This is a genomic window from Granulibacter bethesdensis CGDNIH1 (genome assembly GCF_000014285.2).
Taxonomy (GTDB): Bacteria; Pseudomonadota; Alphaproteobacteria; order Acetobacterales; family Acetobacteraceae; genus Granulibacter; species Granulibacter bethesdensis.
This window is the reverse complement of record NC_008343.2, coordinates 1,120,858-1,175,694: the sequence shown is the minus strand read 5'-3', so window position 1 is coordinate 1,175,694 and position 54,837 is coordinate 1,120,858. Positions and strand designations below refer to the sequence as shown.

60 protein-coding genes, 2 tRNA genes and 1 riboswitch (2 of these 63 cut by a window edge) are annotated in these 54,837 nt (G+C 58.9%); of the genes, 37 read left to right on the top strand and 25 right to left on the bottom strand.

Features of this window, described 5'->3' with window-relative positions; genetic code table 11:
• Positions 1–1,166: the 3' portion of a class II fumarate hydratase gene (gene fumC / locus GBCGDNIH1_RS17710; RefSeq protein ID WP_025319060.1), read on the top strand. It extends 310 nt beyond the left edge of the window; 1,166 of the gene's 1,476 nt are visible here — the last part of the coding sequence; its start codon lies off the left edge, out of view; it ends in the stop codon at positions 1,164–1,166.
• Between the two features lie 186 nt (positions 1,167–1,352).
• Positions 1,353–2,813 carry a metal-dependent hydrolase family protein gene (locus tag GBCGDNIH1_RS17705; protein WP_232449684.1) on the top strand — a complete coding sequence of 487 codons (1,461 nt, stop codon included), beginning with the start codon at positions 1,353–1,355 and terminating at the stop codon, positions 2,811–2,813.
• 17 nt (positions 2,814–2,830) lie between these two features.
• Here the strand turns inward: GBCGDNIH1_RS17705 and GBCGDNIH1_RS17700 are convergent, their stop codons facing one another.
• On the bottom strand, positions 2,831–3,412 hold the full coding sequence (locus GBCGDNIH1_RS17700) for an HdeD family acid-resistance protein (RefSeq protein WP_043452781.1): 582 nt from the start codon (positions 3,410–3,412) through the stop codon (positions 2,831–2,833).
• 242 nt (positions 3,413–3,654) lie between these two features.
• On the opposite strand from GBCGDNIH1_RS17700, the gene GBCGDNIH1_RS17695 reads away from it, so the two are divergent.
• The 6 genes from GBCGDNIH1_RS17695 (at position 3,655) to GBCGDNIH1_RS17675 (ending at position 9,603) form a co-directional block, all read left to right on the top strand.
• Positions 3,655–3,993, top strand: coding sequence for a hypothetical protein (locus tag GBCGDNIH1_RS17695; RefSeq protein WP_025286518.1), 339 nt, complete (start codon positions 3,655–3,657; stop codon positions 3,991–3,993).
• A 31-nt stretch (positions 3,994–4,024) separates the two neighbouring features.
• A complete protein-coding gene (locus tag GBCGDNIH1_RS24755; protein ID WP_025319063.1) occupies positions 4,025–4,255 on the top strand; it encodes a hypothetical protein in 231 nt (76 codons plus the stop codon).
• Positions 4,256–4,292: 37 nt separating this feature from the next.
• Positions 4,293–4,847, top strand: a complete 555-nt coding sequence (gene dcd / locus GBCGDNIH1_RS17690; protein ID WP_011631744.1) for a dCTP deaminase — start codon at positions 4,293–4,295, stop codon at positions 4,845–4,847.
• Positions 4,848–4,925: 78 nt separating this feature from the next.
• Positions 4,926–6,188 carry a UDP-N-acetylglucosamine 1-carboxyvinyltransferase gene (murA, locus tag GBCGDNIH1_RS17685; RefSeq protein WP_011631743.1) on the top strand — a complete coding sequence of 421 codons (1,263 nt, stop codon included), beginning with the start codon at positions 4,926–4,928 and terminating at the stop codon, positions 6,186–6,188.
• A 33-nt stretch (positions 6,189–6,221) separates the two neighbouring features.
• Positions 6,222–7,064: a class I SAM-dependent methyltransferase gene (locus tag GBCGDNIH1_RS17680; protein WP_011631742.1), complete on the top strand. Its 843-nt coding sequence runs from the start codon at positions 6,222–6,224 to the stop codon at positions 7,062–7,064.
• Between the two features lie 51 nt (positions 7,065–7,115).
• Positions 7,116–7,353: riboswitch (cobalamin riboswitch) on the top strand.
• Between the two features lie 33 nt (positions 7,354–7,386).
• Positions 7,387–9,603, top strand: coding sequence for a TonB-dependent receptor (locus GBCGDNIH1_RS17675; protein ID WP_157691991.1), 2,217 nt, complete (start codon positions 7,387–7,389; stop codon positions 9,601–9,603).
• Between the two features lie 4 nt (positions 9,604–9,607).
• Here the strand turns inward: GBCGDNIH1_RS17675 and GBCGDNIH1_RS17670 are convergent, their stop codons facing one another.
• Entirely contained in the window at positions 9,608–10,087 is a 480-nt protein-coding gene (locus tag GBCGDNIH1_RS17670; RefSeq protein WP_011631740.1) for a glutathione peroxidase, read from the bottom strand.
• Positions 10,088–10,326: 239 nt separating this feature from the next.
• On the opposite strand from GBCGDNIH1_RS17670, the gene hisG reads away from it, so the two are divergent.
• From hisG to GBCGDNIH1_RS17620, 10 genes are all read left to right on the top strand, one after another.
• Positions 10,327–10,983 (top strand): ATP phosphoribosyltransferase, encoded by a 657-nt coding sequence (gene hisG / locus GBCGDNIH1_RS17665; protein WP_038512894.1) that lies wholly within the window; start codon positions 10,327–10,329, stop codon positions 10,981–10,983.
• Between the two features lie 13 nt (positions 10,984–10,996).
• Positions 10,997–12,286 (top strand): histidinol dehydrogenase, encoded by a 1,290-nt coding sequence (gene hisD, locus GBCGDNIH1_RS17660; RefSeq protein ID WP_011631738.1) that lies wholly within the window; start codon positions 10,997–10,999, stop codon positions 12,284–12,286.
• 136 nt (positions 12,287–12,422) lie between these two features.
• Complete coding sequence (infA, locus tag GBCGDNIH1_RS17655) at positions 12,423–12,641, top strand: translation initiation factor IF-1 (RefSeq protein WP_011631737.1); 219 nt, start codon at positions 12,423–12,425, stop codon at positions 12,639–12,641.
• 20 nt (positions 12,642–12,661) lie between these two features.
• A complete protein-coding gene (locus GBCGDNIH1_RS17650) occupies positions 12,662–13,300 on the top strand; it encodes a Maf family nucleotide pyrophosphatase (RefSeq protein ID WP_043452780.1) in 639 nt (212 codons plus the stop codon).
• A gap of 1 nt (position 13,301) precedes the next feature.
• Positions 13,302–14,447: a ribonuclease E/G gene (locus GBCGDNIH1_RS17645; protein WP_011631735.1), complete on the top strand. Its 1,146-nt coding sequence runs from the start codon at positions 13,302–13,304 to the stop codon at positions 14,445–14,447.
• Positions 14,448–14,463: 16 nt separating this feature from the next.
• Positions 14,464–14,694 (top strand): DNA gyrase inhibitor YacG, encoded by a 231-nt coding sequence (locus GBCGDNIH1_RS25065; protein WP_011631734.1) that lies wholly within the window; start codon positions 14,464–14,466, stop codon positions 14,692–14,694.
• Between the two features lie 76 nt (positions 14,695–14,770).
• Positions 14,771–14,846, top strand: a tRNA-Phe gene (locus tag GBCGDNIH1_RS17635).
• An 88-nt stretch (positions 14,847–14,934) separates the two neighbouring features.
• Positions 14,935–15,303, top strand: a complete 369-nt coding sequence (locus tag GBCGDNIH1_RS17630; protein WP_011631733.1) for a hypothetical protein — start codon at positions 14,935–14,937, stop codon at positions 15,301–15,303.
• A gap of 83 nt (positions 15,304–15,386) precedes the next feature.
• A complete protein-coding gene (locus GBCGDNIH1_RS17625) occupies positions 15,387–15,671 on the top strand; it encodes a hypothetical protein (RefSeq protein ID WP_025319069.1) in 285 nt (94 codons plus the stop codon).
• A 215-nt stretch (positions 15,672–15,886) separates the two neighbouring features.
• Positions 15,887–16,735, top strand: coding sequence for a ferredoxin--NADP reductase (locus GBCGDNIH1_RS17620; RefSeq protein WP_011631731.1), 849 nt, complete (start codon positions 15,887–15,889; stop codon positions 16,733–16,735).
• 62 nt (positions 16,736–16,797) lie between these two features.
• On the opposite strand, the gene GBCGDNIH1_RS17615 is transcribed toward GBCGDNIH1_RS17620, so the two are convergent.
• Positions 16,798–17,184 carry a DUF779 domain-containing protein gene (locus GBCGDNIH1_RS17615; RefSeq protein WP_157691990.1) on the bottom strand — a complete coding sequence of 129 codons (387 nt, stop codon included), beginning with the start codon at positions 17,182–17,184 and terminating at the stop codon, positions 16,798–16,800.
• Positions 17,185–17,254: 70 nt separating this feature from the next.
• Positions 17,255–18,775 carry an aldehyde dehydrogenase gene (gene adh, locus GBCGDNIH1_RS17610; protein WP_025286504.1) on the bottom strand — a complete coding sequence of 507 codons (1,521 nt, stop codon included), beginning with the start codon at positions 18,773–18,775 and terminating at the stop codon, positions 17,255–17,257.
• A gap of 252 nt (positions 18,776–19,027) precedes the next feature.
• Here adh and GBCGDNIH1_RS17605 point away from each other — a divergent pair, with 252 nt between their 5' ends.
• The gene (locus tag GBCGDNIH1_RS17605) at positions 19,028–19,282 is read left to right on the top strand and encodes a CsbD family protein (protein ID WP_011631728.1); all 255 of its coding nucleotides are present in this window, start codon (positions 19,028–19,030) and stop codon (positions 19,280–19,282) included.
• A 43-nt stretch (positions 19,283–19,325) separates the two neighbouring features.
• Here the strand turns inward: GBCGDNIH1_RS17605 and GBCGDNIH1_RS17600 are convergent, their stop codons facing one another.
• A complete protein-coding gene (locus tag GBCGDNIH1_RS17600; RefSeq protein WP_157691989.1) occupies positions 19,326–19,712 on the bottom strand; it encodes a response regulator in 387 nt (128 codons plus the stop codon).
• Between the two features lie 279 nt (positions 19,713–19,991).
• Between GBCGDNIH1_RS17600 and GBCGDNIH1_RS17595 the strand changes: the two genes are divergently transcribed.
• A complete protein-coding gene (locus GBCGDNIH1_RS17595) occupies positions 19,992–21,122 on the top strand; it encodes a bifunctional 2-C-methyl-D-erythritol 4-phosphate cytidylyltransferase/2-C-methyl-D-erythritol 2,4-cyclodiphosphate synthase (RefSeq protein ID WP_011631726.1) in 1,131 nt (376 codons plus the stop codon).
• A gap of 11 nt (positions 21,123–21,133) precedes the next feature.
• Here the strand turns inward: GBCGDNIH1_RS17595 and cutA are convergent, their stop codons facing one another.
• The gene (gene cutA, locus GBCGDNIH1_RS17590; RefSeq protein ID WP_011631725.1) at positions 21,134–21,463 is read right to left on the bottom strand and encodes a divalent-cation tolerance protein CutA; all 330 of its coding nucleotides are present in this window, start codon (positions 21,461–21,463) and stop codon (positions 21,134–21,136) included.
• A gap of 72 nt (positions 21,464–21,535) precedes the next feature.
• Between cutA and GBCGDNIH1_RS17585 the strand changes: the two genes are divergently transcribed.
• The gene (locus GBCGDNIH1_RS17585) at positions 21,536–22,021 is read left to right on the top strand and encodes a hypothetical protein (RefSeq protein ID WP_043452779.1); all 486 of its coding nucleotides are present in this window, start codon (positions 21,536–21,538) and stop codon (positions 22,019–22,021) included.
• Between the two features lie 52 nt (positions 22,022–22,073).
• Here the strand turns inward: GBCGDNIH1_RS17585 and GBCGDNIH1_RS17580 are convergent.
• The 7 genes from GBCGDNIH1_RS17580 to GBCGDNIH1_RS17550 form a co-directional block, all read right to left on the bottom strand.
• Positions 22,074–22,147: transfer RNA gene (locus GBCGDNIH1_RS17580), tRNA-Pro, on the bottom strand.
• 140 nt (positions 22,148–22,287) lie between these two features.
• Positions 22,288–22,941, bottom strand: a complete 654-nt coding sequence (locus GBCGDNIH1_RS25000) for a MerR family transcriptional regulator (protein ID WP_011631723.1) — start codon at positions 22,939–22,941, stop codon at positions 22,288–22,290.
• Positions 22,938–23,261 (bottom strand): integration host factor subunit alpha, encoded by a 324-nt coding sequence (locus tag GBCGDNIH1_RS17570; RefSeq protein WP_011631722.1) that lies wholly within the window; start codon positions 23,259–23,261, stop codon positions 22,938–22,940. The genes GBCGDNIH1_RS25000 and GBCGDNIH1_RS17570 overlap by 4 nt, the downstream gene beginning before the upstream one ends.
• Positions 23,262–23,380: 119 nt before the next feature.
• Complete coding sequence (locus GBCGDNIH1_RS17565; protein ID WP_011631721.1) at positions 23,381–24,349, bottom strand: beta-ketoacyl-ACP synthase III; 969 nt, start codon at positions 24,347–24,349, stop codon at positions 23,381–23,383.
• A gap of 37 nt (positions 24,350–24,386) precedes the next feature.
• The gene (gene plsX, locus GBCGDNIH1_RS17560; protein WP_011631720.1) at positions 24,387–25,493 is read right to left on the bottom strand and encodes a phosphate acyltransferase PlsX; all 1,107 of its coding nucleotides are present in this window, start codon (positions 25,491–25,493) and stop codon (positions 24,387–24,389) included.
• A gap of 70 nt (positions 25,494–25,563) precedes the next feature.
• Positions 25,564–25,776, bottom strand: coding sequence for a 50S ribosomal protein L32 (rpmF, locus tag GBCGDNIH1_RS17555; protein WP_011631719.1), 213 nt, complete (start codon positions 25,774–25,776; stop codon positions 25,564–25,566).
• A gap of 245 nt (positions 25,777–26,021) precedes the next feature.
• Positions 26,022–26,564 (bottom strand): DUF177 domain-containing protein, encoded by a 543-nt coding sequence (locus GBCGDNIH1_RS17550; RefSeq protein WP_011631718.1) that lies wholly within the window; start codon positions 26,562–26,564, stop codon positions 26,022–26,024.
• Positions 26,565–26,806: 242 nt separating this feature from the next.
• Here GBCGDNIH1_RS17550 and GBCGDNIH1_RS17545 point away from each other — a divergent pair, with 242 nt between their 5' ends.
• Positions 26,807–27,316, top strand: coding sequence for an outer membrane protein assembly factor BamE (locus tag GBCGDNIH1_RS17545; protein WP_011631717.1), 510 nt, complete (start codon positions 26,807–26,809; stop codon positions 27,314–27,316).
• A gap of 78 nt (positions 27,317–27,394) precedes the next feature.
• On the opposite strand, the gene GBCGDNIH1_RS17540 is transcribed toward GBCGDNIH1_RS17545, so the two are convergent.
• Positions 27,395–28,894 (bottom strand): amino acid permease, encoded by a 1,500-nt coding sequence (locus GBCGDNIH1_RS17540; RefSeq protein WP_011631716.1) that lies wholly within the window; start codon positions 28,892–28,894, stop codon positions 27,395–27,397.
• Between the two features lie 218 nt (positions 28,895–29,112).
• Here GBCGDNIH1_RS17540 and glyA point away from each other — a divergent pair, with 218 nt between their 5' ends.
• The 10 genes from glyA to GBCGDNIH1_RS17490 all read left to right on the top strand — a co-directional run bounded on the left by glyA (position 29,113) and on the right by GBCGDNIH1_RS17490 (position 37,333).
• Complete coding sequence (gene glyA / locus GBCGDNIH1_RS17535) at positions 29,113–30,408, top strand: serine hydroxymethyltransferase (RefSeq protein WP_011631715.1); 1,296 nt, start codon at positions 29,113–29,115, stop codon at positions 30,406–30,408.
• A 173-nt stretch (positions 30,409–30,581) separates the two neighbouring features.
• Positions 30,582–31,055, top strand: a complete 474-nt coding sequence (gene nrdR / locus GBCGDNIH1_RS17530) for a transcriptional regulator NrdR (protein WP_011631714.1) — start codon at positions 30,582–30,584, stop codon at positions 31,053–31,055.
• Positions 31,042–32,172 (top strand): bifunctional diaminohydroxyphosphoribosylaminopyrimidine deaminase/5-amino-6-(5-phosphoribosylamino)uracil reductase RibD, encoded by a 1,131-nt coding sequence (gene ribD / locus GBCGDNIH1_RS17525; protein WP_043452778.1) that lies wholly within the window; start codon positions 31,042–31,044, stop codon positions 32,170–32,172. The genes nrdR and ribD overlap by 14 nt, the downstream gene beginning before the upstream one ends.
• Positions 32,154–32,777 carry a riboflavin synthase gene (locus tag GBCGDNIH1_RS17520; RefSeq protein ID WP_011631713.1) on the top strand — a complete coding sequence of 208 codons (624 nt, stop codon included), beginning with the start codon at positions 32,154–32,156 and terminating at the stop codon, positions 32,775–32,777. Before ribD ends, GBCGDNIH1_RS17520 begins: the two co-directional genes overlap by 19 nt.
• 15 nt (positions 32,778–32,792) lie before the next feature.
• Positions 32,793–33,953 (top strand): 3,4-dihydroxy-2-butanone-4-phosphate synthase, encoded by a 1,161-nt coding sequence (ribB, locus tag GBCGDNIH1_RS17515; RefSeq protein ID WP_011631712.1) that lies wholly within the window; start codon positions 32,793–32,795, stop codon positions 33,951–33,953.
• On the top strand, positions 33,950–34,456 hold the full coding sequence (ribH, locus tag GBCGDNIH1_RS17510; protein WP_011631711.1) for a 6,7-dimethyl-8-ribityllumazine synthase: 507 nt from the start codon (positions 33,950–33,952) through the stop codon (positions 34,454–34,456). The genes ribB and ribH overlap by 4 nt, the downstream gene beginning before the upstream one ends.
• Entirely contained in the window at positions 34,453–34,944 is a 492-nt protein-coding gene (nusB, locus tag GBCGDNIH1_RS17505; protein ID WP_011631710.1) for a transcription antitermination factor NusB, read from the top strand. The genes ribH and nusB overlap by 4 nt, the downstream gene beginning before the upstream one ends.
• 3 nt (positions 34,945–34,947) lie before the next feature.
• Positions 34,948–35,943 (top strand): thiamine-phosphate kinase, encoded by a 996-nt coding sequence (gene thiL, locus GBCGDNIH1_RS17500; RefSeq protein WP_011631709.1) that lies wholly within the window; start codon positions 34,948–34,950, stop codon positions 35,941–35,943.
• Between the two features lie 39 nt (positions 35,944–35,982).
• Positions 35,983–37,002: a porphobilinogen synthase gene (hemB, locus tag GBCGDNIH1_RS17495; RefSeq protein WP_011631708.1), complete on the top strand. Its 1,020-nt coding sequence runs from the start codon at positions 35,983–35,985 to the stop codon at positions 37,000–37,002.
• Position 37,003: 1 nt separating this feature from the next.
• Positions 37,004–37,333, top strand: a complete 330-nt coding sequence (locus GBCGDNIH1_RS17490) for a DMT family transporter (protein ID WP_011631707.1) — start codon at positions 37,004–37,006, stop codon at positions 37,331–37,333.
• 16 nt (positions 37,334–37,349) lie between these two features.
• Here the strand turns inward: GBCGDNIH1_RS17490 and GBCGDNIH1_RS17485 are convergent, their stop codons facing one another.
• The gene (locus GBCGDNIH1_RS17485; RefSeq protein ID WP_025319082.1) at positions 37,350–37,673 is read right to left on the bottom strand and encodes a 2Fe-2S iron-sulfur cluster-binding protein; all 324 of its coding nucleotides are present in this window, start codon (positions 37,671–37,673) and stop codon (positions 37,350–37,352) included.
• A gap of 163 nt (positions 37,674–37,836) precedes the next feature.
• Complete coding sequence (locus tag GBCGDNIH1_RS17480) at positions 37,837–38,682, bottom strand: alpha/beta fold hydrolase (RefSeq protein WP_025319083.1); 846 nt, start codon at positions 38,680–38,682, stop codon at positions 37,837–37,839.
• A gap of 163 nt (positions 38,683–38,845) precedes the next feature.
• On the opposite strand from GBCGDNIH1_RS17480, the gene GBCGDNIH1_RS17475 reads away from it, so the two are divergent.
• Both GBCGDNIH1_RS17475 and GBCGDNIH1_RS17470 read left to right on the top strand, forming a co-directional pair.
• Complete coding sequence (locus GBCGDNIH1_RS17475) at positions 38,846–41,200, top strand: penicillin acylase family protein (protein WP_050748414.1); 2,355 nt, start codon at positions 38,846–38,848, stop codon at positions 41,198–41,200.
• Positions 41,197–42,000, top strand: coding sequence for an arginyltransferase (locus GBCGDNIH1_RS17470; protein ID WP_011631703.1), 804 nt, complete (start codon positions 41,197–41,199; stop codon positions 41,998–42,000). Before GBCGDNIH1_RS17475 ends, GBCGDNIH1_RS17470 begins: the two co-directional genes overlap by 4 nt.
• A 3-nt stretch (positions 42,001–42,003) precedes the next feature.
• Here the strand turns inward: GBCGDNIH1_RS17470 and parC are convergent, their stop codons facing one another.
• The 9 genes from parC to folK form a co-directional block, all read right to left on the bottom strand.
• On the bottom strand, positions 42,004–44,217 hold the full coding sequence (parC, locus tag GBCGDNIH1_RS17465; protein ID WP_043452777.1) for a DNA topoisomerase IV subunit A: 2,214 nt from the start codon (positions 44,215–44,217) through the stop codon (positions 42,004–42,006).
• Complete coding sequence (gene recO / locus GBCGDNIH1_RS17460; protein WP_011631701.1) at positions 44,210–44,962, bottom strand: DNA repair protein RecO; 753 nt, start codon at positions 44,960–44,962, stop codon at positions 44,210–44,212. Before recO ends, parC begins: the two co-directional genes overlap by 8 nt.
• A 41-nt stretch (positions 44,963–45,003) precedes the next feature.
• Positions 45,004–46,011, bottom strand: a complete 1,008-nt coding sequence (gene era, locus GBCGDNIH1_RS17455; RefSeq protein WP_011631700.1) for a GTPase Era — start codon at positions 46,009–46,011, stop codon at positions 45,004–45,006.
• Complete coding sequence (gene rnc, locus GBCGDNIH1_RS17450; RefSeq protein ID WP_011631699.1) at positions 46,008–46,784, bottom strand: ribonuclease III; 777 nt, start codon at positions 46,782–46,784, stop codon at positions 46,008–46,010. The genes era and rnc overlap by 4 nt, the downstream gene beginning before the upstream one ends.
• A gap of 31 nt (positions 46,785–46,815) precedes the next feature.
• Positions 46,816–47,574, bottom strand: a complete 759-nt coding sequence (gene lepB / locus GBCGDNIH1_RS17445) for a signal peptidase I (protein WP_011631698.1) — start codon at positions 47,572–47,574, stop codon at positions 46,816–46,818.
• A gap of 73 nt (positions 47,575–47,647) precedes the next feature.
• Positions 47,648–48,085 carry a holo-ACP synthase gene (gene acpS / locus GBCGDNIH1_RS17440; protein ID WP_011631697.1) on the bottom strand — a complete coding sequence of 146 codons (438 nt, stop codon included), beginning with the start codon at positions 48,083–48,085 and terminating at the stop codon, positions 47,648–47,650.
• 19 nt (positions 48,086–48,104) lie between these two features.
• A complete protein-coding gene (locus tag GBCGDNIH1_RS17435; protein WP_011631696.1) occupies positions 48,105–50,387 on the bottom strand; it encodes a RelA/SpoT family protein in 2,283 nt (760 codons plus the stop codon).
• Positions 50,388–50,531: 144 nt separating this feature from the next.
• The gene (gene rpoZ / locus GBCGDNIH1_RS17430) at positions 50,532–50,927 is read right to left on the bottom strand and encodes a DNA-directed RNA polymerase subunit omega (protein ID WP_025286478.1); all 396 of its coding nucleotides are present in this window, start codon (positions 50,925–50,927) and stop codon (positions 50,532–50,534) included.
• A gap of 121 nt (positions 50,928–51,048) precedes the next feature.
• On the bottom strand, positions 51,049–51,546 hold the full coding sequence (gene folK / locus GBCGDNIH1_RS17425) for a 2-amino-4-hydroxy-6-hydroxymethyldihydropteridine diphosphokinase (RefSeq protein ID WP_025319091.1): 498 nt from the start codon (positions 51,544–51,546) through the stop codon (positions 51,049–51,051).
• A gap of 159 nt (positions 51,547–51,705) precedes the next feature.
• On the opposite strand from folK, the gene GBCGDNIH1_RS17420 reads away from it, so the two are divergent.
• The 3 genes from GBCGDNIH1_RS17420 to mdoH form a co-directional block, all read left to right on the top strand.
• Positions 51,706–52,293: an NYN domain-containing protein gene (locus GBCGDNIH1_RS17420; RefSeq protein ID WP_011631693.1), complete on the top strand. Its 588-nt coding sequence runs from the start codon at positions 51,706–51,708 to the stop codon at positions 52,291–52,293.
• Positions 52,294–52,386: 93 nt separating this feature from the next.
• A complete protein-coding gene (locus GBCGDNIH1_RS17415) occupies positions 52,387–53,955 on the top strand; it encodes a glucan biosynthesis protein (RefSeq protein ID WP_011631692.1) in 1,569 nt (522 codons plus the stop codon).
• Positions 53,956–53,957: 2 nt separating this feature from the next.
• On the top strand, positions 53,958–54,837 hold the 5' end (the start) of the coding sequence (gene mdoH, locus GBCGDNIH1_RS17410; RefSeq protein ID WP_050748534.1) for a glucans biosynthesis glucosyltransferase MdoH. Its footprint extends 1,265 nt past the window's final position; only the first 880 of its 2,145 coding nucleotides appear in the window; it begins with the start codon at positions 53,958–53,960; its stop codon lies off the right edge, out of view.

The following is a 54,837-nucleotide window of genomic DNA, read 5'->3' as shown; positions in this document are numbered from 1 at the left end:
CCATTGCCGGTAAGCTGGATGACAATTTTCCGCTTTATGTCTGGCAGACGGGTTCCGGCACCCAGTCGAACATGAACGTCAATGAAGTCCTGTCCAACCGTGCGATCCAGCTTCTGGGGGGCACGCTGGGTGCGCAGGCTCCGGTTCACCCTAACGACCATGTGAATATGGGCCAGTCGTCCAACGACACATTCCCGACCGCAATGCATATCGCAACCGTACTGGAACTGGATACCGTCCTGCTGCCGCAGGCTGAAGCCTTCGCGGCCTCGCTTGAAGCCAAGGCGAGCCAGTGGATGAACGTGGTCAAGACAGGTCGCACCCACCTTCAGGATGCCGTACCGCTGACCGTTGGTCAGGAATGGTCCGGCTACGCCCAACAGGTGCGGGATGCCATTGCCAATGTCGTCGCCTCCAAAGCGGGTCTGTACAAGCTGGCTGCCGGTGGAACCGCCGTGGGGACCGGCCTGAATGCGCCGAAGGGCTTCGGGCATGATATTGCTCAGACGATTGCTGAACTGACGGGCAAACCCTTTATCACCGCGCCGAACAAGTTCTCGGCTCAGGGATCGCTTGATGCAATGGTGGCCACCTCGGCTGCCCTGCGTGGACTGGCGGTCGCGCTGATGAAGATCGCCAATGATATTCGCTGGCTTGCCTCCGGCCCACGCTGCGGGTTGGGTGAATTGCTGCTGCCGCAGAACGAGCCGGGTTCCTCCATCATGCCCGGCAAGGTCAATCCCACCCAGTGTGAAGCCATGGTCATGGTCTGCATCCAGGTGATCGGCGAAGACAATGCGGTGGCGTTTGCAGGCAGTCAGGGTAATTTTGAACTGAATGCCATGCGCCCGATCATCATCAACAATGTACTGCATTCCGCACGTATCCTCGGCGATATGTGCGAAAAGATGCGCGTTTACTCCATTGAGGGCACAGAGCTGAATCGCGCACGCATCGACGCGAGCGTTGATCAGTCGCTGATGCTGGTCACTGCCTTGTCTCCGGTCATCGGCTATGACAATGCGGCCCATATCGCCGAAGCGGCGAATGCTGATGGTTCAACGCTCCGGGAAGCAGCACTCAAATCCGGCAAAGTGGACGAGGCAACGTTCAATCGGGTGGTCGATCCGCAGAAACTGGTCGGTGAAGGCGTCGCAGGCGCCTGAATCCGATATCCTTGATTCAGTCGGGTGCGTATGACTGCGCACCCGGTTGAAACAGGGAACAACCCCCGACTGTCTGCAAAAATGCCTCTGTTGTTCTGACTGTTTTGCGGAGGGGAACTATATGTTCCCCTTTGTTCTAAGGATTGGCTGGAGACTCTTGCCGACCACATCAGCCCGGAGATGGCCATGCGTCGATGTGACACTGTCGATCTGGCAGAAACCGGACCATGTCTCTGTCACAGCCCGGGATTTGCCAGGCTCAATGCGCTGGTTGAAGCGAAGTTCTCTCGCCGCTCTTTTCTGGCCGGTGCATCCGCCATACTGGGCGGAGCCTCTCTGTACCTGACAGAAGCCTCAGCCGCGATTCCCGCCCCTCCCGCAGCCCCGGTTGTGTTCAGGAATATCCAGCTTTTCGATGGTGTTTCCAAAACTCTACAATCAGGGCTGCAACTTGTCGTCAAAGACAATCTGATCGATACGATCGAGCAGGCAGGCGCCCCCTTACCGGACGGAGCCACGATCATTGATGGCCATGGCGGAACACTGATGCCGGGTCTGATCGACGCACATTGGCACAGCATGATGGCAGCCTTGCCCATGAGCGAGTTGATGACAGCCGATATCGGCTACATCACTCTGATTGCAGCGGAGGAAGCGCACAGAACCCTGTTGCGAGGCTTCACCAGCATCAGGGATATGGCCGGTCCAAGCTTTGCACTCAAACGGGCTATTGATAGCGGGCTGAATGCAGGTCCTCGGATCTGGCCATCCGGTGCGATGATTTCACAGACCTCCGGCCATGGTGATTTCCGTTTTCCATACGAAATACCATCCCCGCCGGCAGCCCCCCTCTCCCACAGCGAAACGCTGGGCGCCGATATGATCGCCGATGGGGTCGATCAGGTGCTCAAGCGGGTTCGGGAGCAGTTGATGCTCGGTGCCAGTCAGATCAAACTGGCAGCCGGCGGCGGCGTGACATCACATTATGATCCGCTTGATGTCAGCCAGTATACCGAAGCCGAATTCAGGGCTGCCGTTGCCTGCGCCGAGAACTGGCATACGTATGTAACCGTCCATGCCTACACCTCCCGCGCGATCCAGACCGCGGTGCATAGCGGCGTACGCTGTATCGAGCATGGTCAGTTGATGGATGAAGCAACTGCAAGATTGCTGGCGGAAAAAGATGTCTGGCTCTGCCTGCAGGCTTTCCTCGACAATCAATTTGCCAATCCCCATCCGGAAGGATCAAAAAATCGCGCCAAACAGCTTGCCATGTTTGCTGGCACGGATCGCGCATATCAACTGGCCAGACACTATAAAATCAAGACCGCATGGGGTACGGATATCCTGTTCAATCCGGCCATGACCAAAAATCAGGGTGCCATTCTGACCACGCTGACGCGCTGGTACGGCAATGCTGACATCCTGCGCATGGCAACCGGTACCAATGGCACATTGCTGCAATTATGCGGGCCACGCAGCCCTTATCCGGGCAAAATCGGCGTGCTGGAAAAAGGAGCCTATGCCGATCTTCTGCTGGTGGATGGCAATCCGCTTACAGACATTACGCTGATTGCCAATCCAGACAGGAATTTCAAAATTATCATGAAAGACGGTCGTTTTTACAAGAATACGCTCGCAGCATAAACCGTCTCCATTGACCGTCAGCGTGTTCCGGCGCGCAGATTATGCGCCAGACCCAGCATCGCTACACCACCGATCAGCAGATCGATCCCGATCAACGTGCCCACCAGTGCAATACCGGTTGTCGCACTACTGAAAGCAATCATCAAAGCCAGCACCCAGTCGACAATACCGGAGATAACCAGCCACCACCACCGTCCGGCGTTGATCTGGCGTGCGGTCGTGGCGATCATGATTGAGGATACGCCGTCCATCATAAGCCATGCCGCGATCAGCCAGGACAGGGCTACAGCCATCCCGGCGGGAAACAGCACCACGACCAATCCGACCAGAATTGCAGCCAGCGAGGACAGAAGCCCCCCTGCCAGATGCAGATGAGGACGGCTGGCGAGCGTGCTGATCAGTCCTATCGCGCCGATGATGAACAGAAGCCATCCGATCATGCCGGCTGTGAATATCCCCGCCAGAACCGGCACCAGCAAGGCTCCGATGCCGAGAATGAGCAACAGGATACCTTCCAGAGTAAGAATGCCCGAGCCGGCACGCGACAGCCCTGAAAAAACCGGGCCGGAAGATGGTGAAGGAGGAAAGGAACCGCTCATCGACAGAATGCTCCGGAATGTTTTGTGCAGGATGGCATTAATCCTCCGACAACGGCACAGTTTTATTCTGTATAGTTTTCTTTCCCTCTGCATGGCCCAGGCCTGATGTAAAGCGTCATGCCAACACCTGACATATTTTAACAAAATATATTTTTATGGTTTTACGCGCCTTTAATTGGCAACGTAGCTGCCGCAATACTATTTAAGACTCAGACATAGATAGACACCCCCGGAGGCCCCTCATGGTGGCACATCGTCTTCCCATCGCACTGGCAGCCCTGACCTTTCTGGCCTGTGGTGTTTCCACAGCGCCTGACGCGCAGGCACGCGCAAAGCACAGCACGTCCATTTCAGCAGATGGAAAAGGGCAAGGGATGAACATCCCCTCCACCCAGCAGAGCCCCGTTACAGATGATGATGAGCCGGATTTCAGCATCTTCGGGGTGCCGGTACGCATTTCCTCCCCTGTGGCCAAGCCATATCAGAACACCTCATTCCAGACTTATCAGGGGAGTGCCATGACATCACAGGATGCCCTGCTCTCCGACACCATCCCGAATATCGACGACTGGACTCCTTGATTTTGTCAGAACGCCGCGCAAAAAGCCCGCTATGACCGAGCGTGAGCATCACCCCGATGACCGTGAAGGCGCTTCCGCACGCCCACCCGAACCCTCTGCCCAAAGACGCGCGCGGGAGGCAGAGGCTCTTCGTGCCAATCTTCTGCGCCGCAAGGCCCAGCAACGCGCCCGTCAGGCTGCTTCCCCCTCCCTCACGACTGCTGTAACGGCGCCCGGCGAGACATCCGAAGAAAGCCCCCTGTTGTCCCCGCAACGCGGGTGAGATAGACCCCGACGATGCGTGCGGGGAGTTCATCGCCATGTCCATAATGCCCGATCACTGGATTCGTCAGATGGCGACCGGTCACGGCATGATCGAGCCGTTCGTCGAAACGCAGAAGCGTGACGGCGTGATCAGCTATGGCCTGTCCAGCTACGGCTATGATGCCCGTGTAGCGGATGAGTTCAAAATCTTCACCAATGTGGATTCAGCCGTCGTTGATCCCAAGGCGTTCAGCCCGGCCAGCTTCGTGGATCGCAAAGGCCCGGTCTGCATTATCCCCCCTAACAGCTTTGCACTGGCCCATACCGTCGAGTATTTCCGGATTCCGCGTAATGTTCTGGTGATCTGTCTGGGCAAATCCACCTATGCACGCTGCGGGATCATTGTGAACGTCACCCCTCTGGAACCGGAATGGGAGGGGCAGGTCACGATCGAGATCAGCAACACCACTCCCCTGCCCGCCCGTATTTACGCAGGCGAAGGCATTTGCCAGTTCCTGTTTCTACGCGGCGACAGCGACTGCGAGACCAGCTATGCCGACAAGGCAGGCAAATATATGGGACAACGGGGCGTCTCCCTTCCCCGTATGTAAGGTGCTCTACCCTCACCAGGCACTCTCATCTGCCATCCCGGCAGGAATGCGCGTCATGAACGGAGCTGACTGAAGAATATGGATCGGATCAGGATTCGCGGCGGGCATCCGCTGGCCGGGGAAATTGCTATTGGAGGCGCGAAAAATGCCGCTCTTCCGGTCATGGCCTGCGGTCTGCTGACGGATGACAGGCTGGTCCTGAACAATGTTCCGCGCCTTGCCGATATCGGCACCATGAAAGCATTGATCGAGCAACACGGCATCGCTGTGGAACGGCTCGATCCGCTGGGTCGCATCCTTTCCCTTGGCGGCCAGATCACCAATACCGAAGCCCCCTACGACATCGTGCGGAAAATGCGGGCCTCTGTTCTGGTACTCGGACCACTACTGGCTCGCTGTGGGGAAGCCCGCGTCTCCCTACCCGGCGGCTGCGCCATCGGCACACGCCCGGTGGACATGCACCTCAAAGGGCTGGAGCAGATGGGGGCCGTCATCACTCTGGAAAGCGGCTATATCGACGCCCGGGTTCAGGGTCGCCTGCGCGGGGCGGATATCGTGCTGCCGATGCCCTCGGTCGGGGCTACGGAAAACCTGCTGATGGCGGCAAGCCTCGCGGACGGCATCACCACCCTGCGCAATGCGGCACGGGAGCCGGAGATCGAGGATCTCGCCCATTGCCTGATTTCCATGGGCGCTAAAATCGAAGGGATCGGCACCGGAGAATTGCGGATCGAAGGCGTAAAGCACCTGCATGGCGCTGAACACAGTATCATTCCCGACCGGATCGAAACCGGCAGCTATGCCTGCGCTGCGGCCATTACTGGTGGCCGCCTGCTGCTGCGCAATGCCCGGCTGGATCATCTGGGGGCAGTCGCCCGCACCCTGCGGGAGGCCGGAGTCGAGATTGAGGAACAGGACTCCGGCCTGTTGGTCAGCCGCCGCAACGGTCTGCATGGCGTCGATGTGATGACCGAGCCCTATCCCGGCTTTCCGACCGATATGCAGGCCCAGTACATGGTGCTGATGTCCGTGGCGGAAGGGGCCTCCATGGTTACCGAAACCATTTTCGAAAACCGCTTCATGCATGTGCCGGAACTGAACCGGATGGGTGCCCGCATCAACGTCCACGGGGCCTCCGCCATCGTCCGCGGAGTATCCCAACTCTCGGGCGCACCGGTCATGGCAACCGATCTCCGCGCCTCCCTGTCACTGATCCTCGCCGGGCTGGCCGCGGAGGGTGAAACCATCGTCAACCGCGTCTATCATCTGGATCGTGGTTACGAGAGTGTAGCCGAAAAACTTTCGGCCTGCGGCGCGGATATTGAGCGGATCAGCGGGTAGGCATCTGTCAACTGCCCACTCTTTCTGGAGCCAATGATGCAGATCGAACAGCTGATCGAAAATATACGGGACCCCCTGTATCATACCAAGTTTGTCACTGTGCCGGACATCATTTCAGACTGGCTGACAGAAAGTGGCGGCTTATACAGAAAAGATGTTCTGGAATTTGGATGTGGGGAAGGAACCATGGCGCTTGGGTCCGTGCTCCGCAAGCAGCCTCAGCGCATGGTGGGTGTGGAGGTTCTGGATGTATACGAGCAGTGCCTGCCTCTGGCGCGGACGCAACTCGGTCTTTCTAAACTGCCCCCAAACTTTCACCTGCGCAAAATTGCTCCGGGTGCCAGTCTTGAAGCGTTCGGGATGTTTGACGTTGTCTACAGCTGGTCAGTGTTTGAGCATGTTTCCCAAGACCTGCTGTCTTCCGCGATGCAGTCGATCTTCGATGTCATCAATCCTGGCGGCCATTTTTTTCTGCAGATTGATCCGCTGTATTATTCTCCGAATGGTTCCCACATGATGCCCTGGCTGGTGGAACCTTGGGCGCACCTCTCCCTTCAGTCAGATGAGTTCCGGCGACGCCTGTTCAATGCGCCGGAAACATCAGCACAGGTCCGTAATGCATGGGCCGTCTATATTCCCCCTGAAGCAGATACCGCGACCGAACGCGCAGCCCTCTGGGAGACATTTGAGACCCTCAACCGCGTAACGGCTCCGCAACTACGCAGTCTTGCGGAAGCAACAGGTTTCGAGGTGATTAGGGACTATCGGACAACGACCGATCTGGAAGTCCCTCCTCATTTGCTGGAGGCCTATCATCGGGATGCGCTGATCACCGATCAGATTGTGATGCTTCTGCGTAAGCCCGCCACCGCCTGAAAATCCTTGGAGCAGCAAGATTTTGCTGCTGTCTTTCCCGTAACATTCCGCTAAAAAACCGTTCGCGACGGTCCCGCGCGAGCGGGCGAGAAAGGGAATGCCGTGCGCTGCCTTCGGGTGGCAAGTCGGCAGCTGCCCCCGCAACTGTCAGCGATGAGGTATCCTCCGCGCCCCTCTCCGGTTTCCAGCCGGGATGGGCTGCCACTGGATCGGAATGATCCGGGAAGGCTGGAAGTATGCCGTTTCCACATCGCGAGCCAGGAGACCTGCCGTCGTCAATGGATCACAACCATCCGGGCGGGGTGTCCCGGAGATGGGGGACATGATGACGAAAGACCAGTTCCGACGCTCCGGGCGTTCCGGAGCGGCATGGTACGCCCATGCCAACCACAAAATCACCAGAACCAGATTTTCCAGACTATGGCCGCTTGCTTTTGCAACACCTTGCCTGCTGCCATCGCCTGCGGCTTTTGCGGCAGAGGAGAGTAGCTCCCTGCCTGCCCTGTCAGTGCAAGGGCAGGCCGTGACGAGTGAAGCCACCGGCACACTCTCCCTGAACCAGCCCAACGCCACCGGAAGCCGTCTGGGTCTCACGCCCATGGAGACCCCGGCCAGCGTCGATACGCTGGAGGGCGACACGATCCGCGCCCGTGGCGATCTGCGCGTCGATGCCGCCGTCAGCCGGGAAGCTGGCATCACCATGATCGGCACGCCGGGCAATGGCGGCACCGCGCTGAGCGCTCGCGGCTTCACCGGTCAGGCCGCGGTGATGCAGCTTTTCGACGGTGTCAGGCTCTATCCCGGTGCCGGCACCGTCACCTTCCCCTTCGACACATGGAGCACAGAGCGGCTGGAAGTGCTGCACGGCCCGGCCTCCGTCATCTACGGCGAGGGCGCGGTGGGAGCAGTGGTCAACGTCGTCTCCCGCCAGCCTTTCGAGGGAAAAATCCGCAACGAGGTCGCAGCGCTGTTGGATACCAACCTCACCCGCCGTCTGGCGCTGGATAGTGGTGGATCGCTGAGCCGGACCATCAGCTACCGGCTGGATATCGCCGGGCAGATGTCCAGCGGCTATGTTCAGCGTGGCAATTCGGACAGTCTGGATATGAAGGGCGCACTTCGCTACCGGCCCAGTCAGGATTTCACTGTGACGGTCTCTCATGATCATGCCATGCAGGATCCGATGCGGTATTACGGTATTCCACTGGTGCGTGGATCGCTGGACCGTTCCCTGCGCGACCAGAACTATAACGTCCAGAACAGCATCCTGCATTATGAGGATGACTGGACCAATCTCCATGCCGAATGGACACCAACCGCCAGCCTGACCCTGCGCAACATCGCCTACCGCCTCTCCACAAACCGGCATTGGGTGAATGCGGAGAATTATCGTTCTCTGCCTGCCAGCAATATGGTGCAGCGGGACGGCTATCTCGATCTGACGCACCAGCAGGAACAATATGGCGACCGGCTGGATGGCACCTGGCGCCATACGCTGTTCGGTCTCGGCAATACGCTCGGTGCCGGGATGGAGGTAAACTACATCAGCTTCAGCCGGTTCAGTAATGCACCGTTCGGGGGTATGTCACAGGTTCCGCTCGACAATATCAATCCCGGTTTCTTCATCAATCTGGCCGGAAACCGGAAGGATATTCAGACCACCACCTGGCAGGTTGCACCGTTTCTGGAAGACAGACTTCAGATCACGCGCCGGATCTCTATTCTGGCCGGGGTGCGGTTCGATCATCTGGACCTGCATAACGCGATGCCCACCACCGGGAAGCCATTCGATAAAACCTATGATGCTCCGACATGGCGCGTTGGAGTGGTCTATCAGCCCGTGCAGACTCTGTCTCTCTACGGACAGTATTCGACCAGCGTTCTGCCCCCCACCAGCACGCTGATCACCACAAACCTCGCCAATTCCGCCTTTGACCTGTCGCATGGCCGTCAGGGGGAGATCGGGATCAAGCAGGATCTGGCCGATGGCAGGCTGCAATGGACCTTCGCCGCCTATGACATCACGCGGGATAATCTGCTTTCGGCCGATCCGAATAATCCCGGCGTCACCCAGCAGATCGGGCAGCAATCCTCGCGTGGGCTGGAGTTGAATGTCAGCGCCTCCATCACCCCCCGCTGGAGCGTCAATGCCAATGGCAGCATCCTTCAGGCGCGGTTTGACGATTTTACGGAAACATCCGGCGGTGTTCCGGTCTCACGCAATGGCAACACGCCGCCCAATGTCCCCCTGCAAACCGCCAATCTCTGGACGGAATGGGCATTCGCACCACGCTGGCAGGCGCAGGCCGGACTGCGCTTTGTCGGGCGGGCGTTTGCCGACAACGCGAATGCCAATGCGCGCCCGGCCTATACCGTGGTCGATCTGGGTCTGAACTGGCAGCCGGTCGATCAGTTGAGTCTTGCAGCGCGGGTCTCCAACCTGTTCGACACCGCCTATGCCGTCACCACTTATGGCAGCCAGCAATGGATATTGGGGCTGCCACGCACGATCACATTCGCGGCCAATGTAAAGTTCTGATCCGTCAGAGTAGCCGGTAGACCGCTTTTTCCAGCTTTTCCGGCTTGCAGGACGGGGCATAGCGGGCCACCGGCACGCCGTCCCGTCCAATCAGGAATTTGGTGAAATTCCACTTGATGCGCCGTGTCCCCAGCAGGCCGCGGCGCTGACGGGTCAGATAATCGAACAGCGGATGGGCGTTGGTGCCATTGACTTCCACCCGCGCAAACATCGGGAAACTGACGCTGTAGCGCGTATCACAAAAAGTCCTGATCTCCTCACTGCTGCCCGGCTCCTGCGCGCCGAACTGATTGCACGGGAAACCCAGCACCACGAAGCCGGAAGCGGCAAAACGCTGGTAGAGCGCTTCCAGCCCCTGATATTGCGGGGTAAAGCCACAACGGCTGGCCGTATTGACGACCAGCGCCACCTGCCCACGCCAGCGCGACAGCGGTACGACCTGCCCATCCAGCATGGTCGCCTGAAAATCATAAAGACTGGTCATTGCTGTCTCCGCCCTGGTTCAGGATGGGATAAACCCGCTCTCTCCATCAGGCCAGAGGCGACCGGATGGCTGTATTGCGCCTGATAGCCCGCAATCAGGTGTCATGCGGCCTTTTCCCGCCGCGTCTGCCGGTGTAGACGGCGCGCATGACCGTTCCGCTGACAGCCGGTGACGCTCCCGGCACCTCTTTCCATTCTCCGGGTACCGCCGTGTCGGCAGGGGGCGGGGATAGCACCGCCATGCTGGATGCACCGCTGGTGCTGGCCCTGCCGAAAGGCCGTATTCTCGCCGAATGCCAGCCTCTGCTGGATAAGGTCGGGATTCATCCCGCCGCCGATTATGCGGATGAAAGCAGCCGCCGTCTGCGCTTTCCGACCCATGATCCGGCATTGGACGTGGTGCGGGTACGTCCATTCGATGTAGCCACGTTCGTCGCCTTCGGTGGTGCACAGATCGGTATCTGCGGCGCCGATGTATTGATGGAATTCGACTATCCGGAAATCTACGCGCCACTGGATCTGAAAATCGGTGCCTGCCGCATCAGCGTGGCAGAGCCGGTGGCAACAGCCGGGCAGGACAATCCGCGCACATGGTCGCGGGTGCGGGTTGCCTCCAAATATCCCAACATTGCACGCAGGCATTTTGCCGCCAGCGGTGTGCAGGCCGAAATCGTTCATCTGAATGGCGCGATGGAGCTGGCCCCGAGCCTCGGCCTGTCGCGGGTGATTGTGGATCTGGTTCAGACCGGCTCCACCCTGAAAGCCAATGGATTGGTGGAAACGCAGGTCATCGCCGATGTCACCAGCCGGCTGATCGTCAACCGCACCGCCCTGAAAACCCGCCCGGAGGCAATCGGCAACTGGATTGCCCGCTTCCGCGCCGCCCTGAACGCCTGAGCGGAGAGCCAGAATGCAGCGTTTTGATACGCGCGCCACGGATTTCGAGGCCCGTTTTGCAGCGTTTCTGAATTCCCCCCGTGAAAGCGGCGCCACCGTCGATCAGGCAGTGGCCGCAATTCTGGCCGATGTCGCCGCACGCGGTGATGACGCGGTGCTGGAATACACCGCCCGTTTCGACCGCCTGACCCTGACACCAGAGACAATGCGGGTGCAGGAGGCTGAGATCAACGCCGCCATTGCCCGCGTCCCCTCCGACCAGACCGAAGCGCTGGCGCTGGCGGCAAAGCGCATCGAGCGGTTTCATCGCGCCCAGATGCCGCGCGATCTGCTGCTGGATGATGAGGATGGCATCACCCTCGGCATGCGCTGGAACGCGCTGGATGCGGTCGGGCTGTATGTGCCGGGTGGCAAGGCGGCCTATCCATCCTCCGTGCTGATGAATGCAATCCCGGCTCGCGTGGCGGGGGTGGAGCGCATCGCCATGTGCGTTCCCGCGCCGGACGGGGTGCTGAATCCTCTGGTGCTGGCAGCGGCGCGCCTGTCCGGTGTCTCTGAAATCTACCGGATCGGCGGCGCTCAGGCGGTGGGAGCCTTCGCTTATGGTACCGCTACGATCGGGCGGGTGGATCGCGTGGTCGGTCCCGGCAATGCCTATGTTGCCGAAGCCAAGCGGCAGGTATTCGGGCGGGTGGGAATCGACAGTATCGCCGGCCCGTCAGAAGTCGTGGTGCTGGCCGATGCGGCCCAGTCTCCGCGCCGGGTTGCTGTCGACCTGCTGGCACAGGCCGAGCATGACGAAGCCGCGCAATCCATTCTGATCACCATCGACCCGGCCTTTGCCGACGCTGTGGCGGCAGCGGTGGAACAGGAAATTCCCTCCCTGCCCCGCGCCACCATTGCCGGGGCCAGCTGGCGCGATCACGGCGCGATCATTCTGGCACGGGACTGGGATGAAGCAGCCCGGCTGACTGATCGTCTGGCTCCGGAGCATCTTCAGATCATGACCGATGATCCTGCCGGCCTGTTTGCCCGTATCCGCCATGCCGGCGCAGCCTTCCTCGGCAGTTTCTGTCCGGAAGCGCTGGGGGATTATGTCGCAGGCCCCAATCACGTTCTGCCAACCAACCGGACGGCCCGCTTTGCCTCCGGCCTGTCGGTGTTCGATTTTCTGAAGCGGACCACCTGGATCGCCGCCGAGGAAAGCGGATTGCAGCGCATCGGTCCCGCCGCTGTGACATTGGCGGAGGCCGAGGGTTTGCAGGCCCATGCCAGAAGCATCGCCCTGCGACTGGGGCAGTGATCCCTGCCACGCTTGTTTGCTGTTGCTTTTCTGCCATCAGGCACCCAGCGCGGACCTGCCCCCCGCATGGTTTCCTTGACGTGGAGGCCGCCACGCCCCATGTTCCGCCCGCAATCGACACAATTGAAGAGTTCTGATGTCTAAAGAGGACATGATCGAGTTCAGCGGCACCGTCATGGAGCTGCTCCCCAACGCGATGTTTCGCGTCAAGCTGGACAATGAGCATTCTATTCTGGCTCATACCAGCGGCAAGATGCGGAAGAACCGTATCCGCGTGCTGGCAGGTGACCGGGTCAACGTCGAAATGACGCCCTATGACCTGACCAAGGGCCGCATCACCTTCCGCTTCAAATAAGCGGGCGGGTTCCTGACGTGATGCCGGATCAACCGGCCACCGCGTGCCCGCTTGTACTGGCCTCCGCCAGTCCTCGCCGGGCGGCCCTGCTGGCCCAGATCGGGGTCATACCGGCCCTGACCCTTGCAACCGACATCGACGAAACACCCCTTAAAGGGGAGGTTCCACTTAAAGGGGAGGTTCCACGCCTTCTCTCCCGCCGTCTTGCCCAAGGCAAGGCGGACACGGCCATTCGCGTGCTCAGGGAACAATCTGACGCTCCATTGGCTGCCCCGTTTATTCTCGCGGCGGATACTGTTGTTGCGGTTGGTCGCCGCGCGCTCCCGAAAGCCGAAACCGAGGCCGAGGCAAGGCAATGCCTTACGCTGCTCTCCGGTCGGCGTCATCATGTCTGGACCACGGTGGTGGTGATTGCCCCCGACGGCAAACGGGCCGAGCGAATCGTCGAAAGCGCCGTCACTTTCAACCGGATGACTGATCTCCAACAGGAAGCCTACATCGCCTCCGGCGAATGGCGCGGCAAGGCCGGCGGTTATGCCATTCAGGGTCTGGCGGCCGCCTATATCCGTTTCCTGTCCGGCAGCTACAGCAATGTCGTCGGGCTGCCTTTGTTCGAGACCGCCCAGCTGCTGCGCGGGCTGGGTTTCCGTTCGCTCTGAGATGAGCGGATTATCCGAATCTCCGCTTTCCCTTTTCCTTCGAGTCTCCTGCTCGCCCGGCGAGCGTCGGGTTGCCCTGACACAGAACGATCAACTGCTTGATTTCATGATCGACCGGCCCGGTCGGCCCGATGGATTCGGGGATATGTACCGTGGCCGGGTCATAGCGCGGGTTTCCGCCATGGCGGGCGCATTCGTGGCTCTGCCTGATGGTGCGGAAGGGTTTCTGCCTGACAGCGCATGCCATGCCTCTCTGCCCAAAACAGGGGAACCCGTTTTTGTCCGGGTGACCCGATCGGCATCAGGTGGAAAAGGACCGAGACTGGCCACCATACCGGCCCCGGCGCATGACATGCCGGAGGGGGCCTCTCCCCTCCTGCTCCATCGCGGCCCGACCGGGCTGGATGATCTCGCCGTCGCCTTTCCTGGTGCCATAATCCTCGTTGATAACCACGCTGTGTTCGCCTCCCTGCGGCCAATCTATGGGGAGCGTGTGAGGATGGCCGTAGAGCCGGTCTGGGATGAGGCTTTGCAAGCCGATATCGCAGCCCTTGCTACCCCTGATGCCCTGCTGCCGGGGGGGGCCATGCTGCATGTTCAGCCGACCGCAGCACTGGTGGCACTGGATGTCGATGCGGGGTCGGCCAGTGCGGCACGAGACTCCAAAAATCGCGCCCAGATGCAGATCAATCACGCGATTCTGCCCTCTATTGCCCGGCAGATACGGTTACGAAACCTGTCAGGTGCCATTTTGCTGGATCTGGCGGGCGTTCAGGCCCGCAAAAGGCCGAGTTTTGCCGCCCCTCTGACGGAAGCATTGGCCGAAGACCCGCTTCATCCCCGTCTGCACGGATTCACCGCGCTCGGTTTCGCGGAAATCTCACGCCAGCGTCTCCGTCCACCTTTGCATGAAATGCTGCAAGGCCCGCACGCGGCGGCTTTGGCCGTTTTGCGACAGGGATGGCGCTGGAGCATCAAAAATCCCGGCAGACAGCCGAGCCTGCGTCTTTCTCCCGCGGTTCACGAGGCCTTGAGCAGGGATAGCAGTGCATTGGAGGAGTTCCGGCACGAGACCGGTCTGCTGCCGATTCTGATCTCTGATCCCGCTTTGCGAGGGGATCGGGCTATCTGTCCGGAAACAGACTGACCGTATTTTCGATCCCATGGGCTGTTCCATCAGCCTTTCCACCCCCGACTCTGAGGATCATGTTGCAATGAATGCCTCCCGCTGTCCGATCTGCAACAAATCAGGCTCCGATTCTACGTTCGATCACAGCTATATGCCATTTTGCAGCCGCCGCTGCGCGGATGTCGATCTTGGCCGCTGGTTACAGGAAGATTATCGAATTCCCGGTCCCCCGGCAGAGCAGCCCGAATCATCCGACGACGAATAAAAGCGTCATATTGTCGTCACCCATCTTGATCCCGGCTTCGGGCTGCGCTAACTCCTGCCCCGCCGGTAGCGGCAGTGCCCAAGTAGCTCAGTTGGTAGAGCATGCGACTGAAAATCGCAGTGTCGGTGGTTCGATTCCGCCCTTGGGCACCATTTTCCCCCTGCCTGTCCCCATTTTATTGTTCATCCCTTTGTCGTCCTGCAACGTGGCTTTGTCTGCCATGATCGCTGACTGACAATAATGACGATCAAGATGCGCTCCTGCCTGATTACCACCGTCTTTCTGATGATTTCAGCAAGCCAGACTGCTCTTGCCGGCAAAACGGAAGAGGCTTTTGCAGGACGCTATGTGTTACGCGGTATTCCTCAGGCACATTCTGATCTGATGCTGCATCCGGATGGGCGGTTCCAGTGGGATCTGTCTTATGGGTCCTACCATCGCGCCAATATGGGTGACTGGCATGCTGACGGGCGGGCGATCACCCTGGACTCTGACCCCGCTGATACTGCGGATGAACAGACGCCGTTCGATACGATCAATCTCAGTGTGGATTCCACCGGGGCGCTTCGCCTCAAGGAATTCCCCCAAGCCGCCTATTATAAAGAATAGCAGCCCGGCTTTATGCTTGAAGCCAGCTATCGACTGACTTCATGATGAACCGCTCTATCGTCGGCCACCATTCAGGGGGTTCCTTGAGCCAGGTCATCAGTATTACACATAGACGGGATGATACGCTCTGGGCCGTCATCGCCTCCGTCGGGCGACGCAGAAGGATCGCGGAGATATTCCCCAGCCGCGATGCCGCCCTTCAAGACCGGGACTGGAGGATACAGCAGGTGCGGTCCTATACCGGTTTTCTGCGATCCTGCCGCCAGCCGCTGCCCAGCTATACCGTGGCCCCTATACGGCGCGCTGATCTGCCGAAAGCATGGCGTCCGGTCCCTGCATTGGGCTTCCTGCGCGGGGAATTCATTTAAGAACGCCTCCGTTCTGTGGATAGCAGGGCTGCACGAACAGATTCCGCGCAAATTCCTCTTGTCGTCATAGAGATGGATGGCTACTTGCCGTCTTTTCCTGCACGGTACAGTATTTGCGAACGATTCGCATCTTATTGTGTCGCCGGTGCGAAGATGCCATTGGCTGCTCTCTCTGTGTTCAGGGAGAGAAAGACTGATATGAACAGGGAGGCCCCATGAACGCTGTGACCGATGTGATCGACGCTGCCCGGCCGCCGGCTCTGATCGACCCGGCGTCGATCCCCGCGAGCCTCGCCGCCCAGAAAGTGCTGAGCGTGCATCACTGGACGGACCGGCTGTTCAGCTTCACCCTCAGCCGCGACATGAGCTTCCGGTTCGAGAACGGCCAGTTCGTGATGATCGGGCTGATGACAGAGGACGAAAAGCCGAAGCCTCTGCTACGCGCCTACAGCGTGGCCAGTGCGAATTACGAGGAACATCTGGAATTCCTCAGCATCAAGGTTCCGAATGGCCCGCTGACCTCCCGCCTGCAACATATTCAGGTCGGGGATGAGGTTCTGGTCGGCCGCAAGCCCACTGGCACTCTGCTGCTGGACAATCTGCGGCCCGGACGCAACCTGTATCTGCTTTCGACCGGCACCGGTCTTGCACCGTTCCTCAGCCTGGTGCGCGATCCCGAAACTTATGAGCGTTTCGAGAAGGTGATCATCACCCACGGCACCCGTTTTGCCGACGAGCACGCCTATGCCCAGCTGCTGGAAAACGATCTGAAAGAACACGAATTCATCGGTGAACTGGCGCGGGAAAAGCTGCTGTACTATCCCACCGTCACGCGGGAGCCGTTCCGTAATCAGGGACGCCTGACCACCTTGATGGAAAACGGCAAGCTTTATCAGGATCTGGGCCTGCCCCGTCTGGACCCGGAACATGACCGCGCCATGATCTGCGGGAGTGAAGCGATGCTGGCCGATATCAAGAGTTTGCTGGAAAAAGAAGGACTGGATGAGGGTAACAACTCCTCCCCCGGTGCCTTCGTCTACGAAAAAGCTTTCGCCGAGAAATAAGTCGGCTACCCGCACAAAAAAGCGCCCGGAACGTATCCGGGCGCTTTTTTCGTTTCTGACACTCAGTTGGACGCTCCGCGCGGCGGATCGCCCTGCGCTTCCAGAATATGCCACTCATCATCGGTAAAGACGCGGCTTCTGGTCAGAAAACGAACCCCTTCCGGGGCTTCCAGTGAAAAACCGGAGCCGCGTCCCGGAACGACATCAATAATCAATTGGGTATGACGCCAGTAATCGAACTGGGCGGCTCCCATATAGAAATCACAGTCATGGATACGACCCAGCAGGACATCCTGCTGACCGACCCTGAAATCGCCTCGTGGGTAGCACATGGGGGCGCTGCCATCACAACAGCCGCCGGACTGATGGAAAATCAGATCCCCATGAATGCCCCTCAAGCGGTCGATTACCTCCGCTGCGGCCGGGGTGATTGTGACGCGATCAACCATTGGCATTGCCTTTCCTCCCCGCTTGTCCGGGCCGGATGACTTATCTGGCCCGGAGTGTAGCCGGGCAGGATCAGAAGAAGCCGAGCTTCTTCGGGCTATAGCTGACCAGCAGGTTCTTGGTCTGCTGATAGTGATCCAGCATCATCTTGTGGGTTTCACGCCCGATGCCGGACTGCTTATAGCCACCGAAGGCCGCATGAGCCGGATAGAGGTGGTAGCAGTTGGTCCAGACTCGCCCGGCCTGAATACCACGGCCCATGCGATAGGCACGGTTGCCATCACGGCTCCACACGCCTGCCCCAAGGCCGTACAGCGTGTCGTTGGCGATGGAGAGCGCCTCCGCTTCATCCTTGAAGCGGGTGACAGCTACGACCGGACCGAAGATTTCTTCCTGGAACACGCGCATCTTGTTGTGGCCTTCCAGAATGGTCGGCGCGACATAGAAACCGTTATCCAGATCGCCACCCGGCCTCACACGCTGACCGCCGGTGCGGAGCTTCGCACCTTCCTGCTGCCCGATATCGATGTAGGACAGGATTTTCTCCAATTGATCGTTCGAGGCCTGTGCACCGATCATGGTGCTGGAATCGAGCGGGTTGCCCTGCTTGATCGCCTGCACACGCCGGGTCGCAGCTTCCATGAAGCGATCATAAATTTTTTCATGGATCAGAGCGCGGCTGGGACAGGTACAGACCTCGCCCTGATTGAGCGCAAACAGGGCAAAGCCTTCCAGCGCCTTGTCGAAGAAATCATCATCCTCGGCGGCAACATCCTCGAAGAAGATGTTCGGGCTTTTGCCACCCAGCTCCAGCGTCACCGGGATCAGGTTTTCAGAGGCATATTGCATGATCAGACGACCGGTGGTGGTTTCACCGGTGAAGGCGATCTTGGCGATACGCTTGTTCTGGGCCAGCGGCTTGCCAGCTTCCACACCGAAACCATTGACGATGTTCAGCACGCCTTCCGGCAGAAGATCACCGATGATCTCCATGAGCACCATGATGCTCATGGGGGTCTGCTCGGCGGGCTTCATCACCACGCAGTTGCCGCCCGCCAGAGCCGGCGCCAGCTTCCAGCAAGCCATCAGCAGCGGGAAGTTCCATGGGATGATCTGCCCGACCACACCCAGCGGCTCATGGAAATGATAGGCGACGGTATCGTGATCGATCTCGCTGATCGAGCCTTCCTGAGACCGCAAAACGCCTGCAAAATAGCGGAAATGGTCGATCGCCAGCGGAATATCGGCCGCAGTCGTTTCCCTGATCGGCTTGCCGTTATCAATGGTCTCCGCCAGCGCCAGACGCTCCAGCTTTTCTTCCATACGGTCGGCAATACGCAGCAGGACGCGCGCACGCTCAGCCGGTGCCGTACGCCCCCAGCCTTCCCGCGCCTTGTGGGCGGCGTCCAGAGCCAGTTCGATATCTTCAGCCGATGAGCGGGCGATCTTGCAGATAACCTGCCCATTAATGGGAGAAATATTGTCGAAATACTGACCTTTGACCGGTGCAACCCAACGCCCACCGATGAAATTTTCGTATTGCGGCCGGATCGCGATATGATGTGCGACTTCATTCAATGGACTGTCTGCCATGGTACGGTCCCCTGCTGGCACAAAGTGCTCTGTTTATATTGTGACGTTTATCCCGCGCCGAACATCAATGCCCGACAACTTCGCAGACAGCATGCAACGAGAAAGGCATTCTGTCACCCCATAGAGACAGGCAATGATCGGGGTTATCATATTGTCTTGTCACGCAACCTGCCCACAGGCCCGGCGTTGCCAGAGCAGAATACGGTCAGGATGACAGGACCGGCCCATAAGAACAGAGAGAGAACAAAATAAATGTCTCAAGCTGAAGAATTTGAAGGCAAGGCAGAAAAACTGGCCGGCAAAGTACAGGAAGGAATCGGCCGGCTGACCGGAGATACTGAAACCGAGATCCACGGCAAGGCTCGACAGAGATATGGTGAGGCACAAAGCGCACTGGCTGAGACCTGTGATACTGTCAAAAGCTTTACGGCTGATTACCCCATGACAGCACTCGGCATTGCAGCAGGGATCGGCTTTCTGGTGGGGGTTATAACGGGCCGCCGCTGAGACTATCCGGCGCAGCTAAAGGAATAACGCCTGACCCAGGACGTTATTGCTGCTGACTCCCCATCTGCCACAATCTGATCCTGTCCTCCAGTTGTGAAAGCCTGAATGGCTTGCGGAGGATGGGAACAGGCTCTGACACACAGTCAGTATAACCTGAAATCAGGATGCAATACGTGTCTGGATAAAGCGCCATGACTTTCTGACGCAGATCAAAGCCCGACATACCCGGCATGCAGATGTCACTGATCACCACATCAAAGCCACCATGTTCTCTGAGCACTTCCAGAGCGGACTCGCCACTTTCAGCGGCAGCCACCACAAATCCACGGCCCGACAGCCCTGCAAGAATGACGTCACGTACGCCACCGTCATCCTCAACAAGCAACACAGAGATGGCAGATTTCAAAATAATTAAATAATCCTTAGTCAATGCGTCGGCAGAGCATCCAAAATGTTGCAGACAGTACACCGATAGGATGCTCTATATCAGATACTTTCTTATAACAAACAACAAACACTATCGTGATAAATCTTTCAAAAAATCAATCACTCTGTAATGCCATAATTAATATATCATTAGTGTAATTATTATTAAAATAGCCTGAATACTTCTTTCATCGCTTGCTTCTATGATACCCCTTTCTAACTGATCGTCAGGGATAGGACATCACTGGTTGACAGAAACCCGCCACCGGAACACACCCCGCGCATGCGTATTGCAGCGATTCTCGTAGCTGGCGGCAGTGGCTCACGCTTCGGCAGCGATATTCCCAAACAATTCTTGCCGGTAGGCGGAAAGCCGCTGATCAGGCATGGAGCCGAGCGTCTGTCGGCGAAGGTCGATCTGCTGCAACCGGTCGGGTGTGCTGACGATATCGCACCCCTTCTGCAGGGTCTGGACCATCTACCGATTGTTGATGGCGGAAAAGAACGGCAGGACAGTGTCCGTGCCGGTTTGGAAGCTTTGGTGCCCTATGCACCTGATATCGTACTGATCCATGATGCCGCACGCCCCTATTTTCCCGATCACACCATTGAAGATCTGATCGAGGCTCTGCAAATCCACGACGGTGCCATTCCCGCCGTCCCCGTCGCCGATACGCTAAAGCGTGCGGCAGGCAATATTATCGACTCAACCGTCCCTCGCGAGGGGCTGTATCGTGCCCAGACGCCGCAGGCGTTCAAATTTTCCGTTCTGCTGGCACTTCACCGGGACCATCCCGGGGGCGCAACCGACGACGCCGCCCTGCTGGATCAGGCCGGGCATTCCGTGGCTCTGGTCCCCGGGGCGGAAGACAATATCAAAGTCACCTATCCGGCCGATCTGGCCCGAGTGGAGCGTAGCATGTCCATCTCCATGATCCCGCGCATCGGCACCGGTTACGATGTGCATGCCTTCGAAACAGGCCGGAAGCTGATTCTATGCGGTATTGAGGTTCCACATCATCAGGGACTGGCCGGACATTCAGATGCTGATGTCGGCATTCATGCGCTGTGCGATGCCATTTACGGTGCGCTGGCTGAGGGAGATATCGGTCGGCATTTCCCGCCGACCGAAGCAAGCTGGAAAGATGCGGACAGCGCCCGCTTCCTGCGTCATGCGGCTGAGCGCATCGCGGCGCGGGGCGGTTTTCTGGCCAATGCCGATCTTACGCTGATCTGCGAAAAGCCGAAAATTACGCCTCACGCGCCGGCCATGATCGCCCGTCTGGCTGAGCTGCTGGGAGTCTCCATCGACAAGATTTCAGTCAAGGCAACAACCAGCGAGAAACTTGGCTTTACGGGCCGTGAGGAGGGCATCGCCGCCCAGGCGGCCGTGATCATCATGATACCGGCCTGAGATTGCCATCCTCACCGCTGACCACCTGCATTGTCGCATATCCATTGCAAATAGGCGGGATCTCCTCCCGCCACATGCAGACAGAGAATGCCCGGCAGCTCATAACTGTGCATCTGCCTGATCAAAGCCATCGCGGCCTCCTGCTGTGAGGCGGTCGTCTTGATCAGAAGACCAAATTCAGCTCCTTCCTCAATCTGGCCGTTCCAGCGATAAATCGCTGTATGGGGCCGCATGTTCACGCAGGCGGCCAGACAAGCCTCAATCAAGGCCCGTCCGATGCGGCGCGCCTCTTCCTCATCAGCGCAGGTGGCATAAACCACAACCGGCTTTTCTTCTGTCATGGCTTTCCCTTCGTGAGGCCGTTGCCGCCTTTCCTCCACCGAGGTAATGAAACAACAAGATCGGTCAGAATCATGGCTCTGCTGCCGGATACTGCCGCCTATCTGCCCGTCAGCCGAGGACAGACTGCCATGAACAAGCCAGCCGCCATTGCAATCCTTCTGATCGGGCTATCCGCCTGTTCCCAACCCGATCCTGATTTACGGGCCGGGAAGCCAGTTTATTACCCGCTCAGCTTGCATGATGCCAGTTACAAGGCACATGCCCGTATCATCGCAGGAGCTTCGCCCGGCTGCATGGCGCCCCACGCAGGCATATTCACCGTCGGCGATCATTCCATTACCTATGCCTACTCGTCCGGTCTGGTTTTTACGCCTCTGATCAACGAGAACGGTTTTTTCAAGGAAACAATCGGCAGCAATGTCTTTCAGGGGCAATTCACGGGTAATCGCCTGCTTGCCACACTGACAATGCCGGCCTGCACCATCGAGTATCGTGGGCACGAGGTCTGGAATCATTCCGCCACGTCCCCGATCCCGGTCAGCTGGCATCGCGACTGAGGCATCATCCAATGAAAAAGGCCGGTTCCTGTAAGAACCGGCCTTTTTCATATCGGGCAGGCGGGATTCGAACCCACGACCCCCAGTCCCCCAGACTGATGCGCTACCAGGCTGCGCTACTGCCCGTCAATGTGGGTGCCGTGTAGCAGGGGGACGTTCCTTTCGCAAGAGAGCGAACCCAAGAAACATACATGGGGAGAATGCTCAGAGGGTTTCAGTCCTCACCGGACACCGCACAGCCCGACAAAAATCGTCAAGGTTATTGCTTATGGCAAAACCTGACGAATATCACCCAACTCATCGATTAATGCTTCCAGCAGGGAACGGAGATGATCAGCCCTGCTGCGCTCTTCGAGCAACGCGTCATGAGTTTGCTGAAGAGCAACACGGAGGCGTTTGATCTCTGCCTCCATGGCCGTTTCAGATGCAGAAGATGTCTGAGTCTGAGAAATCTCACCAGAAGAAGCCTCCACCTGCACTGGACGCCCGGAGGAAACGGAAGAGGATAATCCCCCCTGCCCGGTTCCAGCGTCGATATCCGCGCGTTCATCAGCACGCGGGGGTGGAATATTATCCGACAGCCGGCCGCCGCCTTCCCTGAGCAGCCGCTGTACACCTTTGATGGTATAGCCTTGAATATACAGCAAATCCGAGATACGGCGCAGAAGGGCAATATCATCCGGACGATAATAACGGCGTCCCCCACCACGCTTCAGCGGTTTGACCTGGGGAAATTTGGTTTCCCAGAAACGCAGCACATGCTGGGGAATATGAAGCTCATCCGCCACCTCGCTGATCGTACGAAAAGCGGTGGGGGCCTTGCGCAGCCTTGATGCTCTGGAAGCTTCATCCGCCGGATCATGATCCGGCCCTGTCTCATTTCCCCCCTGCTCCGGGAAGCCGTCCACAGCAGTGGTCATTCGTCATCCCCAGTATCAGCGATGGCTGGCGGTGTCAGTCCGTTTGCAAGTGCTTTCAAAACCTGACTGGGCCGGAAGACCAGAACGCGGCGCGGCATGATCGGTACTTCAATCCCCGTCTTGGGATTACGACCGATCCGGCGACCTTTCTGGCGGACAGAAAATGTCCCGAACCCGCTGATTTTTACCGATTCTCCAGCCTCAAGCGCGGATGACATGCGCTCAAGCACTGTCTCAAGCAGGAGTGCCGAGTCATTTCTCGACAAACCGACCTGCGTATAGATCGTCTCAGCCAGATGCGCGCGGGTCACGGTATGCATGCAGACACGCTACGGAGGTCGATGCAAACAGTCAACAAATCTCGGAGGATCAAACACTTGCATGACCACTTACCTGTTGCATCTCAGCAACAGATAAGCAGATGGCACAGGCTTTATGATTACATGCGAAGAATCGCGGAACCCCAGGTAAGGCCGCCACCCAGCGCCTCCATCAGCACGACAGAGCCGGGCTGGATACGCCCATCCTGGACCGCCTCATTCAATGCCAGCGGAATAGACGCTGCCGATGTGTTGGCATGCCGGTTGACCGTCACAACCACCTTTTCCGGCGGCAGATCCAGCTTTTTGCCCATTGCCTCAATGATGCGCAAATTGGCCTGATGCGGCACCAGCCAATCAATATCGGCCGGGGTCAGATCATTGGCGGCCATTGCTTCCTCAACCGCCTGCGCCATTTTACCGACAGCGTGGCGGAAAACTTCCCTGCCATTCATAACAATGGTGCCGGGATGACCAGCGACACCATTAGCCCCGTCAATGAACAGGATATCGCCGAATTCTCCTTCCGAATGGAGATGTGTCGACAGAATGCCTCGCGCTGGATCATCATTATCCGTGGATGCGCGTAGAAAAGCCGCTCCGGCCCCATCCCCGAACAGCACATTGGTACGCCGGTCATCCCAATCCAGTAGACGGGAAAAAACCTCCGCCCCGATCACCAGCACGCCCTTGGCCTGACCACTGCGGATCAGCGCATCACCCATGGACAGGCCATACACGAAGCCGCTGCACGCGGCGGAAAGGTCGAATCCAAATCCTCTTTTAGCCCCCAGCAAAGCCTGCACCCGTACGGCAACAGCCGGAAAGACCTGATCGGGGGTGCTGGTTGCCACCAGAATAGCGTCTACGTCATCCGCCGTCATTCCGGCATGGGCAAGGGCACGCTCAGCGGCACGGGCCGCCATAAAGGCACAGCTTTCATCAGCCGTTGCAAGATAACGCTGCTCTATCCCGGTCCGCTCACGGATCCAGGCATCAGACGTGTCCACACGCTTTGCCAATTCATCGTTGCTGACCACAGTGCTGGGCAAATACGCGCCGACGCCGGCGATTATGGAACGCTTCATCGTCGCGTTTCTCTTTTCCGTTTCCTACCCGCAAAATCTAGCGGGCTTCAGCCAGTTGAGCTGTTCCATCCTTATCCCGGGCAGGATGCGCTGCTCCGGAAAGTTCGACCAGTTTTGCGATTCCTTCACGGATGCGATCACTGGAACGATTGGATACCATATCCATGCCCACGTCGACCGCATGTGCAAACCCCTGCGCGTCGGTTCCGCCATGCGATTTGACCACGACACCATTCAGGCCGACGAGAACCGCGCCATTATAACGCCGCGGGTCAAGCCATTCCCGCAGACGCTCCAACCCGCCGCGGGCCAGCAGATAGCCCAGACGCGCAAGAATTGTACTGGTAAATATCTGCTTCAGAAGGCCACCCAGCATCTTTGCTGTGCCTTCGGCGGTCTTGAGCGCGATATTGCCGGAAAACCCGTCCGCAACCACGACGTCGGTCGTCCCGCCTGCAATATCGTGGCCTTCGACAAAGCCATGGAATTGCTGTGCCAGATGGCTCGTGCGCAACATCTCGGCGGCGGTGCGAATGCGGTCGTCGCCTTTCTGCTCCTCGGATCCCACATTGAGAAGCCCGATACGCGGCGCCGTCAGGCCCAGCACACTGCGCGCAAAGACATCACCCATGATCGCGAATTCAACCAGATTGCGAGGATCACACAGCACATTCGCGCCGAGATCGAGCATCAGAATATCGCCCCGCGCCGATGGCATGATAGCCGCCAGCGCCGGACGATCAATGCCGGGCAAAGTCTTGAGAATGATTTTGGCCAGTGCCAGCAACGCGCCTGAATTGCCTGCGGAGACGACACCGGATGCTTCACCATGCGCTACCGCGTCGATAGCGATCCGCATGGAAGAGTCCCGGAGCCGCAATGCAGCGGCCGCCTTCATTTCGCCTGTTACTTTTACAGGCGCGTGCCGGACGGTACAAACAGAAGCGGCCCTCGGCCAGCGTGCCAGCAAAGGGGCCAGCAGGGTTTCATCCCCAACCAGCAGAAAGCGCGCATCCGGATGGCGTTCGGCGGCGATGGCCATGCCTTCGACCACGATCTCTGGCGCGTGGTCTCCCCCCATCGCATCAATTGCGAGAACGAAAGAATCACGATTGAAATGGTCTGCCGCCGTTTTGGAGGCCACGTCTGATGCCCTTATACTGCCTGACTGACTGTAACCGGATATCCGAATGGCCGGATGCAGGCGGGTCTGATCAGACCCGCACCACGCCCTTCAGGCCACGACCGGAATTTCCGGCAGCAGCAACTTCACGGCCATCATAATGGCCGCAATGGCCGCAGACATGATGGGGACGCTTCAGCTCGCCACAATTCGAGCATTCGGTATAGGCTTCACCCGTCAGCGCCTGATGGCTGCGACGCATGCCACGCCGTGAGGGCGAGGTTTTCTTCTTCGGAACAGCCATGGAACGGCCCTTCTTATTATCAAACGGGGTGTAACCGCCCCATTGGCGGCGAAACCCCTTGAGAGTTCGGCAAAGTCGTGAGGCGCGGCGTCTAGCAGAGACCGGCGGACACCGCAAGAAAAACACTCAGCGTCCAGAACCGGGCTGCCATGACCGGTCATAGACACTGTATGGAGCGCTCTGTAGCGGAGATCGCTGTTCGATTCAAATGCGTGAATGCGCAGAAGCCATGCTCATCGGCCCCTTTAAAGATCGTTGACCGGCTTTTTCAGCGCAGCGAGACGCAAAAACGGATTCTCCCGGGATGATTCGGCCTGCTCTGCGGATTCATCGTCTGCTGCCTCGTCTTCTCCTGATTCAAAAGTGACGCCGGGCTTGCGGGGGTAAGGGTCGAGGGTGAGAGCCAGCTGCTCCACCGCCACTTCACCGAGATCGATCTGATCCCCGGTATAGGGAACTTCGTCTTCTTCCTCCTCGATATCGAAATCAGGATTAAGCTTGTGTTCCGGCGTCAAACGCAGAGTAAAGCTCTCTTTGATCTTCGCCCTGAAAGGCTCAAGGCTGACCACGCATGTCTGGGTGACGGCAGCCTCCATCCGGCCATGGGCACGAATCACGCCGCCGCGCTGCGGTTCCAGAACGAAGGCGCAGGAAAACCCGGCCACTGCCTCCAGCCCCAGTCGGCTGGCAATAGCTTCGCATTCCTCGGCACGCGCCTTGATATCGACCGTCCTGCCGCCCGCAGGAATGGTATCAGGCTGGATCAGTCTGGAAAATTCGGGCTGCATCGCGATTCGTCTTCCTGAGATAAAGCACTGTCAGAATACCTGGAAGCTGACGGCAAAGCAGGCCCTGCCACCATTTTTTCATAGCCCTTTCCACACGGGCGGAATGCCTGGGTGTCTTATTGGAAGGATCGCTCGCGCAACAGTGTGATTGACAGAAACGGCCAAGCATGACACCCCGAAGGGGCAGGCCATCATGCGTCTGTAGACCTCCGCTGAACGCCGATTCCGATTGAGGATACGTCTTGCGCCGCACAGCCACCCTATCCCGCACTCTTGCCGTGCTGACGCTGTCCGCCACGCTGTTGGGCGGATGCAGCTTCTTCGCCCCGGACAGAGTCGTTCGCGGCAATAAGGTCGATGTCGATCTGCTGAAAGAGCTGACCCCCGGAACCTCGACCCAGGCGGATGTGGCTTCTCTGCTCGGCTCTCCGACGACAAAAGCCACGTTCGATAATAACCAGTGGGTCTATATCACCCAGACCACTGAAATGCAGATTGCCGGGACCAACGACATTCTCCAGCAAAACGTGGTCACGGTCTCGTTCGATCAGAACGGTGTGCTGAAGAACATCAAGCTCTATGGCAAGGATGATGCGGCGCCCGTCAGTATGGTCCGGCGTGCAACCCCATCCCCGGGCAGCGAGGCATCCTGGATGCAGCAATTGTTTGGCAATGTCGGTCGTTTCAATGCAGGCGGCATGGGCGGTGGCGGCGGCAATGCACCTGGCGGGCGGTTCGGTGGTGATCGCTGATCATTCCCGCTCTGCTTTTTCTTCAGACGATCCCAATATCAGAAAGGCCGGTTTTCACCGGCCTTTTCCTTATTGACATCAGCCCACCTCATTCATGGCCGCCTGACGCGCCAGCAAGCTCCGTTTCCGGCTGTAACCGAAAAACACGACCAGTCCGATGATCAGCCATGCGATCAGACGAACCCATGTCCAGATATCCAGCGATAGCATCATCGCGCCGCAGAACAGGATTCCGACCAACGGTACAAGCGGGACAAAAGGGGTTCTGAACCGACGTGGACGGTCCGGATCAGTCCTGCGCAATACCATCACGCCGATGCAGACCAGAATGAACGCCAGCAGCGTGCCGATGGAAGTCGCCTCTCCCAGCCACGAGCCGGGCACAAAAGCAGCCATCACACCCGCGAAAACCATGAACAGCAGATTGGTGAGCCACGGGGTGCGCCATTGCGGATGAACGCGCGCAAAAATAGCGGGCAACAATCCGTCCGATGCCATAGAATAGAAAACCCGGCTCTGCCCCATCAGCAGTACCAGCACCACTGTCGTGTAGCCGCATAGAATACCGACATAGATGGCGGATTTCAGCCATTCATAAGGCGTTCTGGAAATGGCGGTCGAAATAGGCGCCATTTTATCCACCATAACGCCGAGTTCCTGATAATTGACGATCCCCGTCAACACCAGGCCGAAGCCGACATAGAGAATGGCACAGATCACCAAAGAACCGAGAATACCCAGCGGCACGTCACGTTGGGGATTATAAGCCTCCTGCGCCGCAGTTGAAACGGCATCAAAGCCGACATAGGAGAAGAAGATCACCGCCGCACCCCGCATCACGCCGGATAATCCGAAATGGCCGAACTCCCCCGTATTCTCCGGGATGAAAGGCACGTAATTCGCGGTATTCACGTAGGATGCGCCCAGCACGATCACCAGCACGACGATGGTGAGTTTCAGCATGACGATGACGGCATTCAACCATGCCGACCCGGTCACACCGCGCATCAAAACCACCGACACCGCCACGACAACGATAAAAGCGGGAAGGTTGATCAGCCCGTGCACATGGGAATGATCTGCCAGCTCCACAATGCTGAAGGGCGATGCGGTCAGGCGTGGCGGCAGGGCAAGCCCGAACTGGGCAAGCAACACCTTGAAATAGCTGGTCCAGCTGGAAGCAACGGTAGCGGCGCCCACAGCATATTCCAGCACCAGATCCCAGCCTATGATCCAGCCGACCAGTTCGCCCAGTGTGGCATAAGCATATGTGTAGGCACTTCCTGCCACCGGGATCATACTGGCGAGTTCGGAGTAACAGCATCCGGCCAGCCCGCAGCCGATGGCAGCGATCATGAAGCTGATCACGACTGCCGGCCCGGCATAATCACCCGCGGCAAGCCCGGTCAGTGAAAACAGCCCTGCCCCGATGATAACACCGATTCCCAATGCGATCATATGCCAGGCATTCAGGGCACGCTTCAGCTCACCCTTATGCTCATCAATTTCGGTAATCGGTTTTCTTGAAAACAGGCTATGAGCAGGCCTGCCCGTGATTGAAGCATCAGGAGAAGACATAGAGGGAGGACTCCTCAGCACAAATAAAGCCTTATGGATGCGGAACCGCCTCTCCATGTCGGAAATGTCTGAGCAGCCTGTCCAGGGAATTTTATAATCGTCTTCCTGTGATCGACAGCGCCTATCGGGCGCAAGGATAGTCGGTGTTTCCAAACACGTCCCGATTGTGTTAGCTGACGCAATCAAGTTGCTCTCATGACCGTCCAAGGATGAATACAATGTCCGCATCCGCCCTTGATGCCTTTTTCGGCGCACGCCTCGCCGATACTGATCCCGACCTGTTCGCGGCCCTGGAAAAAGAATTTCACCGTCAGGAAGACGGTATCGAACTGATCGCCAGCGAAAACATCGTTTCTGCGGCGGTTCTGGAAGCTCAGGGTTCCGTCCTGACCAATAAATATGCCGAGGGTTATCCCGGCAAGCGCTACTACGGTGGTTGCGCGGCGGTCGACATCGCCGAGCAGCTCGCCATTGACCGCGCCAAGCAGCTGTTCGGCTGCGAATTCGCCAACGTGCAGCCGCATTCCGGCGCACAGGCCAATGGCGCGGTGTTCTTCGCACTGGCCAAGCCGGGCGACACCATTCTGGGCATGAGCCTCGCCGCTGGCGGCCATCTGACCCATGGTGCGGCCCCCACCGTCAGCGGCAAGTGGTTCAACGCAGTTCAGTACGGCGTCCGCAAGGAAGACGGCCTGCTGGATTATGAGGAGCTGGAAGCCCTCGCCCGCGAGCACAAGCCGAAGATCATCATCGCCGGTGGCTCTGCCTATCCGCGCTTTATCGACTTCCCCCGCATCCGTAAGGTCGCAGATGAAGTCGGCGCGTATTTCATGGTCGACATGGCGCATTTCGCCGGTCTGGTCGCAGCCGGCATCTATCCGTCCCCGCTGCCGCATGCGCATGTGGTCACCACCACCACCCATAAGACCCTGCGTGGCCCGCGTGGCGGCATGATCCTCACCAATGACCTTGAGCTGGGCAAGAAATTCAACACCGCCGTGTTCCCCGGTCTGCAAGGTGGCCCGCTGATGCATGTCATCGCTGCCAAGGCCGTTGCCTTCGGGGAAGCCCTGAAGCCGGACTTCAAGACCTATCAGCAATCCGTTGCCAACAATGCGAAGGTTCTGGCTTCCACGCTGGTGGAACGCGGGCTGGCCATTGTGTCCGGCGGCACCGACACCCATCTGATGCTGGTCGATCTGCGTCCGAAGAATGTGACCGGCAAAGCCACTGATGAGAGCCTCGGCCGCGCCCATATCACCACCAACAAGAACGCCATTCCGTTCGACCCGCAGAAGCCCGCCGTGACCTCCGGCATTCGTCTCGGCACGCCGGCCGGCACGTCCCGCGGCTTTGGCGAGGCTGAATTCCGCGAGATCGGGCTGATGATCGACCGCGTGGTGGAAGGCTTGTCCAAGGCTGGCGAAAACGGCTCCAACGAAGCCGTCGAGCAGGAAGTCGGCGCCGAGGTCAAGGCGCTCTGCAAGCGTTTCCCGCTCTATCGCAATCACTGAGAGCCTGCTTCGAGACCCCGCTTCCCTGCCATCTGCCTCCGTCATGACGGAGGCAGGTGATCGATACGGCAGGGTGCGATAGATTACACGCCGTCCTACTTCCTGATCCTGCGGGTCGATTCTCCCGCAGCCGGGGAATGGGGCGGCGTTTTTTGTAAGGAATATCGCATCCCATGCGCTGCCCGTTCTGTGGACACGAGGATACCCAGGTCAAGGACAGCCGGCCCACCGATGATGGCACCGCTATACGGCGCAGACGCTCCTGCACGGCCTGCATGCAGCGCTTTACTACGGTCGAGCGGGTGCAATTGCGGGAACTGATCGTGGTCAAGACGGATCAGAGGCGTGTGGTCTTCGACCGGGACAAGCTGACCCGTTCGGTGCAGATTGCCTTGCGGAAACGTCCCATTGATCCCGACCGGATCGAAAAAATGATCACCGGAATTGTACGGCAGCTTGAAAGCAGCGGAGAAACCGAAATTCCCAGCAAGCTGATCGGCGAGTTGGTGATGCAGACACTGAAGGAGGTAGACGATGTAGCCTATGTCCGCTTCGCCAGCGTGTACCGGAATTTCAGCGATGCAGGCGATTTCCAGACTTTCCTCGGCGGACAGGCAGCGTCAAAAGAATCCGATGAGTCATCCTGACGATCCCGATCTGCCGCCTATGCGTGCGGCGCTGGCGTTGGCGGCACGGCACAGGGGGGAAACATGGCCAAACCCATCCGTAGGCTGTGTCATCCTGCATAAAGGCAGAGTTGTCGGGCGGGGTGTCACCGCCCATGGTGGCAGACCCCATGCAGAGCCGCAGGCGCTGGCTCAGGCCGGAACTCTGGCGCAGAGTGCCACTGCCTATGTCACTCTTGAACCCTGCTGCCATCACGGACACACCCCACCCTGTTCCGATGCGCTGATTGCAGCCGGTATAGCGCGAGTCGTCGTAGCACTCCGTGATCCTGATCCGCGCGTGGATGGTGGCGGCATCACCCGGTTGCGGGAAGCCGGGATTGAGGTACGCACAGGCGTTCTGGAAGAAGAAGCCGCACAGGTGACGGCAGGGTTTCTGCATCGTTTACGCTATGGGCGTCCCCGCGTTACCCTGAAACTCGCGTCAACACTGGATGGACGCATCGCCACCGCCAGTGGAGAAAGTCAATGGATCACCGGTGTACAGGCCCGGCATCACGTTCAGGCGGTACGGGCACGCCATGATGCAATCCTGACTGGTATCGGGACAGTTCTGGCCGACAATCCCAGCCTGACCTGCCGCCTCACCGGGGCACGACAGACTCCGCTGTTACGACTGGTTGCCGATTCCCGGCTGCGGATGCCCCTGAATGCCCGCATGCTGCACGATGGAGCGGGACCAGTATGGATTCTCTGTGCCGATGACGCCGATCCGGCTCGGCGTGCCGCGCTGGAGCAAGCGGGGGCGAAAGTCCTGCCAGTGCCAGTTGCCCCTGAAACAGGGCGGCTGATCATGCGCACCGCACTACAAAAATTGGGTGAAGCCGGGCTGACATGGATTCTGGTAGAAGGGGGGGGGCAAATCGCCGCCTCCTTGCTACGCGAGGAGCATGTGGACGATATCGTCTGGTATCATGCCCCTGCCATCATAGGCGCAGACGGATACGCCGCTACGGGAGCGCTCAGCCTACCCACCCTTTCGGTCATGCCGCGCTTCCACGCCGTATCGACCAAGGCTGTCGGCACAGATATGGTGACAGAATTGAGAAAGGAAGAGACATGTTCACCGGCATCGTAACCGGTCTCGGCTCGGTTGCCACGATCAGCCCGCTGGAAGGCGGTTCGGATATGCGGCTGACCATCACCACGCCGGAAGGATTTCTGACGGGGGCGGTTACCGGTGCTTCCATTGCCTGTTCCGGCTGCTGCCTGACAGTCGTTGAGTTTGCCGGGGATACCGCTTTCGTAGCGGAGGTATCGGCGGAAACGCTTTCCAAAACAACGCTGGGAAGCTGGCACCAGAACAGCATGATCAACCTCGAACGCGCCCTGAAAATCGGGGATGAGTTGGGAGGCCATATCGTCTCCGGCCATGTGGACGGGGTGGCGGAGGTTATCTTCGTTCTGCCGGAACACGGCTCCACCAGAATGCGCTTCCGTGCCCCATCCCATCTTGCGCGCTATATCGCGCAGAAAGGCAGCATTGCGGTCGACGGGGTTTCCCTGACCGTGAACGAGGTTGAGAATGACGTTTTCGGCGTCAATGTCATTCCGCATACATGCTCCGTCACGACCATCGGAACACTGGTGGCAGGAAGCCGCGTGAATATCGAAATCGACATGCTTGCACGCTATGTTGACCGCCTGAGCGTTACCCATGACCTCGGGACGGAAGGAAGATGAACTGAAAGCCGCTTTATGACGAACGTACAGCAGGCCAGCCAAGTGGCCACCGCCTCCATCGCCCGTGCCAGCCTGACCGATTATATCAGCCCGGCCAGTGAAATCATCGAAGAGGCCCGCGCGGGCCGGATGTTCATTCTGGTGGATGATGAGGACCGGGAAAATGAAGGCGATCTGGTTATTCCGGCCCAGTTCGCAACACCGGATGCCATCAATTTCATGGCGCGTTACGCACGCGGCCTGATCTGCCTCGCCTTGACCAGACGCCGTGTGGAACAGCTCGGTCTGCCGCTGATGAGCCAATCCAATGGCACGCGTCACCAGACGGCCTTCACCGTCTCCATCGAGGCAAGGGATGGCGTCAGCACCGGTATCTCCGCGCATGACCGCGCCCATACCGTGGCCACCGCGATCAATCCGGAAACCACCCGGGATGACATCGTGACCCCTGGCCATGTGTTTCCTTTGATGGCCCGCGAGGGCGGCACGCTGATGAGGGCAGGCCATACCGAAGCTGCGGTGGATATCGCCCGGCTGGCCGGACTCTACCCGTCTGGCGTCATCTGCGAAATCATGAACGATGACGGCACCATGGCCCGGTTGCCAGATCTGGTCTCCTTCGCACAGCATCACAATCTGAAGCTCGGCACGATCGCCGATCTCATTTCCTACCGCCATCACACCGAAAAACTCGTGCGCCAGGTGTCTGAAAACACCCTGCACCACGAAATCGGCGGCACGTGGCGGATCATCGTCTATGCCAATACGGTGGAGTATGAGGAACATCTTGTGCTGGTCAAAGGTTCTCCGGAGCCTGGTCGGCCGTTCCCTGTGCGCATGCATGCGGTCGATCTGGTGGATGATGTGCTGGGCGGACCGCATAGCTCCTCCCTGCACAGCGCCATGCAGATGATCGCTGATCTCGGCGAGGGCGCGGTTGTTCTTTTACGGAACACCAGTTCCACAGGTTTGTCGGCCCGTGTCGCCGGGCTTGCCTCCTCCGGGCGCCCCACAGCCTCCCTGCGCAGCTATGGAATCGGTGCGCAGATTCTGAGTGATCTGGGTGTCAAGGACATGATTCTGCTATCCAATACCCATCTGAACATCGTCGCGCTGGAAGGATACGGTTTGAATATCGTCGAACAGCGCCATCTGAAGGACCATCACGGCGGATGAGCACCCAGGACGCCCCCTTTCCCACCGCACCCGTCATCGACGGAGCGCCTCCGCATGTGCTGATCGTGCGTGCGCCTTACTATACCGATGTCGTGGACGGGCTGACCGCAGGCGCGGCACGTATTCTTACCGAAGCGGGAGCCACCTACGAGATCACCGATGTGGCGGGAGCCTACGAGTTACCTCAGGCAATCGCGATCGTGCAGCGCTCTGCCAATAACCGCTACGATGGCTATATCTCGCTTGGCTGCGTGGTAAAAGGCGATACGGACCATTACGACCATATCTGCCGCGAAGCGATGGCCGGCCTGATGCGCGTGGCATTGGATGATGTGCTGGCGCTGGGCAATGGTCTGCTCACCGTCTCGACCCTACAGCAGGCTCTGGACCGTTCCGCGCCTCCTTCTGACAGCGCAATGCACAGCCATAACAAAGGTGCCGAGGCCGCCGTTGCAGCCCTGAAGCAGATTTCCCTGCGCCGTCGCGTGGAGAAGTCTTTATGAACCGTCGCACACGTCCGCGCACGGCCTCTCGCGTTGCAGCTGTTCAGGCCCTGTTTCAGGGCGAGCAGGCTCAGGAAAGCCTTGAAGCCGTCATTGAGCAGTTTGTTCGTTTCCGCCTTGGCGCGCTGCCGGGTCAGGATGGTTTCGAGGATGGCCGTATTCCGGATGCCGAGGTACCACTGTTCTCACGCATCGTCCGTGCGGCCACCAAAGAACAGGACGTGATCGATCCATTGCTGATCACCGCGCTGCCTGCCGAATGGCCGCTGGCGCGACTTGATCCGGTGCTGCGCGCCTTGCTGCGCGCCGGTGCCTGCGAATTACGAATGAAAGACGGTCCACCGCCGCGTGTCGTCATCAACGAATATCTGGATATCGCCCACGGCTTTTTTCAGGGGGAGGAGCCACGCATGGTCAATGGCATCCTCAACGCACTGGCCCGCCAGTTGCGACCGGAAGAGTTTGCCGGAGAGCGTCAGCAAGGCTGAACGGTGACAGCCCCTCCCCCATCCTTCTACGGCAGCCCTCCGGATAACGGCGAATTCGGCATGATCGCCCGTTATCTGGCACCGCTTGCCGCAGCGGGGGGGCTGAACCTCACCGATGATGCAGCCCTGCTGCAACCACCCCCCGGCCTCTCCCTTGTGTTGGCTGCCGATGCGATGGTGGAGGGGGTGCATTATCTGCCAGGCACCGATCCTCATCTGCTTGCCCGCAAGCTGTTGCGGGTCAATCTGTCCGATCTGGCGGCGATGGGGGCCGCACCGCTGCACTATCTGATGACGCTGGCACTGCCGCGCGGGACCGATCCGGCCCCATGGTTCACAGCCTTTACTGCCGGGCTGGCTGAAGATCAGGGCATATTCGGTATCACTTTATTGGGCGGGGACACCACCTCCATCAAGGGCCCGGCCTGTCTGTCCCTGACCGTCATCGGTACGGTCGAACCGGGTAAGGCAGTCAGGCGTCAGGGGGCCTGCCCGGATGATGAGATATGGGTCACCGGTACTATCGGCGATGGCGCACTCGGGCTGCTGGCACTGACAGAGGGGCTGGCCGACCCGGATGATTTTCTGGCCGGGCGCTATCACCTGCCAAGCCCCAGACTGGGGTTGATTGATCAGAGTCTGGTGCAGGCCGCCGCCGATATTTCTGACGGGCTGTTGCAGGATCTTGGCCATCTCTGCACGGCATCGGGTCTTGATGCGCTGGTCGAGGCCGACACTGTTCCCCTTTCCGATGCGGCGCGTAGGCACATGCCGGAATATCTGCCGCTTTGCCTCTCCGGCGGGGATGATTATGAACTCGTCATGGCCGTTTCACCCTCCTGCACGGTCCCGCTGCGGCAACGCGCAGACTCTCTCGGTATTCCGGTACAGAGGATTGGACGGTTCCATGCCCGCTCCGGTCAAAAACCCGGCGTGCATGTTCTTGCATCGGATGGAAGCGTCATGCCATTCGAACGGAAAGGATGGCAGCATTTTTAGTCCTGTCATCCCGGTCTGCCCTGTCATTGGAGGCTTAGCGTGACCTTCGGCTCTTTTCCGACCACAAGACTGCGCCGTAATAGGGTCGATGACTGGACCAGGCGTCTGGTTGCCGAGCACACGCTGAGCGTCAATGATCTGATCTGGCCGATCTTCATTCAGGACGGTAACAACGCCCTCACTGAAATTACCTCCATGCCCGGCGTGCAGCGGGTTTCGCTCGACCGGCTGGTGGATCATGTCGGGCCGGCCGCAGGGCTGGGAATCCCGGCCATTGCTCTTTTTCCCGCCACTCCACCGGGATTGAAGAATGCCGAGGGTACGGAATCCGCCAATCCCGATAATCTGATCTGTCAGGCGACACGTCTGCTGAAGCAGCATTTTCCCCAACTCGGGCTGATCGGCGATGTGGCGCTCGACCCCTATACGGATCACGGTCAGGATGGCGTGCTGAGGGCACAGAAAACCCTGCCGGGCGAAATCCTGTATGTCGATAATGACGACAGTGTTCAGGCACTGGTGCAGCAGGCATTGAATCAGGCACGGGCCGGGATCGATATTCTGGCTCCCTCCGACATGATGGACGGGCGCATCGGTACAATCCGCCAGGCGCTGGATGCCGAAGGTTTTATTCATACGCGACTGATGAGCTATGCCGCCAAATATGCCAGCGCCTTTTATGGTCCCTTCCGCGATGCGGTCGGTTCAGGCGGCGCATTGCGGGGAGATAAAAAAACCTACCAGATGAATCCGGCCAATAGCGATGAGGCACTTCGCGAGGTCGCACTGGATATTCAGGAGGGGGCCGACATGGTCATGGTGAAACCGGGCATGCCCTATCTGGACATTATCCGGCGGATCAAGGACCGGTTCGGCATGCCGACTTTCGCTTATCAGGTCTCGGGTGAATACGCGATGATCATGGCCGCGATCCGGAATGGCTGGCTCGACCGGGAAAAAGTGGTGCTGGAAAGCCTGCTTTCCTTCCGCCGGGCCGGAGCGGACGGCATCCTGACTTATTTCGCTCCTGAAGCTGCCAGACGACTGAAGGAGGGCTGACATGCCAGCAGGCGCATGGCTCCTTCTGGCTATTCTGTCAGAAGTGATTGGCACGGTCGGGTTGAAACAATCCGAAGGCTTCAGCAAACCAGGCTGGATTGCAGTGATCGCCCTCGCTTACGGAGCAGCCTTTTTCATGCTGGCGCAGGCTCTGCGCACGATGCCGGTAGGAACCGCTTATGCGGTCTGGTCGGGCATCGGCACGGCAGCCATCGCCCTGATCGGCGTCGTGTTTCTGGGCCAGAAACTCGATGCCGCCGCGCTGGCAGGAATCGGGCTGATTATTGCCGGGGTGTTGACCATCAATCTGCTGTCCAGCACAGGGCATTAAAGCTACGCCAGGCAGATCACATCTGTCGGTCAGGCATATGCACGACAATACCTGTCAGCGTGTCATTCATCACGATCTGACAGGCCAGCCGGCTGTTCTCCCGCCTTGGTTCTGCTGTACTGTCCAGCATGGAATCCTCATCAACCGAACGCGGCGGCAGACGATTCAGAAAATCTTCCTCCACAAACACATGACAGGTTGCGCATTGCAGATACCCCCCGCAAATCGCTGCCAGTTCCTGCACACCCTTATCAATCGCTGCCTCAACCAGATTGACACCATTCGGGACGTCTACTTCCTGACGAGCCCCGGCAGCATTGACGAAAATAGCAACAGGCATGCGTTCTCTCTCCCGTATCCGCAGGGTCCGGCCTTTCTTATTCCGTGATGAACGCGGAAACACAGGCTCCTGACGTCACAAATCAAGTGTCGCTCGACGGATGCCCCCTCTAAAGCAGATCACCGCACTTCGGAAGCGCAGTCAGGAGGGTTTTCTGTCAGCATCAGGATCCCAGCAAAAACCGCCTGATCGCCTGAATGCTGGGCCGATCCATCAGGGCGGGTGCATGACCGCATCCCGGCACCTCCAGACTGGTGGCACCGCCCCGCACCATACGCTCGACAGTGTCCGGCAGCAGCACATCACTGCTTTCCCCCCGCACCACCATGACCGGCACCCTGATCTTCTCCCAGACCCGCCAGAGATTCGTGTCGATCGCCAGCATGGAGCGCATTGGCCGGGCGATGCCCGGATCGTAATGCAAGGCGACGCGCCCATCCGCCAAAGTCCGGGCACTGTGACGGGCCAGACGTTCCCACTGGCGATCGGTCAGAGGCCCAAAGCCTGCGTGCACCTGTCTTAAATAGGCCTCCAGACCGCACATATCCGGGAATTCCGGTCTTGCGCGCAGCATGTAATCCCGAATTCGTGACAAAGAGCGTCCCGGAATAAGGGGCCCAATATCGTTCAGCACCAGTTTTTCAATCGGATGACCCAGCGAACTGGCCAGAAGCATCCCGCACAGACCACCCAGAGAAGTCCCCAGAAACGATACCGGTTGTTCTATCCCCCCCAACAGATGCGCAAGCGCAGTCACATAATTCTGGGGCTCATACAAGGAGGCATCCGGCAACCAGTCCGAGGCACCCCGCCCCGGCAGATCAGGGCAGATGACATGGAAACGATCCGACATGGCGCGCGCAAGCACATCGAAATCATGAGCATTCCGGGTCAGCGCATGCACACATATCAGGGGTGGCAGATCGGGCTTCCCCCACGCACGATAAGAGAGCCGGTAAAAAGCACCTTTGAGCAGATAGCGGACAAACCGTGTTTGCGGCTGGTTCATGAAGGAATCACGCAGTACGGAATCCTTATTCGAAAGGGATTGCTTGCCCATAAGACGATGCGCGGTCCATCCTTGCGCGAAACGTCTTATAAGAGGGGCGCTGCACCATGGGAAATGCTTCCGTGTGTGTCGGGACAAAAACAGCGCCGGGAGCAGAGCCTTGATGCGGATGATACGCCGCACTCTGGCCATTTCAGGCGTGATGATCGCGCTGGCTGCCGGTCTTGTGGCTGGTGCGGTGTGGCTTACCCTGCCTGCACAGGATCATACGGCCAGAGCCGGCCTGCTGCGAAAGGAAGCCCTGATCCAGTTTGATGCACACGGTATTCCATGGATCAAGGCAGGGTCGGATGAGGATGCCGCCTTCACCCTCGGCTATGTGCATGCGCGTGACCGGGCGTTTCAGATGGATCTGATGCGCCGTGCCGCGTCGGGCAGGCTTTCGGAGCTTGCTGGCACGGCCACACTTCCACTTGACAGGCTGATGCGCACGCTGGGGCTGCGCCATCGCGCCGAGGCCGATCTGCAGACGCTGCCGCCTGCCACGAAGGCTTTGCTGGTTGCCTATGCGAACGGGGTTAATGCCCGTTTTCAGGAAAAAGGTCGTTTCTCAAGTCCTGAATTCCTGCTGAGCAGTGCACCCGAACCGTGGTCTCCGGTGGACAGCCTGCTCTGGGGCAAGAGCATGATGCTCTATCTGTCCGGCAATTACCGGACAGAACTGGCGCGTGCGGAACTGGCAGCGACCATACCCAGAGACCGCATCATGGAGCTATGGCCGGCAGGGAGCACGGAAAAACCTGTTGATGCCGCGCTTTTGTCTCCCCGCTTTGCGGAGGCTGCCCGCCACCTTCTGGCTATGCTGCCACAGGAGGGCGCGCGATTCACCCTGCCCTCCACCGCGTCCAATGAATGGGCCGTGGACGGCGCCCATAGCGCGACCGGAGCACCACTTCTGGCAGGAGACCCGCATTTGTCGTTTGGTCTGCCAGGTCTGTGGTATCTCGCCCGGATCGAGACACCGGATCATGTTCTGGTCGGAGCGACCGCACCGGGAACACCCTTTTTGATCATCGGCCATAATGGCCGGATTGCCTGGACCTTCACCACCAGCGTCGCCGATACGCAGGATCTGTTCATCGAAACCGAACTCGATCCCGGACATTACGCCAGCCCGGACGGAAAACTGGCTTATGAAACGCGACAGGAGATCATCCATGTGCGCGGTGCCACCGATGTAACCCTGACCGTGCGAGAAACCCGGCATGGCCCCGTCATCAGCGATCTGGCTGGCCGGTCGGGTCCGGTCATGGCCCTGTCCGCAACCGGATTGATGCGGGGTGATACGGCCTCTGCCGGGCTTGCCATGCTCAACAAAGCACAAAGTGTACAGGAAGCATCGCTGGCTGCACCGCTGATCTCCAGCCCGGTACAGAACCTGCTGATTGCGGATCATGACACGATCGGGGTCTTTACAACCGGTCGCCTGCCGCTACGCAAGGAGGGAGATGGCAGCTGGCCTGTCCCCGGTGCAGATGGCTCGCATGACTGGACCGGCACAATCAGCGGAGATGCTCTGCCGCACAGCCTCGCCCCCTCCTCCGGGCGGTTGGTCAACGCGAATGAACGGCTGAGAACTTCCGATCCGGTCGGCAATCAGGCTTTTCTGGGCCGCGACGGGTTGGGAGAATGGCGGGCCAACCGTATCCGGCAAATGCTGGATGGAGCGGGTAAGGCCAGTCTGGATGATTTTGTCACGATGCAAACCGATCGGCGCAGCCTGTTTGCGCAGACGCTGTTACCTCGCCTGCGGCTTATCCGGGCCGAAGGCGATACCGAAACGGCCCTGTCATTGCTAGCCGGATGGGATGGCACCATGTCCGAGTCCAGCCCTGCCCCACTCATTTTCAATGCCTGGATGGATCGTTTCCGCAGCGCCGTACTCGCAAAGGCCAATGTCCCGGTGCCGGATGCTGCCGTTCCCCCGCTGGAATTCAGCGCGTGGCTGTTGTCGGATGCCGGCGCCCACTGGTGCGACGGATCAGACTGCACCCAACAGCTCACCCGGACCCTGGAGGAGACCGTGCATCAGTTGAAAGCACTCTACGGCCCTCGCGCGGCAGAGTGGCAATGGGGGCAGGCTCATCAGGTCACATTCCGCCATCCTCTGCTCAGCCGCATTCCAGTGCTGAAACTGGTCGGGCAGGCCTCCGCTTCGGTCAGCGGTGATGACAGTACAGTCGGACGGGCCGGCACATCCCATGCCATCGGCGCCGATCATACTCTGGCTGATGGTGACTTTGAGGACTTGCATGGAGCCTCCTATCGCGGGGTTTACGATCTGGCTGATCTGACGCGCAGCCGCTTCATCGCCGCCCCCGGACAGTCGGGTAATGTGTTCAGCCCCCATGCGCGAGATTTCATTCCGCTTTGGCGGGATGGACAGACCCTCCCGCTCGGGCAGGAGCCATCCCATATAGAAGCCATTCTGCATCTGATCCCGGCCAATGCCCCATGAATGACAGCAAACCACTCTATCGGCCGCAGTTTTTCTATACGACCGGTGCCTCGCCATGCCCCTATCTCGACGGGCGCATGGAGCGGAAGGTCGTCACCGAAATCACCGGCCCGGATGCGGAAACTCTGCATAACCGGCTGTCGCGTGCAGGATTCCGGCGCAGCCACAACATTGCTTATGCTCCGGTCTGTCAGGGCTGTAATGCCTGCGTTCCCATCCGGATCGCGGTCAATGATTTCCGTCTGACCCGCACAAGGCGACGCATCAACCGCACCAATGCCGGAGTCGAGATGTTCGACGTGCCCGCACAAGCAACACACGAGCAGTTCATGCTGTTCCAGCGTTACCAGAAAAGCCGTCACGGTGATGGCGATATGGCGGCGATGGGTTTTACCGATTACCGCGCCATGGTCGAGGATACGCCGATCCAGACCAGCATTCTGGAATTCAGGGATCAGGATGATGTCCTGCTCTGTGCCTGTCTGACCGACCGGCTGAATGACGGGCTGTCCGCAGTCTACAGCTTCTACGATCCCGATCTGCCGCAGCGCTCGTTGGGCAGCTACGCCATCCTGTCCATGGTCGCACAGACGAAGGCGGAAGGACTGCCCTATCTCTATCTGGGCTATTGGGTCGCGAACAGCCGTAAAATGGCCTATAAATCAGCCTATCAACCGGCAGAAATCCTGTCCCGTGGAGCATGGCGACCTCTCACACAGGCTGATATTGAGGAACAGGAAGAACAGACCCGGCCACTGTTCAGACCATCCGCCACCGGGTTTTCCACCGGTCAGGAATAAAATTCAGTTCCTGAACCGGCCCGATTTCGGGAATCCGTTGGGCGGAACCTTCCCAGATTGTCCCCGCGCCCCGAGCCAGTAGGAAAGATCGCGCTCCACCCGCTGTTTTTCTCCGGACATCCAGCTCAGCCCATGAGCCAGCGTAAGCACCATGATGTCGCGTGGCGCACCGCCCTTGTTCAGGATCACGCCAGCCCCACGGGCCATTTCCGGTACCTGTTCCAGTGGGAAAACCAGCAGTTTCCGGCTCTCGCTGATCACAGCGACATGATCACCCTCTGCCGGCACACAGAAAGCGGCTTCCTCACCCGGCTTGACGTTCAGCGCCTGGCGCCCGGTGCGCTTCTCCGCCAGCAGATCGGCACCACGGATTACAAAACCACGCCCCGCTGACGAGACCAGCAGGTAGCGTGCTTCTTCCTTCGGAACCAGCAGGGCAATGACGTCATCCTCATTGCCGAAACCAGCCAGCAGGCGCACGGGCTGGCCGTCACCACGCCCGCGCGGCAGATCGGCGGCTTTCAGCGTGTAGGCCTTGCCATTGGTGGCGAGCAGACAGAGCCGGTCCGTAGTCTCGCAGGGCAGAGCAAAACGCAGGGCATCTCCCTCCTTGAAACGAAGCTCGACCGTATCCGCGATATGGCCTTTCAGTGCCCGCATCCAGCCCTTTTCGGACAGGATGACGGTGATCGGCTCCCTCTCCACAAAGGCTTCGGCCGCAACCTCGACCGTGGCGGGGGGGCCTGCAATATCCGTGCGGCGATCACCCAGCTTGCCACTGCCGAACTGATCCCGGACCGCTGCCACTTCATGGGCAATGCGTTTCCAGCGCAGAGGTTCACTCTTCAGCAGCGCATCCAGATCCTTGCGTTCCTTGCTGAGTTTGGCGTGTTCACGCCTGATCTCCATTTCCTCCAGCTTGCGCAGGGAGCGCAGGCGCATGTTCAGCACACTTTCGGCCTGCATATCGGTCAGGGAAAATGCCGCGATCAACGCGGCTTTCGGCTCGTCTTCCTCCCGTACGATGCGAATAACCTCATCGAGGTTGAGGTAAACCAGCAGGAAGCCATCCAGAATTTCAAGACGCCGGTCGATCGACGCCAAACGATGGGTGGAGCGGCGGATCAGCACTTCATGCCGGTGATCCAGCCATTGCCGCAGAACCTCCTTCACCCCCATCACACGGGGGGTGCGGGTGGCGTCCAGCACGTTCATGTTCAGCGGGAAACGGCTTTCCAGCGCGGTGGCACGGAACATCGTTTCCATCAGCACATCGGGAGCGATGGTGCGGGATTTAGGCTCCAGCACGATACGGACGGTTTCGGTGCTTTCATCACGGATATCGGCGAGCAGAGGCAGCTTTTTCTCCTCCATCAGTGCCGCCACCTGCTCGATCAGCCGGGCCTTCTGCACCTGATAGGGAATTTCGGTGATGATGATACGCCAACTGCCGAGACGACCATCCTCCTTGTGCCAGCGTGCCCGGACACGGAAGCCACCCCGCCCGGTCTCGTAGGCCTGAAGCATTGAGGCACGATCTTCCACCAGAATGCCACCGGTCGGAAAATCCGGGCCTTTCAGATGATCCAGCAGCATCGCCGTATCGGCCTGTGGGTTCTCGATCAGCGCCAGAGCGGCATCACAGACCTGTCCGGCATTATGGGGCGGGATCGACGTTGCCATACCAACCGCAATCCCTGCCGCCCCATTGGCAAGCAGATTGGGAAAAGCAGCGGGCAGCACGGCCGGTTCGACTTCTTCAGCATTGTAGGTCGGGCGGAGATCAACCGCATCGTCATCAATGCCTTCCAGCATGGTGCGGGCGACTTCGGTCAGTCGGGCCTCGGTATAGCGATAGGCTGCCGCCCCATCGCCATCGATATTGCCGAAATTGCCCTGCCCATCGACCAGCGGATAACGGGAGGCGAAATCCTGGGCCAGACGCACCAAAGCCTCATAAGCCGCGGAATCGCCGTGAGGATGATATTTACCGATCACATCCCCGACGATACGGGCGCATTTCTTGAAGCCGGCATCGGGATCAAGCCGCAGCTGATGCATCGCGTAAATCAGCCGCCGATGCACAGGCTTCAGCCCATCACGGACATCCGGCAGGGAACGCGCCATAATGGTGGACAGTGCATACGCCAGATATCGCTCCGACAAGGCATCCGCCAGCCTGGTATCCTCAACCCGGCCTATCATGTCGTCAGGCATGTTCACGTTCCGTTTCCGTCAGTGCCGCGATACGGTCGTATAGCGACATGCGCGCCGGGGGAAGAGGGCGATGCCGGGTTCCGAACACATCCCGCGATAAAAAATACCCGGTGAGCCGTAATCCGTCCCGCCAGGCGACCGGATCACTGTCGGTTTCCGCCTGATGCAACAGGAAAGCCGGTAGCGGCAAAAGCCGGTCCAGCCATGGCTCTGCCGCGTCTGATGAGACAGCGCGGCCCGTACGCGGCGAGACGTAATGCAGACCGCTCACCTGCCCCGTTACAGCACAACGCTGAAGATCGAGGCCGTAGCCAAGCTCCCGCAGCAAGATCGCTTCCCATCGTATGGCATCCTCAACCACCTGCCCCCCGCCAAGCGAGAGGCGTGTCAGCAGACCGGGCAAGGGTATAAAAGCGGCGGGATGTGCCTCCCGGTCTGGCAATGCGCCTTCCGCAACGGTGCAAAGGGACCGCAGCACGGCCAGATTAAGGGGATCATCCATGGCCAGCGCAGCAGCCGGATGGATCAACTCCGCCGTCAGGGAGCCAAGCTGATCGGCCAACCTCGCCGTCCAACGTGCCATAACGAGGTTGCCCGGCTGCCAGATACCGCCGCGCTGCCGCGATGTACCACCACGGACCAGTCCTCTATACAGTCCTTGATCCTCGGAAAAGACCGCAGCCAAACAGTCTGCCTCACCGTAAGGCTGGGCACTCAACACGATACAGGGCGCCGTCCATTCCATCAGGCCATCCCTCTGTAACCGGTCTGCAACCGGAGAGACACTCAGCCCGGATCTTCGAGGCCAATCGCACGCAGCCGGGCGGTTTCCTCATCCCAGCCAGCCCGTTCCTTCACATTGAGGAACAGATGCACCGGCCGATCCAGCAGAGACGACAATTCCTGCCGCGCCCGTGCGCCAATCTGCTTGATGCGGCTGCCCCCCGCCCCGATCAGGATTGCCTTATGGCCGGGCCGCGCCACATAAACTGTCGCCTCAATCCGGGCGGAGCCGTCGGGACGCTCCTGAAACGCCTCCGTCTCGACAGTGGCGGAATAAGGGATTTCCTCATGGGTTTGCAGGAAAATCTGCTCGCGCACGATCTCGGCGGCCAGTAGACGGTCCGGCAGATCGGTCAGATCATCATCCGGATAGAGATGCGGACCAGGCGGCATGGCCTGGGCCAGCGCTGTCAGCAGCATGTCCAGCCCATCCCGCTTCGCCGCGCTGATGAAGAAGGTTTCCTCGAATTTGGCCAGATCGCTCAACGCCTGTGCCAGCGGGAGCAGGCTCGGCGCGGGAACCAGATCAACCTTGTTCAGCACAAGCCAGGTGCGCCGGTTGCCCAGACGCTCGATAATCGCCCGCACATCCTCGGTCAGACCGGCACGGGCATCGACCATCAAGAGACCGAGATCGGCATCCTGAACACCGGTCCATGCCGCGGCAACCATGGCCCGATCCAGACGGCGACGCGGCGTGAAGATACCGGGCGTATCCACCATCAGAATCTGGGATGTCTCTCCGGCTTCCGTCTGGTGCATGGCGATGCCGAGAACGCGAAAGCGGGTCGTCTGCGCCTTGGGCGAGACGATCGACACTTTGGCACCGGTCAGTGCATTGACCAGGGTCGATTTACCCGCGTTCGGTGCACCCAGCAGAGCGGCGTAACCGCACCGTGTCTTGCCAGAGCCGCCCAGCCTGTTTTCAGCAGAAAATGTCCCTTCATGGAGGTCTGACCGGGTGGGATCAGGGGGGCTCATATCGTCTGCACTCTCTTTACCGCCGCTCATCCGTTCCGATCCCGATCTGGTCCTGTCTTGTCTCGTATACGGCCCAGCAAGTCCTGCGCCGCCAGTTGCTCGGCGGCACGCTTGCTGCCCGCCTGCCCCTGCCCGACATGATCACCTACCAAAACCTCCACCCAGAATACCGGGTTATGCGGCGGTCCCTCGCGACGTGCCAGACGATAGGTGGGCAGATGAAGGCCAAGACCCTGCGCCCATTCCTGCAAAGCTGTTTTGGCATCTTTCGGCGGTTCTGTCTGCCGCTGCATCACCGGCTCCCAATGGCGCCGGATAAACTGCCGCACCGGGTCCAGGCCCGCATCGAGATAGAGTGCGCCGATCAGAGCCTCCATCGCATCGGACAAAACAGTTGCCAGCTTGCGGACACCGGCCTTTGCCTCACCGGGCGCCACAGACAGGATTTGCGGCAGCCCGGATTGTTCGGCGATCCCGGCCAGAACCGGCTGGGATACCAGATGCGCTAAACGGCGCCCCAATTCGCCTTCCTGCTCCAACGGAAAACGCTCCACCAGCCATTCGGCCACCACCAGTCCCAGGACCCGGTCGCCAACGAATTCCAGCCGCTCATTGGACCCGGCGCCACGCGGCAGGCTCTGCCCCGTTTGGCCATGCATTATTTTGACGGCGGAGCGATGTGTCAGCGCCTCGGCCAGCAGATCACGCCGGGCAAAGCGATGGCTCAGGAGAGCCTCAGCAGCCTCCAGGGAACGGTCAGCAATCCCGGCATATTTCGATTGACTGGCTGATGTCGCGCTCATGGATGCCTCATCTGAACCGACCGGACGGCGTTCAGTGGATGCTCCTGAACAAACGATTCCAGCGGATTTCCAACGGCCATTCCCACACCTGATACCAGGGGGCGGTTGCATGCACGGAGAAGAAAATAAACTCTGCACGGCCAATCAGGTTTTCTACCGGCACAAATCCGACGACCGACATGACCCGGCTGTCCTGACTGTTATCCCGATTATCACCCATCGCAAAGAAATGCCCGGCCGGGACTTTGAATTCCGGCGTATTGTCGAGCATTTCATGATCCGAGCGTTTCAGGATCAAATGATCCACCCCGCTTTGCCCGCTCTTACCGGGTAAATCCTCGACATATAATTTGTCTTCTTCCGGTACCGGAGAGCTGCCCTCACCCTCAATGGTGTAAACGCCATGTTCCTTACGCGGAACCTCTGTGCCATTGATGAACAGGTGGCCCTCGCGCATCTGCACCGTATCACCCGGCAGCCCTATCACGCGCTTGATATAGCTGGTCGACGTATCGGTCGGCAGGCGGAATACCACAACATCCCCGCGATGCGGCAAGCTGCCGAAAATGCGCCCGGAAAAAAGATCGGGCGAAAATGGCAGCGAGAAGTGCGAATACCCGTAAGCATATTTGGAGACAAACAGATAATCACCGACCTGCAATGTCGGGATCATCGATCCGGAGGGAATATTAAAAGGCTCGAAAAGGAAAGTCCGAAAACCAATGGCAATGAGAGCTGCGTAGACGATCACGACTACATTGCTCCAGAAGCCGGATTTGCGTTCTGACATCGTTATGGTTGTCCGGATATTATTGTAAGCCGCATGGATAGGGCGCAAGGGATGCCGGGCGCCTCCCCGCCTGTCAAGGCAGCCCCCGGCCACCAATGAGAGAGGTCGGAAGAGGCACAGCCGAAATCACCACCTGCGCATAGGCGTACGGGTATTCATCCGTCATCGTCAGCAGGACCTGCGCCCCCATACCGGACGGCGTCATAGCACTCAGCCTTGCCGCCGCCCCGCCTGTCAGACGCAGTGTCGGCTGGCCGGAAGAAAGGTTGACGACCCCAAGATCAGACATGAATACCCCCCCGGCAAAACCGGTGCCAAGTGCCTTGGCGCAGGCTTCCTTGGCCGCGAAACGCTTGGCATAGGTTCCCATGCGCATACGGCCATTACGGCGTTCGGCCTTGGCCCTTTCCGCCGTGGTAAACACCCGGCTCAGAAACCGCTCCCCATGCCGTTCCAGCACTGTTTCGATGCGTCGGATGTCACAGATATCCGAGCCAATGCCGATGATCATGCCGTCATCATCCGTGTATTCAACTCCGTGCACGCTCGACCTGGGTGATGCTCGACGCAGCACGCAGACCCGCAATCACATGAGAAAGATGGCGTACATCACGCACATTCACATCAATCAGAATTTCAAAGAAATCCTGCTGCCGATTAACGATTTTTAAATTCATCACCGCCCCGTCCTGCTTGGCGATAGCGTTGGTGATATTGGCCAGAGCATTTCCCTCATTGGAGGCGATCACGCTGATACGTCCCGTATAAAGATCACCGCGCTTGCCCTCATTGCCGCGTTCCATCATGGCACTGTCCCAGTCCACATCAATGAAACGCTCAGGCGTGGACGCAAAACTTTCCAGCGTCGGACAGTCCCGCGTATGGATGGTCACACCCTTGCCAGTGGCAACGATGCCGACAATACGATCCCCCGGCAGAGGATGGCAGCATCCGGCATAATGAACCGCCATCCCGGAGACCAGGCCGGTAATAGCCATACCGCTCTCGGCACGACCAGCCGGACGGGAGGACGGACGCGGCGGCAGGCCATGCAGCATACGCGGCGCACGCGCAGCGGGCCGCAATTCCGGATAGGCGGCATGCACCACCTCCTTCGGCCCGATATTGCCATTGCCAACAGCGGTATAAAGATCATCCAGCGTAGGCTGCTTCAGCGTTTTCAGGGCTGCATCAAGCACCTTCTCGCTACCATCCAACCCTTCCTGCCGGAAGGCCTTGGCCAACATGGCACGGCCTTCATCCACATGGAGTTGCTTCTGTTGCTGATGCACATAGCGGCGGATGCGTGCCCGCGCCTTGCCGGTGACGCAGAAGCGTTCCCATTGCGGGCTGGGGGTGCCGCCACGGGCCGTCAGAATTTCGACCTGATCACCATTCTGCAATTCGTGCCGCAACGGCAGCAGACGGCCATTCACACGCGCGCCTACACAGGTATCACCGATCTGACTATGCACAGCATAAGCGAAATCCACCGGGGTCGCCCCGCGTGGCAACTGGATCAACTGACCTTTGGGCGTAAAGCAGAAAACCTGATCCTGATATAATTCGAGTTTGGTATTCTCCAGAAACTCGTCAGGAGCTGCGGAATTGTCGAGAATTTCGAGCAGATCCTGCACCCAGCGGAAACGCTGCACTTCGCTGGGCAGCATCTCCTGCCCGTCTTTATAGGCCCAGTGCGCGGCCACGCCGTTATCCGCGACGTCATCCATATCACGGGTGCGGATCTGCACCTCGATCTTCTGGTTGCGCGGCTCCCGCAGGGTGACGCCGGTGTGCAGGCTTTGATAGCCATTTGCCTTGGGGGTGGAGATATAATCCTTGAACCGTCCGGCAATCACCGGATAGGTCGCGTGCACCGCACCCAGCGCGGCGTAACAATCCGCCCGCGTCGGCACGACGATGCGGAACGCCATGATATCGGATAACTGCTCGAACGCCACACTGCGGCGCTGCATTTTTTCCCAGATCGAGAAAGGGGATTTTTCCCGTCCCGTGACTTCGATCACCGTAACGCCATGATCCTCGCACACACGACGAAGCTCGGCCTTCACTTCCTCGATCACATCGGCCCCGCGGCCACGCAGGAAGTTCAGCCGTGCCATGATGGTGTCGTAGGCTTCGGTCTCCAGCTGTGCGAAGGCCAGAGTCTGAAGCTCGGTCTTCACCTCCTCCATACCGATGCGGTCGGCGAGAGGGGCATAGATTTCCATCGTCTCGCGGCTGATGCGCTGGCGGCGCGCGTCGGAGCGCACGAAATGCAGGGTGCGCATATTGTGCAGCCGGTCCGCGAGCTTGACCAGCAGCACGCGGATATCCTTGCTCATGGCCAGAACGAGCTTACGGAAATTTTCCGCCTGCTTGGTGCGGTCGGACTGGAGTTCCAACCGGGTCAGCTTGGTCACACCATCGACGAGGCCGGCGATTTCAGTTCCGAAACGCTCCTCGATCTGGGCAAGGCTTAGCTGTGTATCCTCAATCGTGTCATGCAGCAGCCCGGTGATGATGCTGCCGACATCCAGCCGGTATCCGGCCAGAATATCAGCCACTGCCAGAGGGTGCGTAATATAGGGATCGCCATTGTCGCGTACCTGCTGCCCATGCGCACGCATCGCCAGCACATAGGCGGCGTCGATCAGATCCGTATCAGCATTGGGGGCATAACTGAGGACTTTTTCGGTCAGCTCGAACTGCCGCACGATACGGGGACGGGCCGGCTGCCCAACCTCACCCGCCACGCCGTCAGGAAGGCGCGTCAGGCGGCTGAAAAAGCCGGCTCCCATGCTCTGCGTCATTCTGTGGCCCCGCTCTGGCCCAGGCCGGACGAGACTCCGTACGACTCAGGACACCCGTTGAACATTTATTATAAGGGTGTCCCTTGCACGCGACGCAATGATTTCAGCAAATCAGGGTTAATAATGCCGTAATCAGCCCATCAATCAGCGACGACGACCGCCAAGTTCGGCCTCAATCGCAGCTTCCATCTCATCGGATGAGAGATCGGCCGCACTGGAATGAGCTTCTTCCTCGGCAGAAACATCCTGCAGGCCAAAGATATTCTGCTCGGTCGGGATCAGATCGAGGACTTCTTCATCCGCGGGTTCCGGCTCCGGCGCGCGGGAAAGTGACTTCATCAGATCCTGATGCAATCCAGTGGTGGTCACCGTCTCATCAGCAATTTCACGGAGTGCGACCACCGGGTTCTTATCGTTGTCACGATCAATGGTCAGTTCCTCGCCACGGCTGATGCAGCGGGCACGATGGGCGGCCAGCAGAACCAGTTCGAACCGGTTGGGCACCTTTTCGACGCAATCTTCAACGGTGACGCGCGCCATGCGGCGACCTCCCAAAACACAAACTTACTGAAGCGAAGGGATTACCTATAAAGCAGCCTCCCTTCCCAGGCAACCGGAGCAGGCATCTGCTGACGCGGATCAGCCTTTCCGCTGAAACGGATCAGTCAGAATCAGCCGGTCTTATTCCCTGTGGCGGCAACGCATCCAGCAGATCATCAACCGTTTTACCACTGACGGGATCAATCCAGTCTGGACACACATCCCGCAGCGGCGTCAGGACAAAAGCACGCTCTGTCGCCCTTGGGTGGGGCAGAATAGGATCAGGGGCGGACCTGACCATCCCATCCATATCGATAATATCAAGGTCAAGTGTGCGAGGAGCATTGGGAACCGTACGGACACGGCCATTGCGCGCCTCGATCTCCTGCAACCATGCCAAAAGGCGCTCGGGATCGATTTCACCGGACAGGCGGGCTACACCATTTACGTAATCAGGCTGACCGGAAGGCGGCATCGGTGCCGTCAGATACCAACGGGAGCAGGCTTCCAGAGTCAGACCGGGCAACTCGCCCAGCCGTGCCACCGCCTGGCGGCAGGTTTCGATGGCTGGCATACCATCTGAATTCGGCAGATTTGCCCCGAGTGCTATTAAAATCATTTTTATATGCTCATCAAATCGCCGTATGCTGCAGGCTTGTGCATTGTAAATGCCCCTCATTGTCGTTTAAAGGTCAGCATAGCACCGATACATGGTAAAGATTCCGCCACACGGCTGAACCTCATCATGCCGTCTTATAAGCCAAGGATATTCAAGAGTATGCATTTCCTACCGACCGAGAGAATAGCGCTCTTTATAGATGGCGCTAACCTCTATTCGGCATCCCGGAACCTGGGCTTTGAGGTCGACTATCGCAATTTGCTGTCAACTTTCCGCAGTCGCTCTCAACTTGTGCGTGCATATTATTACTCAGCTGTTCTTGAAACGGAAGAATATTCTCCCCTCAAGCCGTTGACAGACTGGCTTGCTTATAACGGCTATAATCTGGTTACCAAGCCGGCCAGAGAATTCACGGATTCCTCCGGTCGCCGCCGAATCAAGGGCAATATGGATATCGAGCTGGCCGTCGATATGATGGAAATCGCCGACCGGATTGATCATGCCGTCCTGTTCAGCGGCGATGCTGATTTCCGACGCGTGGTCGAAGCCGTGCAACGGAAGGGCGTGCGGGTTTCCGTCGTTTCCTCCATCCGAACCTCCCCCCCTATGATCGCCGATGATCTCCGCCGTCAGGCTGATGAATTTCTGGAGCTTGCCGATATCGCCACCTTCTTCACGCGGCGACAGATGGAGCCGCGGGCAAGGGCACCCCGTGCCAGCGGCAGCGGAAACGAAGAACGCAGCTGAGGCTTGACAGCACGGCCCGAACTGAGGCCCCACTTAAATTGGGGGCTGATGCCTCTTCTTCCTGTTTCGTGTAGGACCATGGTATCTGACTAAATGGTCCATCGTAATCTGTCGAAAGGAAGATTCGTGCAGCGTCGTGCCCTGATGAAAGGCTCTGCCTCTCTTACAATGATTGCCGCCCTCGGCAGCCATTCCAATCCCGCCGCAGCAGAATCCGCTCCTCATCAGCCCGCTTCCACCCCGTTCGATGCATCAACTGTACGCCGGATTGCGCAGGAACTGAGCCGAAAGCCCTATCAGCCCCCCGAGACCAATCTTCCAACTGTTGTCAGCAAGCTGAGCTGGGACCAGTGGCGTAGCATTCGCTTTCAGAAAGACCGCGCGCTGTGGCGGAACGACAATCTGCCGTTCCGTGTAGAACTGATCCATCGCGGATACCTGTTCGAGCAGAAGGTCGAGATCAATGAGGTCTCGGATGGGCAGTCACGCCCTGTCGCGTTCAATCCCGACCTATTCGAGTATGAAGACCAGAAACTGCGCGTGACCGGCAATCTGGGTTTCGCCGGGTTCCGTATTCATGCCCCGATCAACCGCCCGGATTATTATGATGAATGCGTGGTGTTTCTGGGGGCAAGCTATTTCCGTGCGGTCGCAAAAGGCCAGGTTTACGGTCTTTCAGCCCGTGGTCTGGCAATCGGCACTGGCAATCCCAAAGGCGAGGAATTCGCCGCCTTCCGCACTTTCTGGCTGGAAAAGCCGCGCCCGGACAGCCACAGCATCGTCGTTCATGCGCTGCTTGACACACGCAGTACCACAGGGGCTTACCGCTTTACCATCCATCCGGGTGATACAACGGTGTTCGATGTGGAAAGCACCCTTTATCCCCGCGTCGATATTACTGAGCCCGGTCTGGCGACCATGACCAGCATGTTCGATTTCGACTTCGACGACCGTGAAGGCGTCGATGATTGGCGGCCGGCGGCGCATGACAGCGAAGGTCTGTCGATCTGGGTCGGCAATGGGGATCAGATCTGGCGTCCTTTGGTGAACCCCCGTGATCTTCAGTTCAGTGCGTTTGCCGATGGCAATACACGCGGCTTCGGGTTGATGCAGCGGAAGCGTGCCTTTGCCGACTATCAGGATCTCGCCCTGCGCTATGAAAAGCGCCCCAGCCTGTGGATCGAAACCATCGGTGACTGGGGACAGGGATCGATCGATCTGGTCGAAATCCCTACTCCGAATGAGGTAAACGACAATATCGTCAGCTTCTGGCGGCCCAAGGAAAAACTGGCGGCCAAGGGCGAGTATAACTTCACCTATCGCATGCATTGGGGCTGGGATACGCCCTGGCCCACCAAGCTGGCGCGGGTTGCCGATACACGTTCCGGCCTGGCCGACGACAAGCAGGGGCGCGAATATGTGATCGACTTCACCGGCGATGCGGTCAAATCCCTCACCACAGCCCAGCCGCCGAATGTGGAGGTGCATGCCTCTGCCGGACAAATCCGCAATATCTTCTCTGAACCCAATCCGGATATTGGCGGTTGGCGGATCGGTTTTGAGCTGGTCCCCGGCGGTGAGAAACTGGTCGAGGTCACCGCCAGATTATCCAAGGATAATCAGCCTCTGACCGAAAGCTGGATGTTCCGTTGGACGCCGTGATCATGTCGGCAATCGGCTCGCCCCCCTTCTTACCGTCAGAATCCCCCATTGATATGCCGGTGCAACGGCTGGACTCACCCGCAACCGGCCCTCTGGCCGGGCAAAGGCCACTGACCGCACCGCGTGGTCTGGCGCTGCGGCGTCTGTTCGTTTTTCTCGGCACAGTGCTGCTGACCATTGGCGCGGCCTATGAAATGAATCGCGTGCTGAATGCCAGTGTTACAACCACACTCGGTGTCGTGCTGGTCGTGCTGTTCGTGATTCTGTTCGCCTGGATCGCATTGTCTTTCATGAGTGCGCTGGGTGGTTTCGCCTCCATGCTGGGCCGCGATGGCGGGCTGGGACTGGGCGTACATCGTGATGGACCGTTGCCGGAGCTGCACCATCGCACCGCCATTCTGATGCCCTGCTATAATGAAAGCCCGGCCCGCGTGACCGCTGGCTTGCAGGGAATTTATGAGAGCCTTCAGGCCACCGGACGCATGGCGGCTTTCGATGTTTTTATCCTGAGCGACACGACCGACCCTGACGTGTGGATTGAGGAGGAACAGGCTTTTCTGGCCCTGCGCCAACGGGTGGGCGGCGGCGAAAACATCTACTATCGCCGCCGCGCCAAAAACATCGAGCGCAAAGCCGGCAATATCGGTGAATGGGTCCGCCGCTGGGGCGGTGCGTACCGTCAGATGCTGGTGCTGGATGCCGATAGTGTGATGGAAGGCGACACCATCGTCCGCATGACCGCCGCTATGGAACAGCATGATCGCATCGGGTTGATCCAGACCCTGCCCGTGATCGTCAATGGCCGCACTCTTTTCGCCCGCATGCAGCAATTTGCAGGCAGGGTCTATGGTCCGCTGATCGCTCATGGCATTGCCTGGTGGC

What these genes read in the sequence shown, in the direction of transcription:
- ribH (WP_011631711.1), top strand. Translation starts at nt 33,950, where the DNA reads ATGAGCACCCAGGACGCCCCCTTTCCCACCGCACCCGTCATCGACGGA.
- folK (WP_025319091.1), bottom strand. Translation starts at nt 51,546, where the DNA reads ATGATTTTAATAGCACTCGGGGCAAATCTGCCGAATTCAGATGGTATG.
- GBCGDNIH1_RS17705 (WP_232449684.1), top strand. Translation starts at nt 1,353, where the DNA reads ATGCGTCGATGTGACACTGTCGATCTGGCAGAAACCGGACCATGTCTC.
- recO (WP_011631701.1), bottom strand. Translation starts at nt 44,962, where the DNA reads ATGGAATGGACGGCGCCCTGTATCGTGTTGAGTGCCCAGCCTTACGGT.
- GBCGDNIH1_RS17645 (WP_011631735.1), top strand. Translation starts at nt 13,302, where the DNA reads ATGAGCGGATTATCCGAATCTCCGCTTTCCCTTTTCCTTCGAGTCTCC.
- ribD (WP_043452778.1), top strand. Translation starts at nt 31,042, where the DNA reads ATGAGTCATCCTGACGATCCCGATCTGCCGCCTATGCGTGCGGCGCTG.
- GBCGDNIH1_RS17480 (WP_025319083.1), bottom strand. Translation starts at nt 38,682, where the DNA reads ATGAACCAGCCGCAAACACGGTTTGTCCGCTATCTGCTCAAAGGTGCT.
- rnc (WP_011631699.1), bottom strand. Translation starts at nt 46,784, where the DNA reads ATGAGCGCGACATCAGCCAGTCAATCGAAATATGCCGGGATTGCTGAC.
- hisG (WP_038512894.1), top strand. Translation starts at nt 10,327, where the DNA reads ATGCTGGATGCACCGCTGGTGCTGGCCCTGCCGAAAGGCCGTATTCTC.
- GBCGDNIH1_RS17615 (WP_157691990.1), bottom strand. Translation starts at nt 17,184, where the DNA reads ATGGTTGATCGCGTCACAATCACCCCGGCCGCAGCGGAGGTAATCGAC.
- GBCGDNIH1_RS17695 (WP_025286518.1), top strand. Translation starts at nt 3,655, where the DNA reads ATGGTGGCACATCGTCTTCCCATCGCACTGGCAGCCCTGACCTTTCTG.
- infA (WP_011631737.1), top strand. Translation starts at nt 12,423, where the DNA reads ATGTCTAAAGAGGACATGATCGAGTTCAGCGGCACCGTCATGGAGCTG.
- GBCGDNIH1_RS17595 (WP_011631726.1), top strand. Translation starts at nt 19,992, where the DNA reads ATGCGTATTGCAGCGATTCTCGTAGCTGGCGGCAGTGGCTCACGCTTC.
- GBCGDNIH1_RS17650 (WP_043452780.1), top strand. Translation starts at nt 12,662, where the DNA reads ATGCCGGATCAACCGGCCACCGCGTGCCCGCTTGTACTGGCCTCCGCC.
- cutA (WP_011631725.1), bottom strand. Translation starts at nt 21,463, where the DNA reads ATGACAGAAGAAAAGCCGGTTGTGGTTTATGCCACCTGCGCTGATGAG.
- GBCGDNIH1_RS17470 (WP_011631703.1), top strand. Translation starts at nt 41,197, where the DNA reads ATGAATGACAGCAAACCACTCTATCGGCCGCAGTTTTTCTATACGACC.
- GBCGDNIH1_RS17620 (WP_011631731.1), top strand. Translation starts at nt 15,887, where the DNA reads ATGAACGCTGTGACCGATGTGATCGACGCTGCCCGGCCGCCGGCTCTG.
- GBCGDNIH1_RS17700 (WP_043452781.1), bottom strand. Translation starts at nt 3,412, where the DNA reads ATGAGCGGTTCCTTTCCTCCTTCACCATCTTCCGGCCCGGTTTTTTCA.
- adh (WP_025286504.1), bottom strand. Translation starts at nt 18,775, where the DNA reads ATGGCAGACAGTCCATTGAATGAAGTCGCACATCATATCGCGATCCGG.
- acpS (WP_011631697.1), bottom strand. Translation starts at nt 48,085, where the DNA reads ATGATCATCGGCATTGGCTCGGATATCTGTGACATCCGACGCATCGAA.
- hisD (WP_011631738.1), top strand. Translation starts at nt 10,997, where the DNA reads ATGCAGCGTTTTGATACGCGCGCCACGGATTTCGAGGCCCGTTTTGCA.
- GBCGDNIH1_RS17490 (WP_011631707.1), top strand. Translation starts at nt 37,004, where the DNA reads ATGCCAGCAGGCGCATGGCTCCTTCTGGCTATTCTGTCAGAAGTGATT.
- nrdR (WP_011631714.1), top strand. Translation starts at nt 30,582, where the DNA reads ATGCGCTGCCCGTTCTGTGGACACGAGGATACCCAGGTCAAGGACAGC.
- rpoZ (WP_025286478.1), bottom strand. Translation starts at nt 50,927, where the DNA reads ATGGCGCGCGTCACCGTTGAAGATTGCGTCGAAAAGGTGCCCAACCGG.
- GBCGDNIH1_RS17485 (WP_025319082.1), bottom strand. Translation starts at nt 37,673, where the DNA reads ATGCCTGTTGCTATTTTCGTCAATGCTGCCGGGGCTCGTCAGGAAGTA.
- GBCGDNIH1_RS17520 (WP_011631713.1), top strand. Translation starts at nt 32,154, where the DNA reads ATGTTCACCGGCATCGTAACCGGTCTCGGCTCGGTTGCCACGATCAGC.
- GBCGDNIH1_RS17475 (WP_050748414.1), top strand. Translation starts at nt 38,846, where the DNA reads ATGCGGATGATACGCCGCACTCTGGCCATTTCAGGCGTGATGATCGCG.
- GBCGDNIH1_RS17550 (WP_011631718.1), bottom strand. Translation starts at nt 26,564, where the DNA reads ATGCAGCCCGAATTTTCCAGACTGATCCAGCCTGATACCATTCCTGCG.
- GBCGDNIH1_RS17435 (WP_011631696.1), bottom strand. Translation starts at nt 50,387, where the DNA reads ATGACGCAGAGCATGGGAGCCGGCTTTTTCAGCCGCCTGACGCGCCTT.
- GBCGDNIH1_RS25000 (WP_011631723.1), bottom strand. Translation starts at nt 22,941, where the DNA reads ATGACCACTGCTGTGGACGGCTTCCCGGAGCAGGGGGGAAATGAGACA.
- GBCGDNIH1_RS17540 (WP_011631716.1), bottom strand. Translation starts at nt 28,894, where the DNA reads ATGTCTTCTCCTGATGCTTCAATCACGGGCAGGCCTGCTCATAGCCTG.
- GBCGDNIH1_RS17420 (WP_011631693.1), top strand. Translation starts at nt 51,706, where the DNA reads ATGCATTTCCTACCGACCGAGAGAATAGCGCTCTTTATAGATGGCGCT.
- GBCGDNIH1_RS17630 (WP_011631733.1), top strand. Translation starts at nt 14,935, where the DNA reads ATGACGATCAAGATGCGCTCCTGCCTGATTACCACCGTCTTTCTGATG.
- era (WP_011631700.1), bottom strand. Translation starts at nt 46,011, where the DNA reads ATGAGCGGCGGTAAAGAGAGTGCAGACGATATGAGCCCCCCTGATCCC.
- GBCGDNIH1_RS25065 (WP_011631734.1), top strand. Translation starts at nt 14,464, where the DNA reads ATGGGCTGTTCCATCAGCCTTTCCACCCCCGACTCTGAGGATCATGTT.
- GBCGDNIH1_RS17605 (WP_011631728.1), top strand. Translation starts at nt 19,028, where the DNA reads ATGTCTCAAGCTGAAGAATTTGAAGGCAAGGCAGAAAAACTGGCCGGC.
- lepB (WP_011631698.1), bottom strand. Translation starts at nt 47,574, where the DNA reads ATGTCAGAACGCAAATCCGGCTTCTGGAGCAATGTAGTCGTGATCGTC.
- GBCGDNIH1_RS17670 (WP_011631740.1), bottom strand. Translation starts at nt 10,087, where the DNA reads ATGACCAGTCTTTATGATTTTCAGGCGACCATGCTGGATGGGCAGGTC.
- dcd (WP_011631744.1), top strand. Translation starts at nt 4,293, where the DNA reads ATGTCCATAATGCCCGATCACTGGATTCGTCAGATGGCGACCGGTCAC.
- GBCGDNIH1_RS17415 (WP_011631692.1), top strand. Translation starts at nt 52,387, where the DNA reads ATGGTCCATCGTAATCTGTCGAAAGGAAGATTCGTGCAGCGTCGTGCC.
- nusB (WP_011631710.1), top strand. Translation starts at nt 34,453, where the DNA reads ATGAACCGTCGCACACGTCCGCGCACGGCCTCTCGCGTTGCAGCTGTT.
- GBCGDNIH1_RS17570 (WP_011631722.1), bottom strand. Translation starts at nt 23,261, where the DNA reads ATGCATACCGTGACCCGCGCGCATCTGGCTGAGACGATCTATACGCAG.
- parC (WP_043452777.1), bottom strand. Translation starts at nt 44,217, where the DNA reads ATGCCTGACGACATGATAGGCCGGGTTGAGGATACCAGGCTGGCGGAT.
- GBCGDNIH1_RS17675 (WP_157691991.1), top strand. Translation starts at nt 7,387, where the DNA reads ATGATGACGAAAGACCAGTTCCGACGCTCCGGGCGTTCCGGAGCGGCA.
- ribB (WP_011631712.1), top strand. Translation starts at nt 32,793, where the DNA reads ATGACGAACGTACAGCAGGCCAGCCAAGTGGCCACCGCCTCCATCGCC.
- murA (WP_011631743.1), top strand. Translation starts at nt 4,926, where the DNA reads ATGGATCGGATCAGGATTCGCGGCGGGCATCCGCTGGCCGGGGAAATT.
- GBCGDNIH1_RS17680 (WP_011631742.1), top strand. Translation starts at nt 6,222, where the DNA reads ATGATGCAGATCGAACAGCTGATCGAAAATATACGGGACCCCCTGTAT.
- GBCGDNIH1_RS17585 (WP_043452779.1), top strand. Translation starts at nt 21,536, where the DNA reads ATGGCTCTGCTGCCGGATACTGCCGCCTATCTGCCCGTCAGCCGAGGA.
- GBCGDNIH1_RS24755 (WP_025319063.1), top strand. Translation starts at nt 4,025, where the DNA reads ATGACCGAGCGTGAGCATCACCCCGATGACCGTGAAGGCGCTTCCGCA.
- rpmF (WP_011631719.1), bottom strand. Translation starts at nt 25,776, where the DNA reads ATGGCTGTTCCGAAGAAGAAAACCTCGCCCTCACGGCGTGGCATGCGT.
- GBCGDNIH1_RS17565 (WP_011631721.1), bottom strand. Translation starts at nt 24,349, where the DNA reads ATGAAGCGTTCCATAATCGCCGGCGTCGGCGCGTATTTGCCCAGCACT.
- glyA (WP_011631715.1), top strand. Translation starts at nt 29,113, where the DNA reads ATGTCCGCATCCGCCCTTGATGCCTTTTTCGGCGCACGCCTCGCCGAT.